The organism is Cobetia sp. MC34 (assembly GCF_018340035.1).
Lineage (GTDB): Bacteria > Pseudomonadota > Gammaproteobacteria > Pseudomonadales > Halomonadaceae > Cobetia > Cobetia amphilecti.
Genome location: NZ_JADPPY010000028.1, coordinates 1 through 46,324 on the forward strand (window position 1 = coordinate 1; position 46,324 = coordinate 46,324).

Annotated in this window: 44 protein-coding genes; 9 read left to right on the forward strand and 35 right to left on the reverse strand. The window is 61.2% G+C overall.

The features are described from left to right. Positions 1–261: 261 nt before the first annotated feature. The 3 genes from IZU87_RS13310 to hexR all read right to left on the reverse strand — a co-directional run bounded on the left by IZU87_RS13310 (position 262) and on the right by hexR (position 4,832). Positions 262–1,362, reverse strand: a complete 1,101-nt coding sequence (locus IZU87_RS13310; protein WP_213114843.1) for a TRAP transporter substrate-binding protein — start codon at positions 1,360–1,362, stop codon at positions 262–264. Positions 1,363–1,569: 207 nt separating this feature from the next. Beyond that, positions 1,570–3,792, reverse strand: coding sequence for a DNA helicase II (uvrD, locus tag IZU87_RS13315; protein WP_043331731.1), 2,223 nt, complete (start codon positions 3,790–3,792; stop codon positions 1,570–1,572). Between the two features lie 173 nt (positions 3,793–3,965). Beyond that, complete coding sequence (hexR, locus tag IZU87_RS13320; protein ID WP_043331730.1) at positions 3,966–4,832, reverse strand: transcriptional regulator HexR; 867 nt, start codon at positions 4,830–4,832, stop codon at positions 3,966–3,968. A 166-nt stretch (positions 4,833–4,998) separates the two neighbouring features. On the opposite strand from hexR, the gene IZU87_RS13325 reads away from it, so the two are divergent. Both IZU87_RS13325 and IZU87_RS13330 read left to right on the forward strand, forming a co-directional pair. Beyond that, a complete protein-coding gene (locus tag IZU87_RS13325) occupies positions 4,999–5,223 on the forward strand; it encodes a PA3496 family putative envelope integrity protein (RefSeq protein WP_043331728.1) in 225 nt (74 codons plus the stop codon). Between the two features lie 39 nt (positions 5,224–5,262). Further along, the gene (locus tag IZU87_RS13330; protein WP_213114844.1) at positions 5,263–5,634 is read left to right on the forward strand and encodes a hypothetical protein; all 372 of its coding nucleotides are present in this window, start codon (positions 5,263–5,265) and stop codon (positions 5,632–5,634) included. Positions 5,635–5,828: 194 nt separating this feature from the next. On the opposite strand, the gene IZU87_RS13335 is transcribed toward IZU87_RS13330, so the two are convergent. Together IZU87_RS13335 and IZU87_RS13340 are read right to left on the reverse strand one after the other, a co-directional pair. After that, entirely contained in the window at positions 5,829–7,196 is a 1,368-nt protein-coding gene (locus IZU87_RS13335) for a sodium-dependent transporter (protein ID WP_043331727.1), read from the reverse strand. Positions 7,197–7,546: 350 nt separating this feature from the next. After that, positions 7,547–8,449 carry a DUF72 domain-containing protein gene (locus tag IZU87_RS13340; protein WP_213114845.1) on the reverse strand — a complete coding sequence of 301 codons (903 nt, stop codon included), beginning with the start codon at positions 8,447–8,449 and terminating at the stop codon, positions 7,547–7,549. Positions 8,450–8,679: 230 nt separating this feature from the next. Between IZU87_RS13340 and IZU87_RS13345 the strand changes: the two genes are divergently transcribed. Beyond that, entirely contained in the window at positions 8,680–9,366 is a 687-nt protein-coding gene (locus IZU87_RS13345; RefSeq protein ID WP_084589236.1) for a YitT family protein, read from the forward strand. Here the strand turns inward: IZU87_RS13345 and rluF are convergent. The 23 genes from rluF to argC form a co-directional block, all read right to left on the reverse strand. Continuing rightward, positions 9,363–10,685: a 23S rRNA pseudouridine(2604) synthase RluF gene (rluF, locus tag IZU87_RS13350; RefSeq protein ID WP_213114846.1), complete on the reverse strand. Its 1,323-nt coding sequence runs from the start codon at positions 10,683–10,685 to the stop codon at positions 9,363–9,365. The two genes, IZU87_RS13345 and rluF, sit on opposite strands and share 4 nt — an antisense overlap. Positions 10,686–10,854: 169 nt before the next feature. Then, a complete protein-coding gene (glmS, locus tag IZU87_RS13355; protein ID WP_043331725.1) occupies positions 10,855–12,702 on the reverse strand; it encodes a glutamine--fructose-6-phosphate transaminase (isomerizing) in 1,848 nt (615 codons plus the stop codon). Between the two features lie 11 nt (positions 12,703–12,713). Continuing rightward, a complete protein-coding gene (locus IZU87_RS13360) occupies positions 12,714–13,493 on the reverse strand; it encodes a DeoR/GlpR family DNA-binding transcription regulator (protein WP_043331724.1) in 780 nt (259 codons plus the stop codon). Positions 13,494–13,714: 221 nt separating this feature from the next. Further along, a complete protein-coding gene (gene glmU / locus IZU87_RS13365) occupies positions 13,715–15,085 on the reverse strand; it encodes a bifunctional UDP-N-acetylglucosamine diphosphorylase/glucosamine-1-phosphate N-acetyltransferase GlmU (RefSeq protein ID WP_213114847.1) in 1,371 nt (456 codons plus the stop codon). A 327-nt stretch (positions 15,086–15,412) separates the two neighbouring features. Continuing rightward, positions 15,413–15,835, reverse strand: coding sequence for a F0F1 ATP synthase subunit epsilon (locus IZU87_RS13370; protein ID WP_054556360.1), 423 nt, complete (start codon positions 15,833–15,835; stop codon positions 15,413–15,415). Between the two features lie 29 nt (positions 15,836–15,864). After that, positions 15,865–17,238 (reverse strand): F0F1 ATP synthase subunit beta, encoded by a 1,374-nt coding sequence (atpD, locus tag IZU87_RS13375; RefSeq protein WP_043331716.1) that lies wholly within the window; start codon positions 17,236–17,238, stop codon positions 15,865–15,867. Between the two features lie 56 nt (positions 17,239–17,294). Continuing rightward, positions 17,295–18,161, reverse strand: coding sequence for a F0F1 ATP synthase subunit gamma (gene atpG, locus IZU87_RS13380; RefSeq protein ID WP_043331714.1), 867 nt, complete (start codon positions 18,159–18,161; stop codon positions 17,295–17,297). Positions 18,162–18,228: 67 nt separating this feature from the next. Beyond that, positions 18,229–19,773 carry a F0F1 ATP synthase subunit alpha gene (atpA, locus tag IZU87_RS13385; protein WP_043331712.1) on the reverse strand — a complete coding sequence of 515 codons (1,545 nt, stop codon included), beginning with the start codon at positions 19,771–19,773 and terminating at the stop codon, positions 18,229–18,231. Positions 19,774–19,789: 16 nt separating this feature from the next. Further along, entirely contained in the window at positions 19,790–20,332 is a 543-nt protein-coding gene (locus IZU87_RS13390; protein ID WP_213114848.1) for a F0F1 ATP synthase subunit delta, read from the reverse strand. Positions 20,333–20,345: 13 nt separating this feature from the next. Further along, on the reverse strand, positions 20,346–20,816 hold the full coding sequence (locus tag IZU87_RS13395) for a F0F1 ATP synthase subunit B (protein ID WP_043331708.1): 471 nt from the start codon (positions 20,814–20,816) through the stop codon (positions 20,346–20,348). A gap of 64 nt (positions 20,817–20,880) precedes the next feature. Continuing rightward, on the reverse strand, positions 20,881–21,129 hold the full coding sequence (gene atpE / locus IZU87_RS13400; RefSeq protein ID WP_011508579.1) for a F0F1 ATP synthase subunit C: 249 nt from the start codon (positions 21,127–21,129) through the stop codon (positions 20,881–20,883). 101 nt (positions 21,130–21,230) lie between these two features. Then, on the reverse strand, positions 21,231–22,094 hold the full coding sequence (gene atpB / locus IZU87_RS13405) for a F0F1 ATP synthase subunit A (protein WP_043331706.1): 864 nt from the start codon (positions 22,092–22,094) through the stop codon (positions 21,231–21,233). A 9-nt stretch (positions 22,095–22,103) separates the two neighbouring features. Beyond that, a complete protein-coding gene (locus tag IZU87_RS13410) occupies positions 22,104–22,508 on the reverse strand; it encodes an ATP synthase subunit I (protein ID WP_043331819.1) in 405 nt (134 codons plus the stop codon). Between the two features lie 405 nt (positions 22,509–22,913). Continuing rightward, positions 22,914–23,861 carry a ParB/RepB/Spo0J family partition protein gene (locus IZU87_RS13415; protein ID WP_213114849.1) on the reverse strand — a complete coding sequence of 316 codons (948 nt, stop codon included), beginning with the start codon at positions 23,859–23,861 and terminating at the stop codon, positions 22,914–22,916. An 18-nt stretch (positions 23,862–23,879) separates the two neighbouring features. Further along, positions 23,880–24,647 carry a ParA family protein gene (locus IZU87_RS13420; protein ID WP_043331702.1) on the reverse strand — a complete coding sequence of 256 codons (768 nt, stop codon included), beginning with the start codon at positions 24,645–24,647 and terminating at the stop codon, positions 23,880–23,882. Positions 24,648–24,796: 149 nt separating this feature from the next. Further along, a complete protein-coding gene (gene rsmG / locus IZU87_RS13425) occupies positions 24,797–25,447 on the reverse strand; it encodes a 16S rRNA (guanine(527)-N(7))-methyltransferase RsmG (protein ID WP_043331700.1) in 651 nt (216 codons plus the stop codon). Beyond that, positions 25,444–27,366 carry a tRNA uridine-5-carboxymethylaminomethyl(34) synthesis enzyme MnmG gene (gene mnmG, locus IZU87_RS13430; protein WP_213114850.1) on the reverse strand — a complete coding sequence of 641 codons (1,923 nt, stop codon included), beginning with the start codon at positions 27,364–27,366 and terminating at the stop codon, positions 25,444–25,446. The genes rsmG and mnmG overlap by 4 nt, the downstream gene beginning before the upstream one ends. A gap of 17 nt (positions 27,367–27,383) precedes the next feature. After that, positions 27,384–27,668: a hypothetical protein gene (locus IZU87_RS13435; RefSeq protein WP_213114851.1), complete on the reverse strand. Its 285-nt coding sequence runs from the start codon at positions 27,666–27,668 to the stop codon at positions 27,384–27,386. Positions 27,669–28,742: 1,074 nt separating this feature from the next. Then, positions 28,743–29,489 (reverse strand): amino acid ABC transporter ATP-binding protein, encoded by a 747-nt coding sequence (locus tag IZU87_RS13440; protein WP_249330610.1) that lies wholly within the window; start codon positions 29,487–29,489, stop codon positions 28,743–28,745. 109 nt (positions 29,490–29,598) lie between these two features. Further along, on the reverse strand, positions 29,599–30,270 hold the full coding sequence (locus IZU87_RS13445) for an amino acid ABC transporter permease (RefSeq protein WP_213114852.1): 672 nt from the start codon (positions 30,268–30,270) through the stop codon (positions 29,599–29,601). Positions 30,271–30,420: 150 nt separating this feature from the next. Further along, positions 30,421–31,182, reverse strand: a complete 762-nt coding sequence (locus IZU87_RS13450; RefSeq protein WP_213114853.1) for a transporter substrate-binding domain-containing protein — start codon at positions 31,180–31,182, stop codon at positions 30,421–30,423. A 250-nt stretch (positions 31,183–31,432) separates the two neighbouring features. Next, positions 31,433–31,786, reverse strand: a complete 354-nt coding sequence (erpA, locus tag IZU87_RS13455) for an iron-sulfur cluster insertion protein ErpA (protein WP_043331693.1) — start codon at positions 31,784–31,786, stop codon at positions 31,433–31,435. Positions 31,787–31,933: 147 nt separating this feature from the next. Next, on the reverse strand, positions 31,934–32,977 hold the full coding sequence (argC, locus tag IZU87_RS13460) for an N-acetyl-gamma-glutamyl-phosphate reductase (RefSeq protein ID WP_213114854.1): 1,044 nt from the start codon (positions 32,975–32,977) through the stop codon (positions 31,934–31,936). Between the two features lie 253 nt (positions 32,978–33,230). On the opposite strand from argC, the gene IZU87_RS13465 reads away from it, so the two are divergent. The 6 genes from IZU87_RS13465 to IZU87_RS13490 all read left to right on the forward strand — a co-directional run bounded on the left by IZU87_RS13465 (position 33,231) and on the right by IZU87_RS13490 (position 40,248). Next, entirely contained in the window at positions 33,231–34,982 is a 1,752-nt protein-coding gene (locus tag IZU87_RS13465; RefSeq protein ID WP_131432849.1) for a chloride channel protein, read from the forward strand. 169 nt (positions 34,983–35,151) lie between these two features. After that, positions 35,152–35,583 carry a protoporphyrinogen oxidase HemJ gene (gene hemJ, locus IZU87_RS13470; RefSeq protein ID WP_043331686.1) on the forward strand — a complete coding sequence of 144 codons (432 nt, stop codon included), beginning with the start codon at positions 35,152–35,154 and terminating at the stop codon, positions 35,581–35,583. 14 nt (positions 35,584–35,597) lie between these two features. Continuing rightward, entirely contained in the window at positions 35,598–36,437 is an 840-nt protein-coding gene (thiD, locus tag IZU87_RS13475) for a bifunctional hydroxymethylpyrimidine kinase/phosphomethylpyrimidine kinase (RefSeq protein ID WP_213114855.1), read from the forward strand. A 251-nt stretch (positions 36,438–36,688) separates the two neighbouring features. Further along, on the forward strand, positions 36,689–37,981 hold the full coding sequence (gene hemL, locus IZU87_RS13480; RefSeq protein ID WP_043331681.1) for a glutamate-1-semialdehyde 2,1-aminomutase: 1,293 nt from the start codon (positions 36,689–36,691) through the stop codon (positions 37,979–37,981). Between the two features lie 211 nt (positions 37,982–38,192). Then, positions 38,193–39,713, forward strand: coding sequence for a bifunctional aminoglycoside phosphotransferase/ATP-binding protein (locus tag IZU87_RS13485; RefSeq protein ID WP_225347450.1), 1,521 nt, complete (start codon positions 38,193–38,195; stop codon positions 39,711–39,713). Positions 39,714–39,837: 124 nt separating this feature from the next. Continuing rightward, a complete protein-coding gene (locus tag IZU87_RS13490) occupies positions 39,838–40,248 on the forward strand; it encodes a hypothetical protein (protein ID WP_213114856.1) in 411 nt (136 codons plus the stop codon). 150 nt (positions 40,249–40,398) lie between these two features. Here the strand turns inward: IZU87_RS13490 and IZU87_RS13495 are convergent, their stop codons facing one another. From IZU87_RS13495 to IZU87_RS13525, 7 genes are all read right to left on the reverse strand, one after another. Beyond that, positions 40,399–41,505 carry a hypothetical protein gene (locus IZU87_RS13495; protein ID WP_213114857.1) on the reverse strand — a complete coding sequence of 369 codons (1,107 nt, stop codon included), beginning with the start codon at positions 41,503–41,505 and terminating at the stop codon, positions 40,399–40,401. A 312-nt stretch (positions 41,506–41,817) separates the two neighbouring features. Then, positions 41,818–42,306, reverse strand: coding sequence for a hypothetical protein (locus tag IZU87_RS13500; protein WP_131431072.1), 489 nt, complete (start codon positions 42,304–42,306; stop codon positions 41,818–41,820). A gap of 357 nt (positions 42,307–42,663) precedes the next feature. After that, a complete protein-coding gene (locus IZU87_RS13505; RefSeq protein ID WP_213114858.1) occupies positions 42,664–43,497 on the reverse strand; it encodes a CsgG/HfaB family protein in 834 nt (277 codons plus the stop codon). A 26-nt stretch (positions 43,498–43,523) separates the two neighbouring features. Further along, positions 43,524–43,937: a curli assembly protein CsgF gene (locus tag IZU87_RS13510; protein WP_054556371.1), complete on the reverse strand. Its 414-nt coding sequence runs from the start codon at positions 43,935–43,937 to the stop codon at positions 43,524–43,526. A gap of 76 nt (positions 43,938–44,013) precedes the next feature. After that, positions 44,014–44,517: a CsgE family curli-type amyloid fiber assembly protein gene (locus IZU87_RS13515; RefSeq protein WP_192839021.1), complete on the reverse strand. Its 504-nt coding sequence runs from the start codon at positions 44,515–44,517 to the stop codon at positions 44,014–44,016. Between the two features lie 11 nt (positions 44,518–44,528). Continuing rightward, a complete protein-coding gene (locus IZU87_RS13520; RefSeq protein WP_043331668.1) occupies positions 44,529–45,212 on the reverse strand; it encodes a LuxR C-terminal-related transcriptional regulator in 684 nt (227 codons plus the stop codon). Between the two features lie 583 nt (positions 45,213–45,795). Beyond that, a complete protein-coding gene (locus tag IZU87_RS13525) occupies positions 45,796–46,077 on the reverse strand; it encodes a response regulator transcription factor (RefSeq protein WP_213114859.1) in 282 nt (93 codons plus the stop codon). Between the last annotated feature and the right edge of the window lie 247 nt (positions 46,078–46,324).

The following is a 46,324-nucleotide window of genomic DNA, read 5'->3' on the forward strand; positions in this document are numbered from 1 at the left end:
AGACAGCTGTCGATGAGTTCGGGAGAGAGCACCTCAGATAGACTGGAGAAATCCTCGGGTGCCGCCTTGGCAATGGCATCAATGGCGTCGCTGAAATGCATGAGACCTTCCCATAATAAGTGTACCTAGCACAGGAAGGTCTCATGATCAGCTTATGGAGAATAGGCTTAACTGACTGGCATTAGCCCTCAGGGGCGGCTTTTTCGTCAACAATCAGTCACGCGCTCAGACAGTCAGGCAGACAGTCGGAAAGAGACTCGCTCAGGCTTCGCCCAGCACCCGACCACGCGCATCCAGATAGGCCTGCTCACCGATGCGCGACCAGGGCGCGACCTGCTGCTGGAAGGCGCGGTAGGACTCATAGACGCGCCTGGCGTCCTCGTCCATGGCGATGAACTCGTCCAGCACCTCGTTGGAGGCATCGAACAGCGCCGCATAGACATCCTGAGGGAATTCACGCAGCTCAACACCGTGCTCCTCGACCAGCGAGGTCAGCGCAGTGGCGTTGCGCAGCGCGAATTCATCCACCATGGCGTGATTGGCGATTCTGGCCGCCTGGATCACCACCTGCTGCAGGTCTTCCGGCAGTGCCTGCCAAGCCTCGAGATTAACGGTGCCTTCGAGGATGGCGGAAGGCTCGTTCCAGGCCGGCGAGTAGTAATACTTGGCCACCTGATGCAGGCCGAAGGCCAGATCATTGTAGGGGCCGACCCAGTCGGTGGCATCGATCACGCCGGTTTCCATCGCGGTGAAGATCTCGCTGCCCGGCAGATTGACCGCGCTGGCGCCGATGCGATTCATCACTTCGCCTGCCAGCCCCGGCAGGCGAATCTTCAGACCCTTCATGTCCTCGAGACTGTTCACTTCCTTGTTGAACCAGCCGGCCATCTGGGTGCCGGTGTTGCCCACCGCCAGCGGCTTGAGGTTGTGGCGCGAGTAGATCTCGTCCCACAGCTTCATGCCATCGCCGTGATACAGCCAGGCGTTGGTCTCGGTGGTGTTCATGCCGAAGGGCACGGCGGTGAAGAACTGGGCCGCGGGCACCTTGCCTTTCCAGTAGTAGGAGGCCGAGTGGCCCATCTGGGCGGTACCGGAGGACACGGCATCGAAGACTTCCAGCGCCGGTACCATCTCGCCGGCACCATAGACCTTGACCTGCAGGCGGCCGCCGGAGAGCTGACCGATCAGGCTGGCGAATTCATTGGCACCGGTGCCCAGTGCCGGGAAGTTCTTCGGCCAGGAGGTGACCATCTTCCAGTGGATGGTCTCGCCCTCGGCGGCATTGGCGGTGGACACGAAAGGCGCGGCGGCGAGACCGGCAGCACCGGCCCCCAGAGCAGAGAGAAAACGGCGGCGTTGCATGGGACTTTCCTTGTTCGAGTTGTGGGCAATGCATGACGCGGCATCAAGACAGCAGATTGTCTGCCACTATGCCGCGACCCATGGATGGCCCACAACTGCACCAAGGCCGTAATGGCGCACGAATACCGCGCCCCCCTGTGCCGCTTTTCACTTCTTGCCAGCGCCCGCTGTCAGCGCCTCATGGCTGCGTCTGCCATCAATGCAGGATCAGCTCAGCACTTCCAGCTTGGCAAAGCCCAGCACCAGCCACTTGTCGCCCTCGCCCTCGAAGCTGATCTGCACGCGCGCGCGCTCGCCCTGACCTTCGGCATTGATGACCACGCCTTCCCCGAACAGCGGATGCCGCACCAGGCTGCCGAGCGAGAGTGCCGGCATGTCGCCATTGGCCTCGACACTCTCCTGACGCGGGCCGGAAGGACGACGATTCGGCGTGGCGCGCTGGGTGGAGACCGGACGCGAGACCTGGCCACGCAGACGCACCTCCTCCATCAACTCTTCCGGCAGCTCACGCAGGAAGCGCGACGGCCGCTGGAAGGTCTCCTTGCCGTGCATGCGACGCAGCTCGGCGTAGGTCAGGTAGAGGCGCTGCATGGCGCGGGTGACACCGACGTAGCACAGGCGACGCTCTTCCTCGAGACGACCCGGCTCTTCCAGCGACATCTTGTGCGGGAACAGCCCCTCCTCGACCCCGGCGACGAATACCACCGGGAATTCGAGCCCCTTGGCGGAGTGCAGCGTCATCATCTGCACGCATTCCTCGCCTTCGGCGGCTTCGTGATCGCCGGCATCCAGCGCGGCTTCGGCGAGGAAGGGCTCCAGCGCCTCGGCCCCTTCGCTGGGAGCTTCCGGGTCCATGCGCTCGCCCTGACTGAAGGCGCGGCAGGCGTTGACCAGCTCCGAGAGGTTCTCGAGGCGCGCCTGGCCCTTCTCGCCCTTCTCGGCGGCGTGATGCTCACGCAGGCCGGAGACGTGGATGACGTGCTCGACCAGCTCATGCAGCGCCATGCCGGCGGTGTCGTTGTCGAGGCCATCGATGATGTCGGCGAAGGCTCGCACGGCGGTGGCGGCGCGTCCCTTGAGGGCGCCATCGGAGACTGCATCGCTCATTGCCTGCCACATGGTCAGGTTGCCGTAGCGTGCGCGCTCGCGCAGCTGCTCGACGGTGCGCATGCCGATGCCACGCGCCGGCACGTTGATCACGCGCTCCAGGGCGGCATCGTCCTCGCGGTTGTTCATCAGACGCAGGTAGGCGAGCGCGTTCTTGATCTCGAGACGCTCGTAGAAGCGCTGGCCGCCATAGATGCGATACGGCATGCCCTGGCGGATCAGCGTCTCCTCCAGCACGCGTGACTGGGCGTTGGAGCGATACAGGATCGCGATCTCGTCGCGGCTGTAGCCATGCTCATTGACCAGCTCACGGATGGTATCGGCGATGTAGCGCGACTCATCGATGTCATTGAAGCCGGCATAGACACGAATGCGCTCGCCGCGACCGCTGTCGGTCCACAGCTCCTTGCCCATGCGCCCGCCGTTGTGGCTGATCAGGGCGTTGGCGGCCTCCAGAATGGCGCTGGAGGAGCGGTAGTTCTGCTCCAGACGCACCACGCGGGTGTTGGCGAACTCCTCGGTAAAGCGCTGGATGTTCTCGACCCGCGCGCCACGCCAGCCGTAGATGGACTGGTCATCATCGCCGACCACGGTCATGCACTCGCGATCACCGGCCAGCAGCTTCAGCCAGGCGTACTGCAGGGTGTTGGTATCCTGGAACTCGTCGACCAGCAGGTGGGCGAAGCGCTCGCGGTAATGCGCCAGCAGGTGCGGCGTATCGCGCAGCAGCTCCAGCGAGCGCAGCAGCAGCTCACCGAAATCGACCAGCCCGCCGCGTTCACAGGCGAGCTGATAGAGCTCATACATCTCGACCATCTTGCCCATGTAGGCATCGCCATGGGTCTGCACCTGATGGGCGCGCAGACCTTCCTCCTTGCAGCCGGCGATGAAGTACTGGACCTGCTTGGGCGGCCAGCGCTCGTCATCGACGTTGTGCTCCTTGAGCAGCCGCTTGACCATGCGCAGCTGGTCATCGCTGTCGATGATCTGGAAGTGCTCGGGCAGGCGCGCCTCCTGCCAGTGGGTGCGCAGCAGACGATGACTGATGGAGTGGAAGGTGCCGACCCACATGTGGCGCAGGCTGCTGCCATTGAGCGCCTCGAGACGCGTGCGCATCTCCCGCGAGGCCTTGTTGGTGAAGGTCACCGACAGGATGGCGTAGGGCGAGAACTGGTATTGGTCCATCAACCAGGCGATGCGGTGAACCAGCACGCGGGTCTTGCCGGAACCGGCCCCCGCCAGTACCAGCATGTTGCCCGGCGGCGCGGACACGGCCTCACGCTGATGCGTGTTGAGGTGATCGAGGAGGGGCGATTCGGACATGCAGGGCTCACCACAGGGCAGAGGAGTCGAGGAGCGGAGCAGCGTGAGATTCGCTGCCCCTGTTCAGGCATCCACCTTATCACAGCGGCCTGCCCTGCTCTTCCCCGCGCCGGCCTTCCTTGCACATACGTGCCTTGCACTTGCCTTCAAGATAGATGACGCCCGGGCGGTGCTCAGTGGGTATCGAAGTCGTGGTCGTCGATGCGCAGGGTGGCGAGGCTCTTCTTGACCGCCTCCAGCTGCTCCTTGAGCTTGGGTCCACGCGCCTTGGCGACACCGACCGCCAGCGTATCGACGATCACCAGGTGCGCGATACGCGAGCTCATCGGAGTGTAGATCTCGGTGTCTTCGTGCACATCGATGTGCAGCGGCAGCGTGACTTCATCCGCCAGTGGCGAACCACTCGGGCACAGCCCGATGACGGTCGCGCCGGCGTCCCGCGCCAGACGCACGCTGGCGATCAGCGCCTTGGTGCGGCCGGTCTGGGAGATGGCCACCACCACGTCGCGCGGCCCCAGCGTCACCGCTGACATGTTCTGCATGTGCGGGTCGGTGTAGGCGGCGGTGGAGATCTGCAGGCGGAAGAACTTGTGCTGGGCATCGTGAGCCACGGCGCCCGAGGCACCATAGCCGTAGAACTCGACCCGGCTGGCGGAGGCCAGCGAGTGGATGGCGCGCGCGACGGCTTCGGCGTCCAGGCGGTCACGCACCGACAGCAGGGTGCCGATGGTGGAATCGAACAGCGAGTGCGAGAACTCGGCCACGCTGTCGGAGTCATTCATTGAGAACTGGGCGAACTGGGTACCGGTGGCGAGGCGTTGCGCCAGCTGCAGCTTGAAATCCTGGAAGCCGGCGAAGCCCATTGCCCGACAGAAACGCACGACCGTCGGCTCACTGACCGATGACTCGCTGGCCAGATCGACGATCCGCATGTGAATCACTTCCTCCGGATGGCGAAGGACATAGCGTGCGACCTTTTGTTCAGAGCGGCGGAAATTCTCCATCCGGCTCCTCAGGTCGTCGAAGATGGCATGGCTCACGGCACACTCCTTGCAGACTTCATGGGCATGCCTGAGCTTACGTCATCCCCCCAGGGGTGTCGCCTGCACAGGCAGGCTATAGTCACAATTTTGTCAAGTGAGCTATAGTAAAACGGTGTGGCGCCAGTGAAAGCCCACATCCTTTGGATGCCATGGAGGTCGAATCATGCGTAATTCAGAGCAGGTAGATACGCTCAAGAAAGAGCTTCTCGATATTTTCATGACTCTCGGTGCCGACGAACATCAGGCCCGCAAGAAACAAAGCGCAGTCCGCCATCTCCGCGCCCGGCGTGGAATAGAATTGCACAACGAAATCAAGCGCCTAAGCGAGGATTTAAGCGACATCGAAGTGCTGGAAATGGATACTGAAAGCGATATCGACACCCACTGATTCCAGGCGGGGAGGCGATACGCTCCCCGCCGATCAGTGATGTTTTCACGCTCTGATCCGCCAGGGTTCGGGCTCCATGCGACACCCTCCACCATCTCTTTCGAGCATGGTCGTACTCCCCTCTCGCGCAATTTCAGCATCATCACCCCTGACAGAAACGCCTTCTGCGCTGTCATGCCCGATGCCCTGCTCATCAATCCCGAAATATTCGTTTTTTCTCACCTCATTTTCCGCCCCACCGCTCTTCTTTTGTTTGTCACATTTCTCCTCTATCGCGTGCCGCCATCATCCTTGATGCACCATTTCAGTGCGTATCCGCCGCCATGCGCCTCTCAATACCTGAAACCAGGCTCACGCCTGATGGCGACTTTTCCTCTCGGAAAGGATGAATCTTCTACGTCAAACGAATGACAGACAACGGCCACGCAGCGCAGCGCTACCCAGCCATGACGCCTGCCAGGCAAGCGCGCGACCGGGTTGAGATTCTCCAGGCTCAGAAACAGGAAAGGCCCGCCGGATGGCGGGCCTTTCGCATTGCCTGCCATGACAGGCCTGAGACATGTCATGGCAAGTGTTTCACGAGATCTCTCGAGATCTCTCGAGACCTACAGGCTGGACGCGAACACCACGACCACACCGATCGGGGCGATATAGCGCGCCACGAAGCTCCACAGCGAGAAGGCCGAGTCGCTCATGTTGAGCTGGCTGCGCACCTCGTCACGACCCATGAACCAGCCGACGAAGACGATGGTCGCCAGACCGGTCAGCGGCAGCATCAGCTTGCTGGTCGCGTAGTCGAGCAGGTCGAAGATGGTCATGCCTTCGAACTTGGCGAACATGCCCAGCGGCGCCACGTCACTCCACAGGTTGAAGGACAGGATGGTGGCGATGCCCAGCAGCCAGGTGGCGATACCCGCGACCCAGGCCGAGCCGACGCGAGACATCGGCGTCTTCTCTTCCAGCCATTCGACGATGGGCTCCAGCAGCGAGATGCCTGAGGTCCAGGCCGCGAATACCAGCAGCACGAAGAACACCACGCCAAAGACTTCACCGCCCGGCATGTGGCCGAAGGCCAGCGGCAGGGTCTGGAAGATCAGGCCCGGGCCCGCAGCGGCGTCGAGGCCGTTGGAGAACACCACCGGGAAGATGGCCAGACCGGCCAGCAGGGCGATGACGGTATCCAGCACCACCACGACCAGCGCGGTACGCCCGATGTTGACGTCATCGGACAGGTAGGAGCCGTAGGCCATCATGATGCCCATGCCCAGTGACAGGGTGAAGAAGGCATGCCCCATGGCCGCCAGCACGCCATCCTTGTCGAGCTTGGAGAAGTCCGGCGTCAGCAGCCAGGCGGCCGCATCAGCGAAGCCATCGGTGGTGGCGGCGTAGCCGACCAGCACGATCAACATCACCGCCAGCAGCGGCATCAGGATCTTGGCGGCACGCTCCAAGCCGCCGGCGACCCCGCCAGCCACGACCAGGATCACCATCAGCATGAAGGCACTGTGCCAGGCCAGCAGTGTGGTCGGGTCCCCCAGCAGACCGCCGAACAGGCTACCGGCCGTGTCAGAGGTCAGGGTTTCGAAACTGCCGCTGGCCGCGTCGGCGATGAAGGCCAGCGCCCAGCCGCCGATGACACTGTAGAAGGACAGGATCAGGTAGGCGCCGAGCACGCCGGCCACCCCGATCAAGACCCAGGCGGGACTGCGTTTGAGCCGGGCACTGATGTGGCTCATGGTCGAGATGGGGTTCTTCTGCCCCAGACGGCCCAGCAGCCATTCCGACATCAGGATCGGCAGACCGATCAGCAGGATGCAGATCAGATAGACGAGGACGAAGGCACCGCCGCCGCTCTCACCTGTCATGTAGGGGAATTTCCAGATATTGCCCAGACCGACGGATGAACCGACGGCAGCCAGGGTAAAGGCCAGGCGAGAAGACCACTGTGCGTGGGAATGCGGTTTGGATGACATGTGAATCCCTGATTCGTCGCGAGGGTGCCAGTCGCTGGTAGCGACTTCGGGCACCTTGTTGTGCTTGTTGCATCATGCTGCCAATGCGGACGGATCATCCGTGGCCAACACGATGGCGTCGCAGGATCACTGCTGTGGTGCTCCCGGCATTCACGCTGACCGGGTAGGTCGTGGGGAATGACGGGCAAGTGCCGATAGGCACGCCGGAACGGGCAGACTGCCCATCTCCGGTAAATATCGCCGCGGTAACGGCAACATGTGGCTAAAGCTACTCGATTGAGGGGCCATCTGCCAGCAAGCCACCATCAGACCATGGCCTCACAGGAGAAACCTCACGGCCAGGTGGAGCGTCAGAACAGGCTGCCCTGCCCCTCTCCCGGAAAGGCCCCGATCAAGGGGCGGTCCAGTTTCGCCAGCACCTGGTTGGCCAACAGGCGTGCCAGCGCGGGTGCTGCCTTGTTGTCCGGTGTATGCACGAAGAGGAACGGGCTTTTCCCCTGACTTATCCACAAGAAAAGTCGCTCTACCCAGGGAGCGAACAGTGCCCGGTTGGTGGCTTCATCGTAATGACCGATGAAGCGCACCACGGGATGTTGTCCGCTGGAGAACACATGCAATGGGCGGTGAGGCTTTTCCGAGCGCGCCACCGCAAGGCCCGGATGCGAGGTGGTGGGGCCACTGAAGAGTGGACGCACATCCAGCATCACGCGATCGACTGCGTGAGTTATCAACAAGCGATTCAACTGTCGTTCCGCCTCGCCCTTGGCGAAGAATACCGGGTCGCGGGGCTCCACCGACCAGGCAAGCCCTGCTCCCTTCACCGACTGCAGGAATTGCTCGAGGCGTGGCAGGACTTCCGCCCCGAGGTCACGCGGCAGCTGAATCATGATCGGACCGAGGCGGTCCTTTATCGGCGCCAGGCAATCGAGAAATTCCGCCAGCTCGTGCTCGATGCCCTGCAGGCGCAATTCATGAGTCAGTCGGCCCGGCAACTTGAAGCAGAAGCGAAAATTGGCCGGCGCCTGACGTGCCCAGCTGGCGATGGCAGCAGGCGTGGGTTGGGCATAGAAACTGGTATTGCCCTCGACGCTATCGAAGACCCGGGCGTAATCCGCCAGATGTTCCCGCGGGCCGCTGCCCGGCAGCAGGCTGCCGCGCCAGTCATCATTGGCCCACATCGCGAGGCCGAGATGAAGATGCCCCGCCGAGTGCGAGGCATCCGACGGTGCGGAGGCTGCATGAAAATGGTGCATGAAGAGGCCAGAACTAGAGGAATATAAGGGTCAAAGAGCCAACAAGCCGAAGAATATCGTCTGCCAGAGCGACGTAAGCACAATAAAAACTGTCATCACGGCGTGCTATGGTCCGCATCCTGCATGACACGTCAGCAGGCGGTCCACCCACCGCCCTGACTCCGCTTCCTGCCAGCCACAAGCCGCGCCGGAAGACACTCTTGTTGACTGCCCATACCCCGGAGCCTGTCATGACTGCTTTCCAACGACTCATTCTGCGCGCCAGCGGCAGCCGCTCTCGCGCGGCAAATGCCATCACCCTGCGCAGCCTGATCACGCTCATCGAGGGCTGCCTGCTGGTGGCGCTCGGCGTACGCCTGCTGCAGGCCGGTGGCCTGCTGGTCAGTGGCACTGCCGGCATGTCGTTGCTGGGTGCCGACCTGACAGCACTGAGCTTCGGCAGCCTGTTCTTCCTGATCAACCTGCCTTTCTACGGCCTGGCCTGGAAACAGCTGGGGCTGAATTTCACTCTGCGCACGCTGGGCTGCGTCAGCCTGCTCTCCGTGCTGTCCGATGTGCTGGCGGTCAGCTTGCCGCTGGGCGCCGTCAGCCTGCCGGTCGCAGCGATTGCCGCAGGCCTGTTGATCGGCCTGGGCATCACGCTGCTGTTTCGCGAGAACGCCTCGCTGGGCGGCCTGAACATTCTGGCGCTGCATCTGGAGCGACGCTTCGGCATCCATGCCGGTCGCACCACCTTCGCCTTCGACCTGCTGCTGATCGCGATCGCCGCGCTGGTCTACCCCTGGCCACAGGTCATCTGCTCGGCGCTGGCATTCGCGACACTGTCCTTCGTGCTGGGCCGCTACCATCGCCGCACGCCTCATACCGCACAGCCTGCCTCACCGGCGCATGACAAGCAGGTGCAGACGGCTCACTAGCGGCGACCGCGTCCCCCGTTGGAGGAACCGCCACCCTTGTACGAGGCGCCCTTGCCAGCCGGGCTGTTTTTCCCCGAGCTCGTGTTGCCGTAACTCTTGCTGCCGCCGCCCTTGTTTACAGAGCCCTTACTGTTGCCCGCGCCACGCTCATTGCGGCCATCACTGGCATTGCCACGCGTGCGCGGCTTGAGTCCGCTGGCGAGCTTGCCGGCGCCGCCCGCACTCTTGGTGGCATTCCTGCTGGAATTCCTGCCGTCGCTTCTGCCTTCCTGATTGCCACGCCCCGTGGTGCGCTCGTCAGAACGCTCGCGACGCCCTGCACCCTCTTGCTTGGCTCCTGCCTGAGGAGCGCCTGAACGCTGGCCCGGATGGCGTTGATCAGCACCGCGCTGACGTGTCTCGCGTTTATCAGGGCTGCGCTGATCTGAACTGCGCTGGCGTGTGTCGCGCTGGCCGGATCCGCTCTTGCCGCCTTCCTGACGCCGAGTCCCGCTACGCCGCCCAGCGTCCGTATCCTGGGCGGCGCGCTGATGGCGCGCGGCCGTCGCATGCTGGGAAGGAGGCGGTGCCGCCGCCAGGCGCGAGGCTTCCTCAGTGCCGCTGGAGCCCTCGATCATCTGCTGGATATCCGCCATCTCGCGCTGGGTGAGATACCGCCATTCGCCGACTCCCAGCCCGTCCAGGCTGACATTCATGATGCGCACCCGCTTGAGCTTGAAGACCTCATAGCCCAGCGCCTCACACATGCGACGGATCTGACGGTTGAGGCCCTGGGTCAAAATGATGCGGAACACATAGGTCGAGATCTGCTCGATGCGACACGGCTGGGTGATGGTGTCCAGAATCGGCACGCCAGCGGCCATGCGCTTGAGGAAGTCGCCGTTGATCGGCTTGTCGACCCGCACCACGTATTCCTTCTCGTGGGCATTGCCGGCACGCAGGATCTTGTTGACGATATCGCCGTCACTGGTCAGGAAGATCAGGCCATCGGAGGGCTTGTCGAGGCGACCGATCGGGAAGATGCGCTTGGGATGACCGATGTAATCGATGATGTTGCCGTCGACATGGCGCTCGGTGGTACAGGTGATGCCCACCGGCTTGTTGAAGGCCAGGTAGACCGCTTCCTGCTTGGCTTTCAATGGCTTGCCATTGACCAGCACCTCATCGCCCGGCGCGACCTTGGTGCCCATTTCGGGCACGACACCATTGATGGTCACTCGTCCTTCGGCGATGTAGCGATCCGCCTCGCGCCGCGAGCAGAAGCCCGTTTCGCTGATGAACTTGTTGAGGCGGGTAAGCGATGCGTCGCGATCAGTCATGGCAGGTCACGTGCGTGCGCCGGGCGATGAACGCGCAGCGGACGGAAGGGGATAAGAAGGCAGGCGCACAGGATACCAAAAACGGCAGCCCTGAGGCTGCCGTTGGCACAATGAGACTGGGCTCATCTGCTGCTGCGTCAGACATGACGCAGCAGCATTGCGTCGCAAATTACTCGACCGTGACACTCTTGGCCAGGTTGCGCGGCTGATCGACATCGGTGCCCTTGAGCACGGCGACGTGATAGGACAGCAGCTGCAGCGGCAGGGTGTAGAGAATCGGCGCCAGCACTTCGCTGACATGCGGCATGCGCAGCACGCGCACGCCTTCGCTCTCTTCAAGGCTGATGTTCTCGTCAGCGAACACGTAAAGCTCGCCGCCACGCGCGCGCACTTCCTGCAGGTTCGACTTGAGCTTCTCGAGCAGCTCGTCATTCGGCGCCACCGCCACTACCGGCATGTCAGCATCGACCAGTGCCAGCGGGCCGTGTTTCAGCTCACCCGCCGGATAGGCCTCGGCGTGGATGTAGGAGATTTCCTTGAGCTTGAGCGCGCCTTCCAGTGCGATGGGGAACTGGGTACCACGCCCGAGGAACAGTGCATTGTGCTTGTCGGCGAAGGCCTCGGAAAGACGCTCGATCTCGCTGTCCATGGCCAGTGCCTTGGTGACCAGAGAGGGCAGCTGACGCAGCTCGCGTACCACCTCGGCTTCACCGGCCTCATCACCGCCACGCACACGACGCAGCGACAGTGTCAGCAGCATCAGGCCGACCAGCTGGGTGGTGAAGGCCTTGGTGGAGGCGACGCCGATTTCCGGGCCGGCCATGGTCATCAGGCTGAGGTCTGATTCCCGCACCAGCGAGCTGCCCGGGACGTTGCAGATCGCCAGACTGCCGAGGAAGCCACCCAGCGACTGGGCATAACGCAGCGCGGACAGCGTATCGGCGGTCTCGCCGGACTGGGACAGAGTGACGAACAGGGTGCCATCGGCGACCACCACCGGACGGTAGCGGAACTCGGAGGCGACCTCGACCGCCGCCGGAATGCCGGCCAGACGCTCGATCCAGTAACGCGCGACCATGCCGGCGTGGTAGCTGGTACCACAGGCGACGATCTGCACCTGCTTGACCTGGCGGAAGAGGTTTTCCGCCTCGCTGCCGAAGCTGCGCACCAGCACGTGATCACCGTTCAGGCGGCCTTCCAGCGTGGCGGCCAGCACACGCGACTGCTCATGGATTTCCTTGAGCATGAAGTGGCGGTAATCGCCCTTGGAAGCGGCATCCTGCGCGTGCTCGAAGGTCTGCACCGGACGCTCGTTGGCCTCGGTGACCAGACGCTCGCCCTGCTCGAAGATCTCGATCTGCTCGGCGGTCATGCGCACCAGATCGCCTTCCTTCAGGTAGATGAAGCGATCGGTGACCTGCAGCAGCGCCAGCTGATCGGAGGCCAAAAAGTGCTCGTCGATCCCGACACCGATCACCAGCGGGCTGCCCTGACGCGCGCCGATCAGCACGTCCGGCTGGGCGCGATGCACCACGCCCAGCGCGAAGGCGCCATCGAGCAGCGCCACGGCCTTCTGCACCGCGGTCAGAAGGTCCTGACTCAGGGTGTATTCCCGCGCCAACAGGTGAGCGACGACCTCGGTGTCCGTCTCGGAGGTGAAGACGTAGCCCTGGCCTTCCAGCTCGCGCTTGAGGGTCTCGTAATTCTCGATGATGCCGTTGTGGACCACGGCCAGGCTATCGCCGGACTGGTGCGGGTGGGCATTGGCTTCGCTCGGCGCGCCATGGGTGGCCCAGCGGGTGTGCGCGATGCCGACACGCCCCTTGAGCGGAGCTTCCTCGAGGCGGCTTTGCAACGCCCCGACCTTGCCCAGCGCGCGCACGCGGTTCAGGCGACCCTCTTCGGAGAGGACGGCCATGCCCGCACTGTCATAACCACGGTATTCGAGGCGGTGCAGGCCCTCGAGCAGGATGTTCTGGACGTTACGACTGGCGACGGCGCCGACGATGCCACACATGAGCGATCTCCTTATGCAGTTGCTGGCTCGATGAGCGGGGCGATCAACACCTCGACGCCATGAGCACGAATCTGGTCACGCGCAGCATCAGGCAACGCGTCATCGGTTATCAGGGTACTGACGCTGGACCAGGCCAGCTCCAGGTTGGGAATGCGGCGGCCCAGCTTGTGGGATTCCGCCATCACCACCACTTCACGCGACACCTCGGCCATCACACGCGACAGGCCGATCAGCTCGTTGAAGGTGGTGGTGCCACGCTCGAGATCGAGACCATCCGCGCCGAGAAACACCTGATCAAAGTCATAGCTGCGCAGCACCTGCTCCGCCACCTGCCCCTGGAAGGAATCGGAGTGCGGGTCCCAGGTGCCACCGGTCATCAGCAGCACCGGCTCGTTTTCCAGCTCGCGGATGGCATTGGCCACGCTCAGCGAGTTGGTCATCACGATCAGGTCATCCCGGCCCTTGAGCTCGGGAATCAACACCACCGTGGTGGTGCCGCTGTCGATGATGATGCGCTGGTGCGCGCGGATACGGCTCGCGGCGAGACGGGCGATGGCCTGCTTGGCGGCGCTGACCGGCTCGTCATGCACCAGCAGCTCACGCGGCATGGCCACGGCGCCGCCATAGCGTCTGAGCAGCAGGCCACTCTTCTCGAGGAAGGCCAGGTCCTTGCGGATGGTGACCTCCGAGGTGGCAAGCTCCCGCGCCAGTGCCTCGACACTGACCTCACCGTCACGCGCCAGCTGATCAAGGATCTGGTGACGCCGTTGTGGTGTCAGTCGCTTTGACATCGGGGAATCCCATAAAGTTTCGAACCGAAAGATAAGAGAGATGAATCGAAACATCAAGTGAAAGACGATAGAGGATGAGACGATTCACTCCCGGCAGGTCGTCCAGCACAACCGGCCGTGACGAAAAACGGGGAGACACCTGTCGGTGCCTCCCCGCCGGTGATGCTCATCTCCCCTCAGGAGCAGGCATCGCTACCACAACTGCCGATCACAGCTGCCGATCACTTTTTGGTCGGACGCGGCCATTCCGGCTTGTCGATGCGCTTGCCACGCGCCACGCTCAGCGCGCCCTCGGCGACATCGCGGCTCAAGGTAGAACCGGCACCCACGGTGGCACCGGCACCGATCTTGAGCGGTGCCACCAGCGCCGAGTTGGAGCCGATGAAGGCATTGGCGCCGATTTCGGTGCGGAACTTGTTGGCACCATCGTAGTTGCAGGTGATGGTGCCGGCGCCGACATTGACGGCCTCACCGAGGGTGGCATCGCCGACATAGCTCAGGTGATTGATCTTGGCATCGACACCGACCTGGGCATTCTTGGTCTCGACGAAGTTGCCGATGCGTGCGCCACGGGCAAGCTCGGTGCCCGGACGCAGACGCGCGAACGGACCGACGTTGTTGTCGCCTTCCAGCACGGCGCCGTCGATGACGCTGTGCGGCGCGATGTTGGCGCCGGCACCGATGGTGGCATTGCGGATCACGCAGTGGGCACCGATGACCACATCATCCGCCAGGGTGACGTCGCCTTCGAAGATGCAGCCGACATCGATGCTGATGTCAGTGCCGATGGTCAGATTGCCGCGTACGTCGATGCGTGACGGATCGGCCAGGCTGGCGCCTTCGGTCATCAGGCGGTTGGCCTCACGACGCTGGAAGGCACGCTCGAGATCGGCCAGCTGCAGGCGGTTGTTCACGCCCTGCACTTCCTCGACCGCCGCCGGCTGGGCGGTGGCGATGTTGACGCCTTCGCTGGCTGCCATGGCGATGATGTCGGTCAGGTAGTACTCGCCCTGGGCATTGTCGGCGGACAGCGCCGGCAGCCAGCGCTTGAGCTGGGCACCGGTGGTAGCGAGGATACCGGTGTTGCCTTCCTGGATGGCCAGCTGCTCCGGCGTGGCATCCTTGTGCTCGACGATGGCGCTGACGCGGCCTTCGGAGTCACGCACGATACGGCCATAGCCTGTCGGGTCTTCCAGAATCACCGTCAGCAGGCCCAGAGTCTGCTCACTGACTTCGGCCAGCAGCGCTTCGAGGGTCTCGCGACGAATCAGCGGCACATCGCCATACAGGATCAGCACCTTGCCATCACCGATGGCGTCCAGTGACTGGGCCACGGCGTGACCGGTGCCCTTCTGCTCTGCCTGCACCGCGAAGCTGGCACCGGTATCGGCCAGCTGCTGCTGAACGCGCTCACCACCATGACCGATGACGACATTCAGATGCGCACCGTCCAGGCCTGCAGCGGTGTCAGCTACATGACGCACCATCGCCTTGCCTGCCAACGGGTGCAGCACCTTCGGCAATTTGGAACGCATGCGGGTGCCCTGACCTGCGGCAAGAATGACGACGTCGGTACGCTCTGCGCTGCTCATCGGTGAACTCCTGTAGAAAGCGGGTCTTCATACCTGAAGCCCTGAAAATAGTGGCGCCATGATAGCAGCTGATCCGTGACCTGCCAGTGACGAGGTTTACCCACGGGACTGTCGCCGAGAACAGACCCGAGAAAGTAGCAGTGCTCGCGCAAGGGCTCTCAGCCAAGCGGCTCAGCGCTCAAGGTGCTGACGGATGAGCACGCTCAACCTTGAATCACGCCAGGCTACCCTGGCGGCAAGACAGTCTATTCCCGGGTGATGAGCACAAAAAAAGGCGACCCGAAGGTCGCCTCTTTCCTGTCACTGGCCGTCATGGCCCAGTGCATCTCAGCGCGTGTGACGACGCATCTGCTGCACGGTGCGCAGCTTGGCCATCGCCTCGGCCAGTTCGGCCGTGGCGCGTGAGTATTCCAGTTCGGAAGCCTGGTCGTTCATGGCCTTCAAGGCCACTTCCTTGGCTTCCTGGGCTGCCGCCTCATCCAGATCGTCGGCACGTACTGCGGTGTCGGCGAGGACTGAAACGAGGTTCGGCTGCACTTCGAGGAATCCGCCACTGACGTAGTAGATTTCCTCGGCCCCACCCTGACGCTGAACGCGAATCGGGCCGGGTTGCAGCTCGGTCAGCAGCGGAGCGTGACCCGGCATGATGCCGAGGTCACCTTCGCTGCCGGCAGCCACGAGACGCTCGACTAGGCCGGAAAAGATGCCTTTCTCAGCGCTGACGATGTCGCAATGGACGCTCATAGCCATACCTGTTTCCTCATGCCTGAACAGGGAAATTACATGCCCTTGGCTTTCTCGACAGCTTCGTCGATGGTGCCGACCATGTAGAACGCCTGCTCCGGCAGTGCGTCATATTCGCCGTCCAGGATACCCTGGAAGCCGCGGATGGTGTCCTTGAGGGACACGTACTTGCCCGGCGCGCCGGTGAAGATTTCCGCAACGAAGAACGGCTGTGACAGGAAGCGCTGGATCTTACGCGCACGTGCCACGGTCTGCTTGTCTTCGTCAGACAGCTCGTCCATCCCGAGGATGGCGATGATGTCTTTCAGCTCCTTGTAGCGCTGCAACACACCCTGAACGTTACGGGCAGTGTTGTAGTGCTCTTCGCCAACGACCAGCGGGTCGAGCTGACGAGAGGTGGAGTCGAGCGGGTCAACGGCCGGATAGATACCCAGCTCGGCAATCTGACGGGACAGTACGACAGTCGCGTCAAGGTGCGAGAAGGTGGTCGCCGGAGACGGATCGGTCAAGTCATCCGCGGGGACGTAAACGGCCTGCACGGAAGTGATCGAGCCAGTCTTGGTAGAAGTGATGCGTTCCTGCAGGACGCCCATCTCTTCCGCCAGAGTCGGCTGATAACCTACCGCGGACGGCATACGACCCAGCAGTGCGGACACTTCGGTCCCCGCCAGGGTGTAACGATAGATGTTGTCGACGAACAGCAGAACGTCACGACCTTCGTCACGGAACTTCTCGGCGATGGTCAGACCGGTCAGTGCCACGCGCAGACGGTTACCCGGCGGCTCGTTCATCTGGCCATAGACCAAGGCAACCTTGTCGAGAACGTTGGATTCCTTCATTTCGTGGAAGAAATCGTTACCTTCACGAGTACGCTCACCCACGCCCGCGAACACGGAATAACCGCTGTGCTCGGTGGCGATGTTGCGGATCAGCTCCATCATGTTGACGGTCTTGCCGACACCGGCGCCGCCGAACAGACCGACCTTGCCGCCCTTGGCGAACGGGCAGACCAGGTCGATGACCTTGATGCCGGTTTCCAGAAGCTCGTTGGACGCTGCCTGTTCCGCGAAGCTCGGGGCTGCACGGTGAATCGGCATGTGCTCTTCAGCACCCACGTCGCCAGCTTCGTCGATCGGCTGACCCAGCACGTTCATGATGCGACCCAGAGTCGCCGTGCCGACCGGCACGGAGATCGGAGCACCGGTGCTCTCAACTGCGAGACTGCGCTTGAGGCCTTCGGTCGAACCCATTGCGATAGTACGGACCACGCCGTCGCCCAGCTGCTGCTGGACTTCGAGTACGGTCTCGCTATCGGCGACGTTCAGGGCGTCGTAGACCTTGGGCACTGCGTCCCGCGGAAACTCGACGTCAATCACCGCGCCGATGATTTGTACGATACGTCCGCTCATTCCTGGTTCCTCTTAAACCTGCGATTGAAACCTGCTTGCCTGTTGCCACGCTGTCATCAGACGGCGGCGGCACCGGATACGATCTCGGAGATTTCCTGAGTGATCGCTGCCTGGCGGGCCTTGTTGTAGACCAGCTGAAGGTCGTCGATCAGGTCGCCGGCGTTATCGGTCGCACTCTTCATTGCGATCATTCGCGCTGCCTGTTCGCAGGCGATGTTCTCGACCACGGCCTGGTAGACCTGGGCCTCGACATAGCGCTTGAGCAGCTTGTCGAGCAACGAGACGGCATCCGGCTCATACAGGTAGTCCCATGTAGTGGGACCGGTTTCTTCGTCATTCAGATCAGCTTCGAGAGGAAGCAGCTGACGCACGACCGGCTTCTGCGTCATGGTGTTGACGAACTCGTTGAACACCACGTACAGACGGTCGAGGCTGCCCTCGTCGAATGCGTCCAGCATGGCCTTGACGCTACCGATCAGATCCTGGGTACCCGGGGAATCCCCGAGACCGGACTTGGCGGCAAGCAGGTTGCCACCGTAGTTGCGGAAGAAGGTACCGGCCTTGGAGCCGAGGGCACAGAAGTCCACCTCGACACCCTGGTCGCGCCAGCTCTTCGCATGCTTGGTGACAGCCTTGAACAGATTGGCGTTCAGGCCACCACACAGGCCGCGATCACTGGAGACCACGATATAACCGACACGCTTCACATCGCGTTCCATCAGATACGGATGGCGATATTCCGGGTTGGCCCGGGCGATGTGTCCTACAACCTTGCGGATCTGATGAGCATAAGGCTGGCTGGCCGCCATGCGATCCTGCGCTTTACGCATCTTGGACGCAGCCACCATTTCCATGGCGCTGGTGATCTTTTGCGTATTTTTGATGCTCCCGATCTGGGAGCGAATCTCTTTTGCAGCTGCCATAGCGATCTGCCTTATTCATGCCACCCGAAGGGAAACGACAGGGCCCGGACTGGCCGGGCCATGCCACTTACCAGCTTTGAGTCGCCTTGAACTTCTCGACGCCAGCCTTGAGACCATTCTTGATCTCGTCATCGTAGCCGCCGGACTGATTGATCTTGTCCAGAAGATCCGCGTGCTCGGAGCGCATGAAGTCCAGCAGCGCCTTCTCGAAGCCCAGCACCTTGGCGACGTCGACGTCATCCAGGTAGCCTTCGTTGGCCGCGAACAGCGAGATCGCCATGTCGGCCACGGACATCGGAGAGTACTGCTTCTGCTTCATCAGCTCGGTGACACGCTGACCATGCTCGAGCTGCTTGCGGGTCGCTTCGTCCAGATCAGAGGCGAACTGGGAGAAAGCTGCCAGCTCACGGTACTGAGCCAGTGCCAGACGCACACCACCACCCAACTTCTTGATGATCTTGGTCTGAGCAGCACCACCGACACGGGAAACAGACAGACCCGCGTTGATGGACGGACGGATACCGGAGTTGAACAGGCTGGTCTCGAGGAAGATCTGACCGTCGGTGATGGAGATCACGTTGGTCGGAACGAACGCAGACACGTCGCCACCCTGGGTCTCGATGATCGGCAGCGCAGTCAGGGAGCCGGTCTTGCCTTTCACTTCACCCTTGGTGAACTGCTCGACATAATCGGCGTTGACGCGTGCGGAACGCTCAAGCAGACGGGAGTGGAGATAGAAGACGTCACCCGGGTAGGCTTCACGGCCCGGCGGACGCTTGAGCAGCAGGGAGATCTGACGATACGCCCATGCCTGCTTGGTCAGATCGTCATAGACGATCATCGCGTCTTCACCGCGGTCGCGGAAGTACTCACCCATGGTGCAACCGGCGTACGGTGCCAGGAACAGCATGGCAGCCGGGTCGGAAGCGCCAGCAGCGACGATGATGGTGTGTTCCATCGCACCGTGCTCTTCGAGCTTGCGCACGACGTTGGCAATGGTGGACTGCTTCTGGCCGACGGCGACGTAGACGCAGGTAATGCCCTTGCCCTTCTGATTGATGATGGCATCAATCGCGATGGCGGACTTACCAATCTGACGGTCACCGATGATCAGCTCGCGCTGACCACGACCGATCGGTACCATGGCATCGATGGACTTCAGACCTGTCTGCACCGGCTGGTCGACCGGCTCACGGGCGATGACGCCCGGAGCGACCTTCTCAACCGCGTCAGTCAGCTTGGCGTCGATCGGGCCTTTGCCGTCAATCGGGTTACCCAGCGCGTCGACCACACGGCCGACCATTTCCGGGCCTACCGGCACTTCGAGGATACGACCGGTGCACTGCGCGGTCATGCCCTCTTCGAGCTGGAGGTAGTCACCCAGAACGACAGCACCGACGCTGTCGCGCTCAAGGTTAAGCGCCATACCAAAGACGCCACCCGGGAATTCAATCATCTCACCGAACATGACGTCTGCGAGGCCGTGGATCTGCACGATGCCGTCGGAGACGCTGACGATGGTGCCCTGATTACGGGCTTCGGATGCGACGTCAAGCTTTTCGATACGCTGCTTGATGATGTCGCTGATCTCGGAAGGATTCAGTTGCTGCATGCCATGTCCCTCGGACTCAGGAGTTCAGTGCTTCGGAAAGCCGGGCCAGCTTGCCGCGCACGGAGCCGTCAATGACGGTATCTCCGGCACGGATGATGACGCCGCCGAGCAGCGTACTATCCACCTGAGTGGTAATGGAGATGTCGCGGTTCAGACGCTTGCGCAGGGCAGTGGCGAGCTTTTCTTCCTGCTCACTCTCCAGTGCAAAGGCAGACACCAGGGTCACCTCGACACGCTGTTCCTGCTCGGCCTTCTGGGCCTCGAACAATTCGGCCACGGAGGGCAGGGCCGCAAGGCGGTCCTGCTCACCGAGAGTCCGGATGAAGTTGCGGGCGCTGTCATCCAGCGCCTCACCGCACACGTTCAGGAAGGTGCCAACCTTGTGCTCGGTGGAGAGCTTGGGGTTGTCGAGCACCGCCTTGACGTTTGCGTCGACAGCGACGAGCGCCGCTGTCGACAACATGCCGGACCAGGCCTCTAGCGCCTGCTGGCCGCGTGCAAACTCGAACGCCGCCTTGGCGTACGGGCGAGCCGCGGTGGAGGTAGACGTTTCAGCCATGGAATCAGTCTCCTCAGAGCTCGGCAGCGAGCTTGTCAATCAGCTCGCGGTGCTTGGCTTCGTCGATGGAGGATTCCAGGATGCGCTCGGCGCCGACCACTGCAAGAGCAGCGACCTGACCACGGAGCTCGTCCTTGGCCTGGTTGATCTCCTGGGAGATTTCGGCACGGGCCTGCGCAACGAGACGCTCGCCTTCCGCACGTGCAGTTTCACGTGCTTCCTCGATCATCTGGTTGGAGCGCTTATGGGTCTGCTCAATGATGCGTGCTGCTTCATCCTTGCTTTCCCGCAGAGTCTCGGTGGCTTTTTCCTGCGCCAGTTCGAGGTCACGGGTAGCACGGCTGGCAGCATCCAGACCATCTGCAATCTTCTTCTGACGTTCTGCCAGAGCCTGTGTGACCGGCGGCCAGACATACTTCATGCAGAAATAAACGAAGACCGCAAAGGCGATGGCCTGACCAATCAGGGTTAAGTTCAGATTCACGCCAGCACCTCTCGCTTCACGATTGTTGGGTCAAAAACACGGTAGGCCGGAGGCCAGCCGATGTTTAACCGACAAACGGGTTGGCGAAGGTGAAGAACAGCGCGATACCAACACCGATCATGGTCACGGCATCCAGCAGACCAGCGACGATGAACATCTTGACCTGCAGCTGCGGGATCATTTCCGGCTGACGCGCTGCGCCTTCCAGGAATTTGCCACCGAGGATACCGAAACCGATGGCGGTGCCCAGGGCGCCCAGGCCGATCAGCAGGGAGACGGCGATAGCGGTCATGCCAAGAACTTGTGCTTCCATTGTGGAACTCCAGTTTTAGTCAAGTTTAAGTCAAGGGTTGAGGGTGTGAGCAGAGCTCGGAAATCTTGCCCCACGCCACGGATGGCGTGGGGCGAATTACATCAGTGGTCTTCGCTGGCCATGCTCAGGTAGACGATGGTCAGCATCATGAAGATGAATGCCTGCAGGGTGATGACCAGGATATGGAAGACCGCCCACGGGAAGTGCAGGGGCAGCTGCCAGATGCCGACCAGCGAGATCAGGATGAAGATCAGCTCGCCTGCATACATGTTACCGAACAGACGCAGCGCCAGAGAGATCGGCTTGGCGATCAGCGTCACGAACTCAAGCAGGAAGTTGACCGGAATCAGCGCGATCTGTGCCAGCTTGTTCGGGGTGTTGAACGGGTGCAGCGTCAGTTCGGCCAGGAAGCCCTTGAGGCCCTTGACGCGAATGGAATAGAAGATGATCAGCGCGAACACGGACAGTGACATGCCCAGCGTGGCATTGATGTCAGTGGACGGCACCACCTTGAAGAACACGTGAGCCGGATCAGCGCCGAACATCTCACCGACCTTGGCAGCAACGCCAGGCAGCCAGTCGACGGGGATCAAGTCCATCAGGTTCATCAGGAAGATCCAGCAGAAGATCGTCAGTGACAGCGGTGCGATCAGGCGTGAACGACCGTGGAAGGTCTCACGCACGGACTGATCGACGAACTCGACCATCAATTCGACAAAGTTCTGCAGACCGCTGGGAACGCCAGTGGTGGCGGACTTGGCGACCTTGCGGAACAGGCACAGGAAGATCAGGCCCAGACCGATGGACCAGCCCATGGTATCCAGGTGGATGGCCCAGAATCCCATGTCGGCCGCTTCCTGAGCGCTGTGCGCCAGTGACCATCCGTGTTCCGGGTGGTTGCCGTACGTCAGATTCTGCAGGTGGTGCTGAATATATTCGGAGGGACTCGGGTTGGTGCCTGCCATGACTCTGCCTCAGGTTCGTGTGTACGGTGTTCGCTTCACCAGCCAGGGGCCCAGCCAGTGAACCGCCATTGCCGCCACGTAAGCGCAAAAAAATAAAGCGGGGTTTGAGGGCGGCACTGCAATGAAGAAGAACGCAAACAATACGGCCGTCAAACCGAACTTACCGGCCTCGGCCTGATAGAAGGCCTTGACCATTGCCTGGGCGTAGCGTGCACCGGTCACACGCAGTGAACGCCAGGCGAAAAACAGATTGGGCAGCAGGCAGACCAGCCCACCACACAGCGCGGAAAGCGCCGCACCACTGCCTTTCATCACTCCCGCCAGCAAGACGGCAATCACGATGACCAGCGCCTGGCCCCAGAGCAATCGAGCCACCTGAGGGCGTTGTAGAGCAGCGGGTGTCGTCTTGTGCATCTTGGACCTGTGTCTCGCAATGATGGCCTTCGCCATTTCTGGCGCTGCGCTGGACACAGCCCGGGAGCAAACTCGCCGGATTATAGGGGAGCGCTTCACCGCCATCAACCAAACGACAAGCTAAATTCCTTGATCTTTCGCAAGCTTACGACCAAAGCCTCACTATCTTGCGGGAAACCGATGACAGTTTGCTTACGTTGACAGTCGCTTGCGGTGCGAGCGACACAGGGTTGCATGAATCACAACCTGACGTCAGCAACATCCTTCAATATCTTGAATGTCAGATGCATTTCGCGCCCCTGCGACAATGAGTCACAGGGGCGCGAAAGAGGATCGTGATCCGTCACGCGGAAAATTGCCGCCCGGGGAGGTGTGACGCATGGTCAACCCTCCTCTGCTCACCCACTAGTGGATATGGCCGAGAATGCCGTCCAGCTCATCCAGACTGGTGTAGGAGATGGTGACCTTGCCCTTGCCGCTCTTGCCGTGACGGATATTGACGGCAGCGCCCAGTTGCTCCGAGAGGCGCGTTTCCAGACGCTGGATGTCGGCGTCCGGTCGCGCCGGTGCCGGCTTGGGCTGCTCACCCTTCTGCACGCTTTTCACCAGCGCTTCGGTCTGGCGCACGGTCAGCTCGCGCTCGACCACTTCATGGGCCAGCTTGCGCTGACGTGCCGGGGTCAGGCCGATCAGGGCACGCGCGTGCCCCATGTCGAGCTCACCGCGCTCCAGCAGGATCTGCACTTCCTGTTCCAGCGTCAGCAGCCGCAGCAGGTTGGTGACCTGGGCGCGTGAACGCCCGACGGCGTCGCCCACCTGCTGCTGGGTCAGCTCGAATTCCTCGAGCAGGCGCTTGAGCGCCAGGGCTTCCTCGACCGGATTGAGGTTCTCGCGCTGGATATTCTCGATCAATGCCAGCGCGAGCGCGATCTCATCGCTGATGCCTTCGCGGACGACGGCGGGGATGGTATCCAGCTCCGCCAGCTGCGAGGCACGCCAGCGGCGTTCGCCGGCGATGATCTCGTAGCGCCCCTCCCCCACCGGACGCACCACGATGGGCTGCATCACGCCCTGAGCCCGGATGGAATCCGCCAGCTCCTCGAGCGCTTCCGGCTGAATGTCACGCCGTGGCTGATACTTGCCACGCTGCAGCTGCCCGAGCGGCAGGCGCTCGAGGCGCTCGCTGGGCAATTCCGCCGTGGCAGCGGCCGGATTCGCGGCCAGCGCGGCATCCGGTGACGCATCGATGGCGTCGCCATCGACAGCTTCTATATCGGCTTCGACATGGCGGCGGCGGTTTCCGGCGCCAATCAGGGCATCCAGGCCCCTTCCCAGGGCACGCTTACGCGTCATGGACCTTCCTCGGTGAAGTTACAGCGAGAGACGACGAATCAATTCCTTGGCGAGCACCCGATAGGCCTGGCTGCCACGCGACAGACGCGCATACTTGGTCACCGGCAGGCCGTGGCTCGGCGCTTCCGCCACCCGCACGTTGCGCGGAATGGTTGCCTTGATCAGGGTATCGCCAAAGTAATCGGAAAGTTGCTTGCTGACATCGCGGGTCAGACTGTTGCGAGCGTCGTACATGGTACGCACGATCCCGAACACGTCGAGGGCCGGATTCACGTTGCCTTGAATCTGCTCGACGGTATCGAGCAGCGCTGACAGACCTTCCAGTGCATAGAACTCGCACTGCAGCGGGATCAGCACGCCATGGGCGGCGGTCAGGGCATTGACGGTCAACATGTTGAGCGAGGGCGGGCAGTCGATCAGTACCACGTCATATTCCGCGGCGATCGGCGCCAGAGCTTCCGTGAGGCGGCGCTCACGCCCCTCGACACCGAGAAGATCGACCTCGGCGGCGGTAAGGTCGCCATTGCCGGGCAACAGGGCGTAGCCGGCATCGGGACAATCGAGAATCACGTCACTGGCACGCAGCTCACCCAGCAGCACATCCAGCACGCTGCCTTCGAGGTCGTGCTTGTCGATGCCGCTGCCCATGGTGGCATGGCCCTGCGGGTCGAGATCGATCAGCAGAACGCGGCGATCGAGTGCCGCCAGCGACGCCGCCAGATTGACGGCAGTGGTGGTCTTGCCGACGCCACCCTTCTGGTTGGTCAGCGCGATGATCTTGGTCACGAGCGACTTCCTTGGTTCCTTGAGAAGCGGGGCCATTGGCACCAGCCACATGCTCACGAGGACAGATCAATGATCTGCCCTCGTGAAAACATCAGGCTGCCTGCCTTTTGCGCCCGGCACAATCCCTGCGCACGCCTTGAGGCGCTTTATCAGTCGCGCTTGAGGCGCAGAAGGTGACGCTCCCCTTCCTCGCCCGGCACTTCCAGCACCAATGTCTCGACCAGCGAGACACCCATTGGCAGGCGGGCAATCTCATCACTGGGGATGCGCCCTTTCATGGCCAGCCATTCGCCGCCCTCGGCGAGCACGGCCGCCGACAGATTGACGAAGGCATCGGTATCGGCGAAGGCACGCGAGATGATCTGCTCGAACGGCGCGCCATCATAGGCTTCGATGCGTACCTGGGTCGGGCTCAGATTCTTGAGGCCCAGTTCATGGCCGGCCTGAATCTGGAAGCGCACCTTCTTGCCATTCGAATCCAGCGGCACGACGGCGATGTCGGGACGCATGATCGCGATCACGATGCTGGGCAGGCCCGGGCCAGCGCCGACATCCAGAAGGCGTGGCCCACTGATATAAGGCAGCACACTGAGGCTGTCGAGCAGATGGCGAGTCACCATCGCCTCCGGCTCACGTACCGCGGTGAGGTTATAGGCGCGATTCCACTTGTGCAACAGCACCAGCAACGTCATCAGCTGGGCGTGCTGTTCCTCGCTCAGCGCCACTCCCATGGCGCTGGCACCACGACTGAGCAGCTGAGCGCAACGTTCACGCTGTGTCTCGTTGAGCGTCTGGCTCATTGCGCGACTCCCGTGTCAGTCGTTGCGGCATCTGCGGGTGTCTCCGCCTTGATCAGCTGACGCTTCTTCAAGTGAATCAACAGGATAGAGATAGCTGCCGGCGTGACACCGGAAATGCGACCGGCCTGGGCCAGCGTCGCCGGGCGCGCTTCGTTGAGCTTCTGCTTGATCTCGTTGGAGAGACCATCGACGGAATCATAATCGAGGCTGGTCGGCAGTTCGGTGTGCTCGTGACGGCGCAGGCGGTCGATCTCTTCCTGCTGACGCTGGATATAGCCTGCGTACTTGGCAGTGATCTGCACCTGTTCGGCGATGCGCCAGTCGTCGACCCCTTCCCCTTTCAGGCCTGCCACATCCGGATACTCGAGCTCCGGACGCTTGAGCAGCTCCATCAGGCTGGCTTCGCGCTTGAGCGGCGAGCTGAGCTTGTCGCTCAACGGGGCCAGTTCCGGGCTCTTCGGCATCAGCCAGGTGCTCTCGAGACGCGCGGTCTCGCGGGCGATGGCTTCACGCTTGCGATCGAAGGCTTCCCAGCGGGCGTCATCGATCAGGCCCAGCTCGCGACCCTTGGCGGTCAGACGCAGATCGGCATTGTCCTCACGCAGCAGCAGGCGATATTCGGCACGCGAGGTGAACATGCGGTACGGCTCGCGTGTGCCGAGAGTGATCAGGTCATCGACCATCACACCGGTGTAGGCCTCATCACGCAGCGGATGCCAGGACTCGTCGTCAGTGGCGCGCAAGGCGGCATTGACGCCCGCCAGCAGCCCCTGGGCACCGGCTTCTTCATAGCCGGTGGTGCCATTGATCTGGCCGGCGAAGTACAGGTTCTTGATGAAACGCGTCTCCAGGGAGTGATGCAGGTCCTGGGGATTGAAGAAATCGTACTCGATGGCGTAGCCGGGACGCGTGATGTGCGCGTTCTCCATGCCACGGATCGAGCGCACCACCTCGAGCTGCGTATCGAAGGGCAGCGAGGTGGAGATGCCGTTGGGATACAGCTCATGGGTATTCAGGCCTTCCGGCTCGATGAAGACCTGGTGGCTGTTCTTGTCGGCGAAGCGATGCACCTTGTCCTCGATGGACGGGCAGTAACGCGGCCCGATGCCATCGATGACGCCGGAGTACATCGGCGAGCGGTCGAGATTGGCGAAGATGATCTCGTGAGTGCGCTCGTTGGTGTGCGTGATGTAGCAGTTGACCTGCTCCGGCTGCATCTCACGGCTGCCCATGTAGGACATCACCGGACGCGGCGTGTCACCCGGCTGGGCTTCCATCTTGCTGAAGTCGACGCTCTTGGCATCGATGCGCGGCGGGGTGCCGGTCTTGAGGCGATCGACCCGGAACGGCAGTTCACGCAGACGCGATGCCAGGCCATTGGCGGGCGGATCACCGGCACGGCCACCGGCATGGTTGTCCAGACCGATATGGATCACGCCGCCGAGGAAGGTCCCGGTCGCCAGCACCACCGTGGTGGCGTGGAAGCGGATGCCGGTCTGGGTGACGACACCCCGCACGGTCTCGCCTTCGACGATCAGGTCTTCCGCACCCTGCTGGAACAGCGTCAGGTTCGGCTGGTTTTCCAGCACGTTGCGTATCGCGGCCTTGTACAGCGCCCGGTCAGCCTGTGCACGAGTGGCACGCACTGCCGGCCCCTTGCGGGCATTCAGGGTACGGAACTGGATACCCGCCATGTCGGTGGCCAGGCCCATGGCACCGCCCAGCGCATCGATCTCCTTGACCAGATGGCTCTTGCCGATCCCGCCGATGGCGGGATTGCAGGACATCTGGCCCAGCGTCTCGATGTTATGGGTCAGCAGCAGGGTCTGACGGCCCATGCGGGCAGCAGCCAGTGCGGCTTCCGTACCGGCATGACCGCCGCCGATGACGATCACGTCAAAGCGGTTCGGGTAATCCACGTTGGCACCTCGGGGTATCACGAAACTTGGGTGAAGCGCTGTTCGCTGGTTGGCGAAGCAGGCAAATCGGCCAGGCAGGGCGATGAATCGATGCCTGGGTGAATCAAGGACTGCCAGACGGCATGGCGAATGATGTCCGTCGCCGAAGGCATGTGCTCGACCGGTGAGGGAGCTTGCAAGCCAGCAGGATGACGTCCGGGCCGCACAGTATAAACCGCCTGTGGGTAAGCGTCAGGAGTTTTCCACAGCGCCTTGTCCTGGCAGCCCATGAGCGAATGCCCGGGTTGTTTCTTCTGGGGCATCAATCCACGCCGTGACGATTCACGAGTCTTGCGGATACGACGCGTCGATTTTTCGGCGAGGGATGCGCTACCCAGACAGCCGTTCGTTATCCCGAACACTTCGGGTTCGGCGAGTTCACGTCAGGTCGATCGTGAGGTCTCGGTCCGTCCTTCGGGTTTCCGGATAACAAGATTATATAAAGAAAAGAAAAAGGGGTTCTGTTGATGTTGTAATTACTGTTGTGGACAAAATCAGTGGGAAATCGACTTTATCCGTTACAAATCAAAAGCTTACGATGTTGATATAGTTGGGGAGAAAATGCGGAGTACCTGAGGACGCCACCGGTCGCTTCCTGTGGATGAAATGCGCCCTTGTCCACAGCCCCGATTATCCCCTGATTCATACCGAGCTGGTACCCGACTTTTCTGCCCTGCTGTGCACAAGTGGCGTTGTTACCCACAACCCCTAGTGCTGCATGGCCTGACGGCAAGAAGGCCGCGGATAATGCCGGAAAATGTCCACAGAGGCAAATGTCGATTTCCTGCGCTGCCCAAGGCTGTAGACAGTCATGGGATAAGTGGTGCATGAATGGCTACAGCCTTCGCCAATGGTGCCAATGACGCGACGCGACCCAGCCTGTGGATACTTTTTCGCTTGTTTTGCCCGTGTCGGCCGCTGAGATTGCCTGAACGCTGTCCCGGCGGCTCACGGTGCACGTTATCCTCGTGTGGTTTTCCGGCTAGGCCCCTGATTTATCCCTGTTTTCCACACGCTAAAGCGACGCCTCAGCGAGGACTGCCAGGCGGGGAAAGCGTCATTCGTTCGAGCGCCAAGGCGTGTTTGCGTGACCTGGCAAGGGGGTGGCCGGGGCCAAAAAAATTCGTTTTTTTCTTCTCGAAATGCCGACAGATGGCACGGGGAGAGAAGATTTTTCATCGTTTGGCGATCTGCAGGGCTCGCGAGGGCCTCTGAGGACAAAAAAATGCCCCGACCTGACGGTCGGGGCATGCCCGCTGCACGCATGGCAGCGGGTAGGGTCTTCACGTGCTCAACGCTTGTCTGACCAGTGGCTCAGCGAGCCTTGTGGAAGGCGCTCAGTGGGACAGTACGCGGGCCAGGAAGCTCTGGGTGCGTGGATGTTGCGGCGTATCGAAGACCTGCTCTGGCGTGCCTTCCTCGACGATGCTGCCCTGATGGATGAACACCACCCGGTCTGCCACTTCACGGGCAAAACTCATTTCATGGGTGACGATCATCATCGTCATGCCTTCGCGGGCCAGCTTGCGCATGACATCTAGCACCTCGCCGATCATTTCCGGGTCCAGCGCCGAGGTGGGCTCATCGAACAGCATCAGGCGCGGTTCCATCGCCAATGAGCGGGCAATGGCCACGCGTTGCTGCTGGCCGCCGGAGAGTTGCCCCGGGTACTTGTCGGCCTGCTCGAGAATATTGACCCGCTCGAGCAGCGTATCGGCTTGCTGCTCGGCCGCCGGTCGCGAGGTACCGCGGACCTTGATGGGGGCCATGCTGACGTTGTCACGCACGCTCATGTGCGGGAAGAGGTTGAACTGCTGGAAGACCATGCCGACTTCGGTGCGTATCGCCTTGAGCGCCCTGTGGCTCTTGCCGTGGGGGATCAGCGAATGCCCATCCACCTCGATGTTGCCGTCCTGAAACTCCTCCAGGCCGTTCACGCAGCGAATCAGTGTCGACTTGCCGGAGCCACTGGCCCCGATGATCACCACCACCTCCCCCTGGGCGACCTCGAGCTCGATGTCCTTGAGGACATGCAGGCTGCCGAAATGCTTGTTGAGCTTGTGCATCTTCACGATGGCAGTCATGGGGCACTCCGAACCGGCGCTGCATGCCGGAAGGTCGTCAGAGAAATGAGATCAGGCAGAAGGAGAGATGGCGCGGCTATATCCGTCACGTGTGGGGGGCAGAGAGACATCATTGGCCCACCAACCCGCGGCGCTCGAGCATCCGCAAGCCAAATGACAGGCTGAGGGTGATCACCAGATATAGCAGCGCGACCATGAAGTAGGTTTCCAGCGCATTGAAGGTCGTGGCGATGTAGATCTGCCCCTGACGCACCAGCTCACCGACGCCGATCACCGAGAACAGCGAGGTGTCCTTGATCGAGACGATGCCCTGGTTGCCCAGCGCAGGGATCATGCGGCGCAGCGCCTGGGGCCAGATGACATAGCGGAAGGTCTGCGGGGTGGAAAGACCGAGTGACAGGCCGGCTTCCCGCTGGCCACGGGCGATGGACTGCACGCCACCGCGCACGATTTCCGAGATATAGGCCGCCGAGTTCAAGGCGATCGCGGCGATGCCGGCGGTCAGGGCATCGATGGGGCCACCGATGATCTGCGGCAGGCCATAGAAGATGAAGAGCACCTGGACGAGCACCGGGGTGCCACGGAAGATCTCGATATAGGCGGTAGCGATCCAGCTCAGGAGGCGGCTGGGAGACAGGCTCAGCAGTCCGAACAGGATGCCGAGCACGAAGCCGATGGCGAGGCCACCGAAGGAAATGGCGAGGGTCCAGGGAATGCCCTCGAGCAGGTAGGGCACCGAATCGAGTGCGGCCTGCCAATCAAACTGGAACTGAACGTCCACGGGGGGCTCCTTGGCACGAACCTCTCATGCGCCGCTGGGCGCGCCGGAGGTTCGAGACGACCGACATTCCGGCAGGCTGTCGCTGCCGAAATGTCGTGATGATGATCTGCACTACGCGACGTGAGGCGTCTGAGGCGAGTCGAAAGCGGCTTACTGGCTGTCGCCGGGCATGGCGCCGAACCACTTCTGGTAGATCTCGGCATAGCTGCCATCGGACTTCATCTCGGCCAGCGCCTCGTTGGCGGCCTCGGTCCACTCGCTGCCTTCGGTGAAGGCGATGCCGTATTGCTGGCCTTCATAGAGCGGCCCCACCGTCTTGACGCGTCCATTGCCCTTGGTCTTGGCGAAGTAGCCGACGTTGGGGGCATCGTAGAAGACGGCATCGACGCTGCCGGACATCAGGGCCATGTACATGTCGGCACTGCCCGGGTAAGGCGTGATGGTGGAGTCACCGAGGTTGGCGGTGAGGTAGTCGTAACTGGTGGAGCCGATCTTGGTGCCGATCTTCTTGCCTTCCAGGCCTTCGATATCCTCGATGTCGCCGTTGTTGGCCGAGGTCAGAATCTGCAGGCCGGAGTCATAGTAGGGATCGGTGAAGTCGACGATCTTCTCGCGCGCCTCGGTGATGGTGATGCCGGCGATGGCGACATCGACACTACCGGTCTGCACGGCCGGGATGATGCCATTGAAGTCCATGGTCTTGAGGTCGATATCGAAGCCGGCGCGCTCGCCGATGGCATTGAGGATGTCGATATCGAAGCCGACCATCTCGCCGCTTTCCTGGTCGAGCATCTCGAAGGGCACGAAGCTCGGGTCGGTCGCCGCCTTGAGGGTGACGGCATGGGCAGCGCTGGCCATGAAGGTGGCGGCCGCGAGGCCAGAGAGGGAGGCCAGCAGGTGAGATCTGCGCATTTTACATTCCTCTTTATATTTAGATTTTAGGATGTATAGCGTTTTTAGATTGACGAGCACACCGGACCCCGTCAAGTCTCCCGCTGCTGCCATGCGGCGAAGGGAAGCTTGCAAGCCACTGAGATGACGAAAAAAAATCGCCCCCTACCGGTTCCCGGTAGGGGGCGATCAGGCGTCAACAAGGCGCCAATGTCGTGCGCGGGCCTGTCAGCCCTGACGGTCATACGCTCTCTGGTCAGACCCTCAATGATCAGACCATGAAGGAAGACCCGCAGCCACAGGTGCTGGTGGCGTTGGGGTTCTGGATCATGAAGCGGGCGCCCGCCAGACCTTCCTCATAGTCGATCGTCGAACCGACCAGATACTGGTAGGACAGCGGGTCGATCACGATGGCGGCTTCGCCCAGCTCGACCACGGTGTCGTCATCGGCCAGATCGGTGGCGATATCGAAACCGTACTGGAAGCCGGAACAGCCGCCGCCAGTGACGTAGACCCTGAGACGCAGCTCCGGGTTGGCTTCTTCCGCGCGCAGCGCTGCAATCCGGGCACTGGCGCGCTCGGACAGGTACAACGGCGTCGGGATGAAGCTTTGTGCTTCGCTCATGCGGGCCTCCTGGAAGGAGTCGGAGGCCGGACGCTGAAGACAGCGCCCGGCACGGTATAGAGAACGGAATGACGCCTATTATCCCTATATCCGAGCAAAAGGGTCAACTTTGTCTGACGTGCTGCCTTGCGGGCGTACGCTGGCGGTTCAGGGCATCATCGCCGGCGCGCCGATACCTATCATCTCATCGAGACCGAACATCAGGTTGAGGTTCTGGATGGCCTGACCTGATGCGCCCTTGACCAGGTTGTCGATCACCGACAGCACCACCAGGGTGTCGCCGTTGCCCGGACGATGCAGGGCGATGCGGCACAGATTGGTGCCACGCACGCTGCGCGTCTCCGGATGGCTGCCCAGCGGCATGACATCGACGGCGGGGTGATCGGCGTAGCGCTGCTCGAACAGCGCCTGCAGATCTTCCAGCGTGCCGCTGAAGCCGCTCAGACGCGGATAGAGGGTGGAGTGGATGCCGCGGATCATCGGCGTCAGGTGCGGGACGAAGGTCAGACCGACCGCGCTGCCGGCTGCCAGGTCCAGCCCCTGGGTGATTTCCGGCAGGTGACGATGGCCGTAGGCGCCGTAGGCCTTCATGGACTCGCCGGCTTCACACAGCAGCGAGCCGACCTTGGCACCGCGACCCGCGCCGGAGACGGCGGACTTGCAGTCGGCGATGATGTTGTCGGTCTCGATCAGGCCGGCTTCCAGCAGCGGGATCAGGCCCAGCTGCACGGAGGTCGGGTAGCAGCCCGGCACCGCGATCAGGCGCGCTTCGCGGATGGCATCGCGATTGACTTCCGGCAGGCCGTAGACGGCTTCGCCGAGCAGCTCCGGCGCGCCATGCGGCTGGCCATACCACTCGGCCCAGACGTCGGCGTCCTTGATGCGGAAGTCCGCGGACAGGTCGATGACACGCGTGCCGCGTGCCAGCAGATCGCCGGCCAGGGCGTGAGCGACACCGTGAGGCGTGGCGAAGAACACGGCGTCACAGGCGGCCAGCACGTCGGCATCCGGCTCGCTGAACGCGAGGGTGTCGTAGTGGCCGCGCAGATTGGGGTACATCTCGTCGACACGCACGCCCTTCTCGCTTCGCGAGGTGATCACGGTCACTTCCACCTGCGGATGGCTGGCCAGGAGCCTGAGGAGTTCCACTCCGGTGTAACCGGTGCCGCCGACGATACCTACCTTGATCATGCTGCCTCCCCGCCTTCGGGCGGTGTCCTGTTGATGCGAGATGTAATCTTGTGTCCGATCTGCTGCTGCGACCTTTGGTGGCCTGTGCGCGAGACAGGCGTTGCGCCATGCTGTGCCGAGGTTGTCGGATTGCGCACGGTCGCGACGGTTCGCAATCGATATGATACACAGGTGTCAGGCGGGCAGTAATGCGCTGCCGACATGGATGTCCTCTGTCATTGCCAGTGCCTTCAAGGAGTCGTGAGTGTCACGCCTGACGCGTCCGCATCTGCCTCGTCCCAGTCTCGACAATTTTCGGCGCAAGCTGGCGGCGGTCGATGCACTCCCGCAACTGTGTCTGCTGGGGCTGGTGGCAGGGCTGCTGACCGGCTCATTGATGGTCGGTTTCCGCCTGCTGTTGAGCGCCGGTGCCCTGGGCTTCATGCCCGATGACAATCCGGAGAACTTCGAGGGACTTGCCCCCTGGGTGCGCGCCTCGCTGCCGCTGCTGGCGGTGCTGGTGATCGGCATCGTGCTGGGGCGACAGCATCCGGCGCAGCGCAAGCTGGGCATCGGGCATGTCATCGAGCGCCTGACCTACCATCAGGGCAAGATGCCGCTGCGTGCCTGGCTCAATCAGGTCGTGGTCGGGGTCGTGAGCGTGCTCGGCGGTCTGTCGGCGGGGCGTGAGGGTCCGGCGATCCACCTGGGCGCCGGTGCCTCGAGCTGGATCGGCGAGCGCCTCAAGCTGCCCAACAATAGTCTGCGCGTGCTGGTCGCCTGTGGCACGGCGGCGGGCATCTCCGCCTCCTTCAATACGCCGATCGCGGGAGTCATCTTCGCCATGGAAGTGGTGATGATGGAGTACACCCTGATGGGCTTCATGCCGGTGATTCTGGCCTCGACCACCGGCGCGGTGGTCACGCAGATGGTCTACGGCTCGGCGCCGGCCTTCGCGGTGCCCTCTCTGCTGCTGCATTCCCTGCTCGACCTGCCCTGGGTCATCGTCACGGCGCTGGTCATCGGCCTGCTGGCGGGGGGCTTCGTGCATCTGGCGCGTCAGCAGGCGCGCGTGGCACACCTGTCATGGGGGATGCGCATGGCGCTGGTCGGGGTCTCGACGGCCGCCGTGGCGTGGTGGTATCCCCAGGTGCAAGGTATCGGCTATGACAGCCTGGCCCAGCTGCTCGACGGCCAGCTGGCGCTGGATATCCTGTTGGCGCTGGTGATCGGCAAGCTGGTGCTGTCGGCCCTGTGCGTGGCCTGTGGCGTGCCGATCGGCATCATCGGTCCGGTGGTGGTGGCAGGCGCCGCTGCCGGGGCCTTGATGGGCATGCTGGGCGGCTGGCTGTTGCCGGACCAGGCCTCGGACATCGCGCTTTACGCCCTGCTCGGCATGGCGGCGATGATGGGCGCGGTGCTTCAGGCGCCACTGGCTGCCCTGATGGCACTGCTCGAATTGACGCATTCGCCGAATATCATCCTGCCCGGCATGCTGGCGGTGGTGGTGGCAGGCCTGACCTGTCGCCAGCTGTGTCACTGCCAAGGCTTCTTCATCTCGACGCTGACGGCGCAGGGCCTGCATCCGCTCCAGCAGCCATTGATGCAGGCGCTGTCGCGGGTGGCGGTGCCGGCGGTGATGGAGCGCTCGCTGGTCAGCGTGCCGCGCCGCATCACGCGTGAACGCGCTCGCGCCCTGCTCGACAGCAAGCCGGTCTGGCTGGTGGTCACGCGCTCGACGCCGGAAAAGCCGATGGTCGCGCTGCCGGCGGCGGATCTGGTGCGTGTGCTGATGGATGAGCACTGGCGGGAGCAGGAAGAGCTCGACCTGCTCGAGATCCCGGCTCAGCGTCTGGATCTCGCGCCCATCCACCTGCAGGCTACCTTGTCCGAGGCCTATGAGCGGCTGCTGCCCAGCGATGTCGATGCCCTCTATGTCGAGCACACCACCGCACCGATGATTCGCAAGATTTCAGGTATCATCACGCGGGATGCAATAGAGAGCTACTATCGCTATACGCCCTGACGCGCGCCATGGCACCTGCTTCTCAGGCGTGAATTCGCTCTGCGCGCGCCTGGCCGCGACCGCATACCGCATGGGCCTTGGCGGTGCCACATGCCATCGTGGCGATCCGATTGCTTCATCCGCGCGTCCACTTTCTGACCTTCCCGACCCTGACTGACGGAGCTCCCTCATGTATCTGTGGATCAAGGCTTTCCATCTGATTGCCGTAGTGTGCTGGTTTGCTGCCCTCTTCTATCTGCCGCGCCTGTACGTCTATCACGCCCAGGCGCGTGATGCCGGCGACCACAAGGCCATCGAGTACTTCAAGACCATGGAGCGCAAGCTCTATCGCGGCATCATGATGCCGTCGATGATCGCGACCCTGGTGCTGGGGATCTGGCTGCTGGCGCTGGTGCCGAGCTTCATGAGCATGGGCTGGATGCACCTCAAGCTGACCATGGTCGTGCTGCTGGTCGGCTATCACCATGCCTGTGGCCTGTATCTGAAGCAGTTCGCCGCCGATACCTGCAAGAGAACCTCGCGCTACTTCCGCTTCTTCAATGAAGTGCCGGTGCTGATGCTGGTGGTGATCGTCATCTGCGTCATCGTCAAACCGTTCTGAGGGTTGGTTCCGCCATGACCGAGTGCTCAGCGCAATTGCCCTACGTACTGGTATTGGCGGGGCATGATCCCAGTGGCGGCGCGGGTCTGATTGCCGACAGCGAGGCGATCCGCGCCGGTGGCGGCTGGGCGCTGACGGTGCCGACGGCACTGACGGTGCAGAACTCCTGCAATGTGCAGGCGGTGATCCCGCAATCGGGCGAGTCGATGCTCGCCATGGCCCGCACCCTGTGTGAGGACTTCCGCCCGGGCGCGCTCAAGATCGGTCTGCTCGCCAGCGAAGCGGCGCTCACGGCGTGCGTGACGCTGATCGAGGAACTCCAGCAGCGCTGGCCGGGGTTACCCGTAGTATGGGACCCGGTGCTCAAGGCGGGCGGCGGGCTTGAGCTTTCCACCGAGTCGCTGATCCATCAGGCGCGTGAGAGCTTGCTGCCGCATGTGGATGTGCTCACGCCCAACCGCGCGGAGCTTGCGCGGCTGGCGGCCTGTCCCACGGGGACGGGCGACGGCCGACTCGCCGAGCATCTGCTGGCGGCAGGCGCCGGGGCCGTGCTGGTCACCGGTACTGATCCTGTCGAGCGCGATGCTGATTCGCTGGCTGAGCCGTCGGTGATCCATCGTCTGTATCGCCGTGACCACGCCACGCTCGCACTGGACTGCCCGCGGCTGACGGGCAGCTTCCATGGCAGCGGCTGCACGCTGGCCTCGCACCTGGCGGTTCGTCTGGCACGCGGCATGACGTTGCCATCGGCATGGCAGGCTGCCCAGCAGGCCACCTGGCAGAGTCTCGTCGATGGCCAGCAACGTGGGCGGAAAGGTGCGCTGCCCGAGGCCCAGTTTCTGCCCTGGCGATAGCGCTATTGCCCCTTTCGACGCCGGCACCCCTTGCGCTCGCGCGGCTGCAACTCACCCGTGAGTCGCGTTAAGCTGTCGCCATCGACGGCATTCGGGTTATCCACACCCCCTTGCCGCCCCGAGGCTATCGGGCCGTTTCATCGCCTGTGGACAAGCTGCATTCACGTTATCCACAGCGTCTTTATGTCTGATCCCCCTTTTCTCCATTTTCGCGGCCGATGGGCCGCTCGCCGCTTATCAAGAGGTATGTCATGACCACGTCCGCTGCCCAGTTCGAACGCGCCAGCCGTCATATTCCCGGTGGCGTCAACTCGCCGGTCCGCGCCTTCAAGGGACTGCATCGTCCGCCGGTGTTCATCGACCATGCCAAGGGCGCGTATCTGTTCGATGTGGAGAACACGCGCTATATCGATTACGTCGGTTCCTGGGGACCGATGATCACCGGCCACGCCGATGAAGATGTGCTCAGCGCCGTGCGCGAGCGTCTCGAAAGTGGTCTGTCCTTCGGTGCGCCCACCGAGATCGAGTCCGAGATGGCCGAGCTGATCTGCGAGATGCTGCCGAGCCTCGACATGGTGCGCATGACCAACTCCGGCACCGAGGCCACCATGTCGGCGATCCGCTTGGCGCGGGGCTTTACCGGTCGCGACAAGATCGTCAAGTTCGAGGGCAACTATCACGGTCACTCCGACTCGCTGCTGGTCAAGGCCGGCTCCGGCGCGCTGACCCATGGCGAGCCCAGCTCCCCGGGCGTGCCGGCCTCGCTGGCCGAGCACACCATCACGCTGGACTACAACGACGCCGAGGGTGTGCGCCGTTGCTTCGCCGAGCTGGGTGACGAGATCGCCTGCATTATCGTCGAACCAGTCGCCGGCAACATGAACTGCATTCCGCCGGTTCCAGGCTTCCTCGAAAGCCTGCGTGAAGTGTGCGATGCCCACGGCAGCGTGCTGATCCTCGATGAGGTGATGACGGGCTTCCGTGTTGCCCTGGGTGGCGCTCAGGCACATTACGGCATCACGCCGGACCTGACCTGCCTGGGCAAGATCGTCGGCGGCGGCATGCCGGTGGGTGCCTTCGGCGGCAAGCGCGAGATCATGCACCATCTCTCGCCGCTGGGGCCGGTCTACCAGGCCGGGACGCTGGCAGGCAATCCGCTGGCGATGGCCGCTGGCGTCGCGCTGCTGCGCAAGCTCAAGGCGCCCGGCTTCCACGCCGAGCTTTCACGCAAGGTCGAGATGCTGTGTGAAGGTCTGGAAAGCCGTGCCAAGGCGGCAGGCATCCGTCTGATTACCCAGCATGCCGGTGGCATGTTCGGTGTCTTCTTCACCGATGACGCAGAGGTCAGCAATTTCGCCTCCGCCACGCGCTGTCGTCAGCAGGATTTCGTGACCTTCTTCAACGCGATGCTCGCCGAAGGCGTCTATCTGGCGCCGTCCGCCTATGAAGCCGGCTTCATGTCCGCGGCGCACACCGATGCTGATATCCAGGCCACGCTGGATGCGGCTGAGCGGGTCTTTGCGCAGATGTCCGCATCGAACTGAGTGAGACGCGAGACAGTACCTGAGTCCGCGGGTTGGCCAACGCAGACAGGAACCCGCTCGGCAGGCTGCCGGGCGGGCTGCCATCCGGTACACTTGTCGCCAACGATAGCGATTGCGCTAATGACCTTATAGCCAGCTTGCCTTAGCGGAGACGACCTTGAGCCAGGCCTTGATTCGAGCCCTTCACACAGCCGATTGCTTCGATCACCCCGTGAAGGATATCGAAGTGCACGAGACGCATATCTCGTGGATCGTGCTGACCGGCGACTACGCCTACAAGATCAAGAAGCCGCTGGATTTCGGCAGCTTCCTGGATTTCTCGACCCTTGAGCGCCGCAAGCTCCTGTGTGAACAGGAAGTGCGCCTCAACCGCCGTCTGGCACCGACGCTGTACCTGGATACCGTGGCGATCTCGGGCACGCCCGAAGCTCCGCGCATCGGAGACGACAGTGCTGTCTTCGAGTACGCGGTCAAGATGCGCCAGTTCTCCAATCGCCATCTGTTCAGCGCCCTGCAGGCCAGTGGCGAGCTGTCGCTGGAATTGCTGGACGATCTGGTCGACCAGCTGGTGGCCTTCCACGAGCAGGCCGAGCGCATCCAGGGCGATAGCGAGCTGGGTAGCCCGCAGATGGTCAGTCGTACCATCGACAACGAGTTCGAGCTGATTCGTCCGCGCCTCGGTGATGATGCCGAGGCCATCAAGCGACTCGCGCTGCTCAAGCAGTGGACCGAAGAGACCTTCCAGCGCCTCAATCCCGAGTTCGAGCGTCGCTGGCAGGAAGGCTTCGTGCGTGAGACTCACGGCGATATCCACTTGGGTAACGCCGTGCGCCACGAAGGCCGTGCCCTGCTGTTTGACGGCATCGAGTTCAATGAAGAGTTGCGCTGGAATGATGTCGGTTGTGATCTGGCCTTCCTGGTGATGGATCTCGAAGCGCGTGATGAGCAGGCCTTTGCCCATCATGCTCTCAACCGGTATCTCGAGCTCTCCGGCGATTACTCGCTGGTGCGTCTGCTGCCGTACTACAAGATCTATCGCGCACTGATCCGGGCCAAGGTGGCGATGATTCGCTATCATCAGCCGGACCTGTGTGAAGCGGATCGCGCCGATGTGCTGGCCGAGTACGAGCGCTATATCGGGCTGGCGGAGCGCTATAGCGAGATCCGCTTCCCTTATATGATCATCGGTGTGGGTGTCTCCGGCAGCGGCAAGAGTCGCTTCACCGAAGAGATGGTGCGCGAGCTGGGCGGTGTACGCATTCGCAGCGATGTCGAGCGCAAGCGCCTGTATGGCTTTGCGGCGGATGCCGATACCGAGTCCGGGCTCAATGGCGGCATCTATACCCCCCAGGCCACCCATGCGACCTACGAGCGACTCTCGAATCTGTCAGCCACGCTGCTGGAATCGGGTATCCCCGTCTGCATCGATGCCACCTGCCTGAAGAAGGTGCAGCGTGATCGCCTGCGTCATGAGGCAGAAGCCCGTGGCCTGCCGGTACTGATGATCAGCTTCGAGGCCGATGACGAGACGCTGCGCAAGCGCATCATCAAGCGTAGTCAGCGCAGTGGTGAGGCTTCCGAAGCAGGTCTGGAAGTGCTCGACAAGCAATTGGCCAATCGCGAGCCATTTGCGCCAGAAGAGCATGGTCAGCTGGTCCATATCGACACGACAGCGCCCAACGCCAATGTCACCTTGGCTCGCCTGATTCGTGAGCAGCTCAGGCTGCATTGAGACGAGCGATAGTTGTCATGGGGCATGGCGGGATGACCGCCATGCCCTTTTTTGTATTGCATAGTGCGCTCCCGAGTGAGCCTTGGCTTTCGTTGGGAAGCTATGCATCTGGAAAGGAAATATCATGCGCCAACAATGGGTAAATACCGCCGCCGCTGCCATCAGTCTGGCACTGCTCGCGGGCTGCTCCAGCCAGCCGACAACCGCTGATCTCATGCGCGGTCAGGCTGAGGAAGCCAAGGCCGTCGCCAAGGTGCGTGATCAGCTGGCCGATAATTGGGAGAGCGGCAAGTCTCTGGTGGCCGCGGGTGAGAAGCAGGTCGTCAGTGGTGAGAATCTGGTCAATGATGGCGAATCCAATATCGCCAAGGGCCAGGCGCTGATCGACAAGGGCAATGGTCAAATCAAGAAGGGCAAGGCGCGGATCACCAGCGGTAACAAGCAGGTCAGCAAGGGCCGCCAGATGGTGGATGAAAGCCTTGAGAGTTATCGCAAGTCCTTCCCGGAGAATTCCGTGACACCGCCAAAGAAGTAACTTGCCGCTGCGATAGATGTTTCGCGGCTGGTACTGGAAGGCCGCTGACAACCCTGTCAGCGGCCTTTTTCATTATATGGATCCACCGGGCGGAAAAACGAAAAACCCCGCTTGCGCGGGGTTCTGTAAGACATCCTGGCTGGGGCGTGATCAGTACTGCATCACGTTGGCTACGTTGCCACCGCCAGTCTGGGTCACGCTGGAGGTATTCATCGCACCTGACTGTGTCACGTGGGCACTATTGGTCGCGAAGCTCAGGAAACCTCCACCCTGTTGGAGAATTTCTGAACGATGGCCACTGCCTGACTGAATGACGTGGGCATGATCATAGGCGCCGCTCTGGGTGATCAGAGAATCGCTGTTGCTGCCAGTTTGAACAACGATGGCCGCATTTTTATAGCCACTCTGAATATTAATGGCCAGGTTGTTTTCTCCGCTCTGACTGATATCGGAGTACTGCAGCATATCGGACTGTGTCACTAGTGCGGTGTTTTGCATCCCGCTCTGATTGATCAGAGAGTCGTGTGAGCTACCCTCCTGAGTCACACGTGCGACCTGTAAATCACCTGCTTGAGTAACGGTAGAGTCACTGCGCGAACCGGCCTGGTCGACGACGGCAATACCCATAGTGCCTGTCTGTGTCACGGTCGAGTTATGGAAGCGCCCATCCTGGGTGACACGAGCGCGGTTATATTCTCCTACCTGCAGGACATCAGAATCATGCTGGTAGCCTGTCTGAGTGACACGTGCGATGGCATGGCTGCCCTGCTGGGTAGCGCTGGATTTGTTGAACACGCCCTCTTGTGACACGACTAGCAAGTTTTCACGCCCAGCCGGCGAGCCACTGGCGCCCTGCCAAGAGGAAGATTTGTTTGCAAGGCCTTGCTGCGTGATACGCGCGGTATGCTTGTAACTTTTCTGGTTCATATCGACAGTGTTACGGACACCCTTTTGATCCACGATGCCAGTATTTGTGCTGCTATATTGGGTGGTTTTTGCGCGGTTTCCACCACCGACCTGATTGATGCGGATAACATGATTGACACCGTTCTGATAGGTCTTGGCCTTGTTGAAAGCACCTGTCTGATCGATATCACTGTTGTGGTTGCTATCGAGAGACCCGCCATTACGTGATGTCTGGTCAACATTGGCCATGTTCATGAAGCCAGTCTGATCGACATCTGCGGTGTTGTTGTCTGCCATCGCCTGAGAGGTAAAAGCAATCGCGATAGCCAGCAAGCTCATTTGAATTTTCATGGTTTGTTCCCTTGTGTAGATCATTTTTCGAGTAGTGTTTTTATTATTGACTTGCTTCTGGTCATGCATCCCCTGACATGATGGCGGTCTGGTTTTCGTGATCCGCGACATCATGTTGTACTGCTACTGCTCTTTTATGGCCTTGCCAGAAGGTTGTATTCGTCATGCAGGACTCTTGACTACATATAAGTGAGAATCTCTCCTGGCCAGGCAAAATTCGTATTGGCGATTCGATGAAAGCGGGTATTCAGCCACCACCTTCACAAGCATCATCGTCATATAGCGATGTCATGCGAGCCATCGTGGTAAAGATCACTGTTGTATGACCTGGACACGCATATGGCCCCGTGAATATTGAGTGATACTTGCCGGTACCTGACTACTGGCCTGTTGTAGAAGCGTGGCGCTTCCCCCGATGCCTGTCTGCTGAATGCTGGCGCTTTGCCCAACACCTTGCTGAATGATCAGCGCATCATGATATTGGCCATGCTGAAGAATGCTTGCCTCATGCAGGGCACCCTCTTGCAGTGTGTATGCCGTGTTTCCATTGCCATATTGGTCGACCCCTGCTTCATTCAGGACACCGCTCTGGTCAATCAAGGAGGCGTTGCCATTACCATGCTGAACGATCATCGCCGAGTTATAAGCGCCAGATTGCTCGATGACCGCCACTGAGTGGCTGCTCCCCAATTCGGAGGTGGTCGCCAAGTCATTGGCCAACACCCACAAGCTGAGTGTCAGTGATGAAAAGAAAAGGCAGGCCTGTAGCATTCTTCTTTGTTGATGCTTTGCCGAAGCCATGGCGTGAGTCCATCCAGGTGACCGTCTAAGTGCACTAACTATTGGTCTTTATCGAGGCCATCACCATCAGTCCTTTTCGGGTTTATGAGGGCTAGAGATTGCTACTCATAATGTCTTGCCCAATAGCGGTGAGTAATGACAAAGAGTGGCCAGATTTTCAGCACCGTTCAGGGAGGTATTACTGTTGACGGTATTAGGTGCATGATATTTCATGCTTTGTTGTTTTAATTGTTTCTTATATTTTGCGCAGATATGAAAAAAGGCAGCCACCTCTTGCGAGGTGACTGCCTTTTAAGGAAGAGATAAACACCGCGAATACCACGATGCTCTCTACGGGGTCTTGAATGTGGGCTGGCTCTACAACATCGGGGTCGGGGCTTGCAGGTAATCCATCAGCTCTGATGTCTGAAGGCTGTCCGGGTCCTGGAGAACCCAGAGCTGGCGTTCGACGCCTTGCGCAATCAAGTGAATCACGGCAGATTCAATGGCGGACATTACCGCCATCTGTACGGGTTCATTGCTGGTATACCCCGCCTCCATCTCCAGCAAGCGACTGAAATCGATGAAGCGATAGACGCCCGCCCTCAGCTCGCGTGAGTAGATCGTCTTGCTGGTATTGACGTTGGCGATGACCTGCCCCGTGGTGATATCGACAGCACGCAGATTGACCGTCACCTGGTCTACCTGATACTGACCAGAGGCGCCGATCCCGAAGTATTCCGCGCCCGCCCCGCCTGTTCTGACATTGGAGTCGAAGGCGATGATGCCACCCTCGAACAGCAGGTTGGCGGCTTGCAATGCGGCAAGATCATTCTGTCCCGTGCGTTCCATGTTGGCGCGGATGATCTTGCGCTCTGTCAGCAGGTTCTGCAGTCCCACGCGCTCGAGGGGGATGAACCAGCCGGAGTCCGACAATGCGGCGCTCAGCATGGCGGCGCCGCCCTGGGTGACCGCCGTAGAGAAGGTACTGGCAGGGGCAGGCCGGTACTGCCCCGTCTGGTCACGGAAGTCATAGATGGCGACCGGAATACGTCCGGCGGGAGGCGGCAGACTGATCAGATCCTGATAGGTGGTGGTTCTTGGCATCAAGGTGCTGGGCACCCCTTCAAGACCCTGGGTATTGGCGACCATCGGCGCACAGCCAGCAAGCGCCAGGCTGGCAACGGCCAGCATGGAGGTGAGTGTCTTCATTGAGCGAACCCTTCATCAGTAGCGGATCAGAATGTATTGCCTGATGTGCCGAGGTTGATGACGGTGGTTTCACCTGTGGCGCGGTCAAGCACCTGCATGGAGAAACCGCCATTGCCGTTACTGATGACTTCGACACGCAGCTGAGCGCTGTCGATCACGCTGGAACGGCCGGGCTCTGTGGAATCGACAGCATCGGTGATGGCATCGGATACCAGGCTATTGCGCAGGTCGCTGATGAAAAGTTCTGTTTCGGAAAGACTATCGAAGGAGTAGGCATCAGGATCCTCGTGGGTGTCCTGGGCCTGGGCCTTGCCAAGCAGGTAGCTGCCATTGAGAGGATTGCCACCGAAACTCGGGTTGATGGGCTGATAGATGAGTTCACCGGCATATAGCGGCATCGCCGATAACAGCAACGACACCGCGAGTGTCTGATGCTTCATGATGTTCCCCTGTTCCCTTGCGTATTGTCAGGGTCTCCGTGTCCGGAGCCCATTTATTATGTCGGTCTTCAATACATCAGAATTCGTCACCGGCCATGTCCGGGTCGTTGCGCAGGGCTTCCATGACCTTGCGACGCAGGAACTGGTCGGAGACGCTTGATACAGCGGCGCTGGCGTACATATCCACGTCATTAAGGCGCGGAGGGAGCGTCGCTTCGTACAGAACGTTGTTGCCTTCGGTGATCCAGATGAGGCTGCCCCAGCGTGCTGAGGGGCGTTCATGGATGCTGAGGGATGTGTTGCGGATGGCTGGGCTATCGAGGCGTTGCTGGCTGAACTGGCGGAAGAAGGTCTTGCCGATCATGGTCATGGTGCGATCGATCATCACGCCGCTGAGACCGTCGGAGAGCGTGGGGCGAGCGCGCTGGATGGCGACCCCATCTTCCCCCTGACGGCGAGCCTGCTGCTCTTCACTGGCAACGGATACCTCGGGTCGCACCGCCTCCGGCGCGGATTGCGCGAAGGCGGGCGACAGACTGAAGCATGTCAGTCCCCAGGCGACCACCTGGCGGCTTGTCATGCCCCAACCGTTCACGACATCTGTGCTCTGCGAGCGATGCGTGGGGTGCGCGAGACAGGCATTGCCAGGTTCTGACGTGCCCAGTTCATGGCCTGAATGCGGTTATGCACCTTGATCTTGCGGAAGATGTTGTAGAGATGTGACTTGACCGTGTGTTCACTGACGAACAGCTGGTCAGCAATCTCGGTATTCGAGGCACCCGTGCCCAGCAAGCCGATGATTTCCACCTCACGCTGGGTCAGACCACAGACCGGGCGATAGGCGTTGAGCTGCTGACGGCGATAGAAATCCAGCAGGCGGGTCATCAGCGGTCGGGACATCCACATGTCGCCTTCCAGCAGTTTCGCGATGCCCTTGCTGATCAGTGAGAGGCTGTCCTGTCGGTAGAACACGCCTTGAAGATGGGTGCTGACCAGCAGGCTGGCAGCTTCCTCTTCATCACTGATGTTGATAGCGGCCAGCTCTGCGCTGGCATCCTGGCTGGCATCTGCATCCCAGCGTTGCATCGTGCCTTCATCGACGTGGTCGGTGTCCAGCAGCACTATCGTTCTCTCTGCCTGCCCGGGGGTGTAATCCTCGTCGGGGCTTGCGGAAGCCACCTGACACTCAAGCTGCTGGCGAATGTAATCCATGAAAAGCGCTGACTGCGGATTGCAGTCAGTCACCAGCAGCACCATTGCGTTCCCTGTAATCATGGTGCGAGACCTCTGAGTTGTCGTACCGATTTTTCTTGGCGGAGCCATATCTGAAGTGTGGTTGGGTGAGTCGTGTAGCACTGCACTCATTCACGTCGGGCATTACGCGCTGAGCACCTTTATAGGATTGCGCGATAGTGGGGATAAGGCAACCTCTAATCAGTACTTGCTAAAATAACCAGTTTATCCTTCCCCTCCAGTCCTGATTAGACCCAGAAAAAGAATAGGAAAAACAGTACGTAAACCTGATGAAATTAGCGCTGGTCATGATGGCCCTTCTCGAGAGTGCAATGAAAACCAGACCTTTGCGCTTTTTATACCAAGCTTTCCACTGGTTCAAAGGTACCACAGATCTAATGCTGGAAGGCTTCTCTTCAATGTCATTATGTAACCGGGCTTGTCTTTTTGTATCCCCGCATTCGAGGGGGGGGCAGGAATGCGACGCAGTACTGCGCATGAGTCATTTCACTCTTGAAAAGTGAAGCGCTTACTACGCGTAGCCGGCGTGAGACATGCCCTGTCGCTGTGGTGACCTCACAGATCCACCAGCTGGAAGAGATGCTCGTCCAGCGTCACCTGAGCCTCAGGATTCCGGCTCCGTCGTGCGCTTGGGGATGTAAAGGTTGAGGTGCTCGTGGGCCCACTGGATCGCCTGATGGCGGTTGTGGACTCTGATCTTGCGAAAGATGTTATATAAATGAGACTTCACGGTGTGCTGGCTCAACATCAATCTATGCGCGATATCTGCATTACTTTGCTGTGACGCAATGAGTGACAATATTTCCAGTTCACGTTGTGTCAGTCCCATGACAGGCTGGAAGGCAATCTGCTGTTGTTGACGATAATGACGAATCAACGTCTGCATGATATTGCGAGTCAGCCAGTTTTCATTCTCGAGTATCTTGCCGATACCCTTGCTGATTTGTTCAAGGCTATCCTGGCGATAGAAGATCCCGCTGAAAGGAATATTCAGAAGTAGTGAGATCCCGGCTTATTCATGAGGCCGACCTGAAAACGAAGGTGGCGAGTGGTTTTCTCTTGTAGAATCATGATGTTCCTGCCAGAACACGATTCAAGAGGACCACTCGCCATGGGTGAAACCCTAACGACCT

What these genes read in the sequence shown, in the direction of transcription:
- IZU87_RS13505 (WP_213114858.1), bottom strand. Translation starts at nt 43,497, where the DNA reads ATGAAGACACTCACCTCCATGCTGGCCGTTGCCAGCCTGGCGCTTGCT.
- thiD (WP_213114855.1), top strand. Translation starts at nt 35,598, where the DNA reads ATGACCGAGTGCTCAGCGCAATTGCCCTACGTACTGGTATTGGCGGGG.
- IZU87_RS13340 (WP_213114845.1), bottom strand. Translation starts at nt 8,449, where the DNA reads ATGCACCATTTTCATGCAGCCTCCGCACCGTCGGATGCCTCGCACTCG.
- uvrD (WP_043331731.1), bottom strand. Translation starts at nt 3,792, where the DNA reads ATGTCCGAATCGCCCCTCCTCGATCACCTCAACACGCATCAGCGTGAG.
- atpD (WP_043331716.1), bottom strand. Translation starts at nt 17,238, where the DNA reads ATGAGCGGACGTATCGTACAAATCATCGGCGCGGTGATTGACGTCGAG.
- IZU87_RS13495 (WP_213114857.1), bottom strand. Translation starts at nt 41,505, where the DNA reads ATGAAAATTCAAATGAGCTTGCTGGCTATCGCGATTGCTTTTACCTCT.
- hemL (WP_043331681.1), top strand. Translation starts at nt 36,689, where the DNA reads ATGACCACGTCCGCTGCCCAGTTCGAACGCGCCAGCCGTCATATTCCC.
- IZU87_RS13370 (WP_054556360.1), bottom strand. Translation starts at nt 15,835, where the DNA reads ATGGCTATGAGCGTCCATTGCGACATCGTCAGCGCTGAGAAAGGCATC.
- IZU87_RS13490 (WP_213114856.1), top strand. Translation starts at nt 39,838, where the DNA reads ATGCGCCAACAATGGGTAAATACCGCCGCCGCTGCCATCAGTCTGGCA.
- IZU87_RS13335 (WP_043331727.1), bottom strand. Translation starts at nt 7,196, where the DNA reads ATGTCATCCAAACCGCATTCCCACGCACAGTGGTCTTCTCGCCTGGCC.
- IZU87_RS13325 (WP_043331728.1), top strand. Translation starts at nt 4,999, where the DNA reads ATGCGTAATTCAGAGCAGGTAGATACGCTCAAGAAAGAGCTTCTCGAT.
- argC (WP_213114854.1), bottom strand. Translation starts at nt 32,977, where the DNA reads ATGATCAAGGTAGGTATCGTCGGCGGCACCGGTTACACCGGAGTGGAA.
- rluF (WP_213114846.1), bottom strand. Translation starts at nt 10,685, where the DNA reads ATGACTGATCGCGACGCATCGCTTACCCGCCTCAACAAGTTCATCAGC.
- IZU87_RS13415 (WP_213114849.1), bottom strand. Translation starts at nt 23,861, where the DNA reads ATGACGCGTAAGCGTGCCCTGGGAAGGGGCCTGGATGCCCTGATTGGC.
- IZU87_RS13520 (WP_043331668.1), bottom strand. Translation starts at nt 45,212, where the DNA reads ATGATTACAGGGAACGCAATGGTGCTGCTGGTGACTGACTGCAATCCG.
- IZU87_RS13435 (WP_213114851.1), bottom strand. Translation starts at nt 27,668, where the DNA reads ATGCCCCAGAAGAAACAACCCGGGCATTCGCTCATGGGCTGCCAGGAC.
- IZU87_RS13440 (WP_249330610.1), bottom strand. Translation starts at nt 29,489, where the DNA reads ATGACTGCCATCGTGAAGATGCACAAGCTCAACAAGCATTTCGGCAGC.
- IZU87_RS13500 (WP_131431072.1), bottom strand. Translation starts at nt 42,306, where the DNA reads ATGGCTTCGGCAAAGCATCAACAAAGAAGAATGCTACAGGCCTGCCTT.
- hemJ (WP_043331686.1), top strand. Translation starts at nt 35,152, where the DNA reads ATGTATCTGTGGATCAAGGCTTTCCATCTGATTGCCGTAGTGTGCTGG.
- IZU87_RS13515 (WP_192839021.1), bottom strand. Translation starts at nt 44,517, where the DNA reads ATGACAAGCCGCCAGGTGGTCGCCTGGGGACTGACATGCTTCAGTCTG.
- atpA (WP_043331712.1), bottom strand. Translation starts at nt 19,773, where the DNA reads ATGCAGCAACTGAATCCTTCCGAGATCAGCGACATCATCAAGCAGCGT.
- glmU (WP_213114847.1), bottom strand. Translation starts at nt 15,085, where the DNA reads ATGAGCAGCGCAGAGCGTACCGACGTCGTCATTCTTGCCGCAGGTCAG.
- atpG (WP_043331714.1), bottom strand. Translation starts at nt 18,161, where the DNA reads ATGGCAGCTGCAAAAGAGATTCGCTCCCAGATCGGGAGCATCAAAAAT.
- IZU87_RS13345 (WP_084589236.1), top strand. Translation starts at nt 8,680, where the DNA reads ATGACTGCTTTCCAACGACTCATTCTGCGCGCCAGCGGCAGCCGCTCT.
- IZU87_RS13360 (WP_043331724.1), bottom strand. Translation starts at nt 13,493, where the DNA reads ATGTCAAAGCGACTGACACCACAACGGCGTCACCAGATCCTTGATCAG.
- atpB (WP_043331706.1), bottom strand. Translation starts at nt 22,094, where the DNA reads ATGGCAGGCACCAACCCGAGTCCCTCCGAATATATTCAGCACCACCTG.
- atpE (WP_011508579.1), bottom strand. Translation starts at nt 21,129, where the DNA reads ATGGAAGCACAAGTTCTTGGCATGACCGCTATCGCCGTCTCCCTGCTG.
- IZU87_RS13510 (WP_054556371.1), bottom strand. Translation starts at nt 43,937, where the DNA reads ATGAAGCATCAGACACTCGCGGTGTCGTTGCTGTTATCGGCGATGCCG.
- IZU87_RS13410 (WP_043331819.1), bottom strand. Translation starts at nt 22,508, where the DNA reads ATGCACAAGACGACACCCGCTGCTCTACAACGCCCTCAGGTGGCTCGA.
- glmS (WP_043331725.1), bottom strand. Translation starts at nt 12,702, where the DNA reads ATGTGTGGCATCGTCGGCGCCGTCGCCAGTCGTAACGTCCAGAACATC.
- IZU87_RS13330 (WP_213114844.1), top strand. Translation starts at nt 5,263, where the DNA reads ATGTTTTCACGCTCTGATCCGCCAGGGTTCGGGCTCCATGCGACACCC.
- IZU87_RS13310 (WP_213114843.1), bottom strand. Translation starts at nt 1,362, where the DNA reads ATGCAACGCCGCCGTTTTCTCTCTGCTCTGGGGGCCGGTGCTGCCGGT.
- IZU87_RS13390 (WP_213114848.1), bottom strand. Translation starts at nt 20,332, where the DNA reads ATGGCTGAAACGTCTACCTCCACCGCGGCTCGCCCGTACGCCAAGGCG.
- rsmG (WP_043331700.1), bottom strand. Translation starts at nt 25,447, where the DNA reads ATGAGCCAGACGCTCAACGAGACACAGCGTGAACGTTGCGCTCAGCTG.
- erpA (WP_043331693.1), bottom strand. Translation starts at nt 31,786, where the DNA reads ATGAGCGAAGCACAAAGCTTCATCCCGACGCCGTTGTACCTGTCCGAG.
- IZU87_RS13525 (WP_213114859.1), bottom strand. Translation starts at nt 46,077, where the DNA reads ATGCAGACGTTGATTCGTCATTATCGTCAACAACAGCAGATTGCCTTC.
- IZU87_RS13450 (WP_213114853.1), bottom strand. Translation starts at nt 31,182, where the DNA reads ATGCGCAGATCTCACCTGCTGGCCTCCCTCTCTGGCCTCGCGGCCGCC.